The sequence below is a fragment of the Allorhodopirellula solitaria genome, from assembly GCF_007859855.1.
Taxonomy (GTDB): Bacteria; Planctomycetota; Planctomycetia; order Pirellulales; family Pirellulaceae; genus Rhodopirellula; species Rhodopirellula solitaria.
Window position 1 is genome coordinate 253,934 of the sequence record NZ_SJPK01000002.1, and the last position, 57,671, is coordinate 311,604.

Genomic DNA, 57,671 nt, shown 5'->3' on the forward strand with positions numbered 1-57,671 from the left:
CACAATCGCAGCTTGTTGATGAGCATCCAAAATGGCGTCTGTTGTGATTGCGGGATTTTTGGCAACACGATAGAGCGCTTCCAAATCGGAATCCCCCATACATGCGCCGGGTTGGGACTCAGCGATTTTCGAAAACTGCTCGACAATCGTTTTAACGCGTTTTTCTCGTCTCAGGTCGCCTAATTCAAGCCAAGCGAACTCCGATTCAATCCATTCCATCGCCACAGCCCTCCCTGAGCACACTGAGATCCTTTATGTGCCTGTGTATCTACCCGAAAAGATGTGTAGGATAAAGAGGGCGTTGCCTGGGGCTGTCGTAGGACTGCCCCGTTGGGGCGTTGTCATGAGCTATCTTCAGCAATCGATAGAATGCTGCAATCGTTCAATCGACGTCCCGAAGCGAGGCTGAGGTGCTCAGCACGTATCGTCCCCGCGTTCCTTACTGGGCCTCGGACTTGTCGCGGAGTTCGTGGCGGTAATAGGTCTCCAGGCACAGCGTGGCCATGGCGGTGGTGTAGACCGAGCCCCCATAGCCGCCCCACAATGAGGTGTCGGGCCAACTTCCATCTTTCTGCTGGGTCGAGAGCAGTCGCTGTTTCATGGCCTGGTTCCAGCTTTTCCAGGCGTCGTCTTGGAGTTGGTGCAAGGCGAGCGAGGCGTAGTACCAGTAGTAATAGTTGTCCGGTCCGATCTGATGGCCGGGGAGGGAGGCGAGTAGTGCGGTTTCAGCTTCCTGAACGGTATCGGGTGGCACCTTTTCGCCGATGAGCAATCGCACGGCGAGGGCTTCGGCGGTCATTGTGGGGGTCGTTCTCTCGCCCGGGCGATAGCACGCCAAACCTCCTGCCCGGCCGCTACGCACGGTCGTGAGAAACCGCTCAACACCTCGCTGCATCGACTCCTCGCCGTCGAGCGCACCGGCCCGCCGAGCTCCGTCGATTAGCAGTGCCTGCCAACCGAGCTGGCTGAGGTCTCCCCTGTCACCACGTGTGTAACGCCAGCCTCCGGTGACCGGATGCTGGGTTGATTTGGAGTACGCGATAGCGCGGCGGGTTGCCTCGATGGCTGCCGGGTCCTGAGTCATGGCTGCCGCTTCGGCGAGTGAGAGTGATGCCATCGCATGGCAGTAATGCGCAGCATAGACAGAGGCGTCTCCGGCCAGGGATCCATCATCGCGTTGACGGCCGAGCAGGTAGACGAGACCCCGATACACCGCTTCGGGATACTCGCCGGATTGATGCGTATTGCCTGCACCGAGGAGCGCGAGGAGTGCCAGACCGGTCAATCCGGTTTCGGCGCGTTTGCCCGCTGCCCCACGCTGCAGACCCAATGGTGCTCGTTCGCGGCCGGCGCCGCTCGAGAGCGGGTCCCAGGCGCCGTCGGCACGCTGGTGTTTGGTGAGATAGCGGAGTGCTGCCGCGACGGCGGCTTCGGTACTCGCATCGCCGCCGGTTGTCTCGATCGCTACCGATTTCGCGGCCCCTTGTCGGGCAGCGAAATCAGAATCGATCTCTCCCGGGATCAACCCCTTGGCAGCGGGCGATGCCGGGGGCTGCTCCGCGGCTGGGTCGACTGTCGGCGACTCGACCGCAGTGGCCGCGACTGCCGGACGCTCGACCGCTGGAGTCTTCGCCGCGACCGGTTCGGCAGGTGCATCGGCAGGCATTTTAGGAGTCGGTTCAGCCGGCGGTGGGGGCTCGGCAGAGGCCAGCGTTTCGTTCAACCAATCGCCCAACGCATCGATATCGCTGCCCGCGTCGGTGGGCGAAGGCATCTTTGCGGCCGCCAGCGTGGTGGGCATCATGTCGCTCAAAGACGTCGCGGCAGGCTTGGACGCCGTTTCCTGCGGGGAATCGCTGGGGTTCTCGCTCGCTGTCTTTACTGGCGGAGGAAGTTCCTCGATAGGACGCGCTAGCGAAAGCGGTGCGATTGCCGCGGGCCGCGTATCGGAGTCCACGTCTTGGTCCTGTTCCCCCTGTGCATCGTCGGGAGAATCTGCGGCGGCGGTATCGGCCGACGTGAGGCTGGGGTCGAAAACAGCGACAGAAACCTCTTCGCTACCCCGCTCCGCGGTGGAATCGTCAACACGCTGGCCGCCTGAAAAGAACAGAGACATGCGGGGCGTGAAAATAAGAATGGCTGCGTGCAATCCAATCGAGATCAACAAGCAGATCACCGCCGCAGCGCGACCGCTGCTCTTGCGGCGGCGCAGCAGCATCACCGTTGCGATTAGCAGACCTACCGCGAGCAGAGCAATCATCCGCACGGCGGTCGGATTGTGCCAGAAGTAGTCCGTATTGAGTAACGGCGTATTCACGTCGATTGCTCGCTACCTCCGCTTGGTCGCCACCCCGATTTGCTGCACGCCCGACGCACGGACCATTTGCAGGACGCCAGCGACCTGTCCATAGGGAATGCTGTCGTCAGCGCGCACGGCAACCTTGAGGGCTGGATAGCTGTCGTGTTGAGATCGCAGAACACTAGTGAGTTGATCCGGTGAGACAGCATTGCCGTCGAGAGTGAGAGTGCCAGCAGCAGTGAACTCGACGATTCGTTCGTCGGGGAGTCGGGCCATCGAGTTCAACTCGCCCACACTCGGTACGTTGACCTGCAGGTGGCTTTCCCCATTGTCGAGCTTGCTGCCGACCATGAAAAAAATCACGAGCAGAAACACCACATCAATCATGGGCGTGAGGTTGATCGTCGCCGTTTCAGGATTGGACCGTCGAATCATCTATGCGGCTTTGCGTTTGCGTGGTGCTCGGCCAGCACCGGAGTTCTCAAGACCCTCGGCAGAAATACAGTCGATCACTCGCTGGCAAAGCTTATCGATCTCGCCGAGATACCGATCTGATTTGGCGCTGAAGTACATATATGCGAGATAAGCGGGAATCGCCACACTGAGTCCGCCGGCCGTGGTCATCAATGCGGTGCTGATTCCAGCGGCGAGTAGATCGCTCTGACCTCCGGTCTGTGAACCAAGGTTTTCGAACGCTTCAATCATTCCGAGCACGGTGCCGAGTAGCCCAATCAATGGGGTGACGTTACTGATCGCATGGAAGACACGCAGGAATCGGCGGAGGGATTCACCCACCCGATCGCCCGCATCGATTACGGCCTGTTCAATTTCCATCATCGGCCGGCCCCAACGCCGCACAGCAGCATGAAAGACTTCCGCGACCGGGCAATCGAATTCATCACAGATCGATGTGGCTTCTTCGTAACTGAGTTGTCCATCTTCGACACACTCGGTGAATCGCCGAACAAAGGGTTTGGGGATTACTCGCGAGCGTCGCAGTGCGATCATGCGTTCGAGTGACAAACCGATAACGATCAGCGACCCGATCGCCAGGGGGATCATCAGCCAACCGCCCTCACTGAACTTGCGGATCATCTCGGGCATCTCCCAAGCGGACGATTCCTCCGTTTCGGCAGCCACCTCGCTCGCTGCCTCCTCAGGAGCTGCTGGGATCGAAAACTGGTTGGCCGAACCGCTCTGAGATTTCGGTGCGTTGGCAATTCGGGCGGCGGGGCCCGAGGACGCTCCAAAGCCGCCGGGGTAGGTACTGGGCGCCGATGAGCTCGAAAAACCACCTGAGTTGTAGCCGTAGTTCGGTGCCGATCGCTGGTTCTGGGCCGCTGCGGGAGTTGTCGTAGCAGCGAGCACAAGCGAGCAGCAGAAACGGGCCACCAAAGGCATCGGCAAGGCGAATGGGGTGAGAAGTCGAAGATTCATCATCGTCGTAGGGTGCCTGGGGACGAGGTGCCGTCGGTCGTCATCGCAGCGAGGCGACGGCGAGCACCGTTGGCGTGTGGCGAGTCACCGAACCGGCTAACGAGTGCGGAATAGCAAATGGTCGCCTCGCGTGTCCTCCCCAATTGCTCGAACGATTTTCCCGCCTGAACGAGCGCGGCGGCTGTCCATTGGTCACAATCGCCGATCCCCTCGACCTGTCGGTAGGCCGTGATTGCCTCGTGAAAGTTTTCCTGCATGAAGAACGTTTCGCCAATCATCCACTGAGCCCGTCCACGCAGATCCGATTCCGCTCGGCCGGACCGAACAATCTGTTCTAGTAAGGCGCGTCCGCGATCGAAACGCAATTCACGGATCTCCAAACTCGCCGAGAGTAGATCCGTCATGGCCACGCTACCGGCTCCATCACCGTCTCGGTCAGACTGCATCGCGGCTGCTCGGGCAGCTGCGATCCGCGTTTTGGCCTGGGGTATATCGCCCACCTCTGTCGCCGTCTCCGCAAGACGAAGTAATGTGGCGAAATCGTCGGCACCATCGTCATCGACGATATGTTCCCAGAGTTTTAACGACCGCGCCGTCTTGCCGTTCTGCAAGAGCGCCTCGGCAAACAATCGTTTGACATGCAGAGTGCGTCCCCGGGCAACGGTTTCCTGTTTAGCGGCCTCGGTATTTTGCCGTTCGTACAGCCCAGGCTCCTCCTCGGCCGCCATGGCCAGCATGGACCACTGGCCCGTCCGACCGGCCCAGCGACAGGCTGCCTCGCGGACCCCACCGGTGACCAGTTTTCCCGATTTGGTTTGCATTCGAGCACTGAGGCTGTCGGGGCTGCGTTGGCTTTCGTCTCGAGCCGTTAACCAACCCATTGCGATCCTTTGGGCGGCGGCATCGTGACCGTCCGTGTGGAGTTGGTGAAGTGTTTCTGTGGCAACTTTCCCGTGTTCGTCAATCAGCGAAAGAGCCGTCGCGTAGGCGACTTCGGCATCGGGCGCACCAGCGGAAGCCGCCGCCATCAACCCGGCTTGCAGGATGCTGAGATCACCAGCAACGAGTGGTGACATCAGCACGTAATCGTGCTGCTCAATCAAGTACGTCCGCAGTTGCTCGGAGAGCTCGCCGTCCGAGCCACAGGCGGTCTTGACGACCTCGCATGTGGCCGAGGATCGGGGGTGCTTGTTCAATAGTGCGGCGCGTGTTTTCTCGACTCCCTCTTCGTCGTCCAAGCGAGTCTGGCAACTGATCTTCAGCAGCAGCGCCGATGGGGCATCGGAGTGGTCGGGGTGATGGTCCAAGAACTTTTGGACCGCATCGAGAGATTTTTGGATATGCTCCGGGCTGCCGCTATCGTTGGCGGCCATCACGAGTGTCCATGCATAACCGAGTCTCGCCGTGGCGATGTCCGGACCGGCCTGACGCGAGGCATGGTTGCTGAACATCTCAACAGCCAGCCGGTAGGCTTTCCCAGCAGTCAGCTTGTCGTCGCTATCGAGCGCTCCCGCAGCGATCGCCAATAGCGTGTCTCCGGTGCGGCTGCTCGTGGATGCTTGATCGGCCGACTCTGCTGCGAGTGTTGCCCAACGCAGAGCGTCGGCGTGCCGACCGTTCGCTGTCAGGCTGGATGCGGCTGCATTCCAGATCACATCGGCTTTCTCAACGGCGAGTTCGTCGGCCTGCTCGCCGACGAGTCGCTCACAGATCGCCGAGGCGGTATGGTAGATCTCGGCGGCATCGTCACGGCGTTGTTCTTGTTCACAGCGGCGTGCGATGCGAACGACTGCCGCGAGCGTGCGAAGAGACTGCTGATCACGGAGATCGATTTCCGCTACGGCGGCGACAGCCGCACCCAGGTCTTCACTATCGACCGCCGCGATCAAGTTCGTAGCGGTAGTATCGGGGCTTTCGGCTCGCGAGACCGCCGCAGGCACGGCGAGCAAGATGCATAGGGCGACTGCTCCGATTCGGACTCGGCGAAAGTGCCGAGGGGTTCCTGGAGCTTGCCGATCTTGCTCGACGCCACCGCGAGACTTGACGAGACCACCCCACGTGCGCACCCGGTGCTCAGCACTGGCGAGGCGCCAATGCCAGCGGGAAGTTAGGTGGTCGTGGGAGGATTGGTCCGTTCGCGCCATCGTGGTTACTCGCGGAGTGAGAGAAGTCATGCCGTCGGCAAAATCAGGCAGCGGCTCGGGCCGCTGCGGCGTAGAACGATGCGATCGCGTCGACGACGCGGCCCTGTTCCGCTTCGGTGAGCGACGGGAAGACAGGGAGGTTGAGCACCTCGCGGCTGGCTCGCTCTGTCTCGGTCAGGCCGTTGTGACGGAACTCGATGTCCTGGAAACATTCCTGTTCGTGCATCGGAACGGGGTAGTAGATCTCCGAACCGATACTGCGTTCGGACAGATAGCTGCGCAGTTGATCGCGACGACCACCATCTACGCGAATCGCGTATTGGTTCCACACGTGTGTCGCGTTGGCGTCACGTGTGGGAAGCGTGATCGCCTCACTGCTGACGACGCCGGCCTCTTGGAGCAAGCGGTCATAGCGATCGGCGACTTCCGTCCGCGCATCAATCGCAGCGCTGAGGTGACGTAGTTTGACCCGTAGGACTGCGGCTTGGAATGTATCGAGTCGGCTGTTGATACCCACAACTTGGTGGTAGTAGCGAGGTCGCATGCCATGACCAGCGAACAGTCGCAGCCGATCGGCGAGAGCAGCGTCGCGGGTCGTGATCATCCCGCCATCGCCCATCCCGCCAAGGTTCTTGGTTGGATAGAAGCTAAAGCAACCGATCTCGCCCCAGCTTCCAGCAGGACGTGAGTGATACGCCGCACCGATTGCTTGAGCGGCGTCCTCGATCACGGGAATGTCGTGTTTTCCCGCGATCTGGCAAATGCTATCGATTTGCGCACATTGGCCGAACAGGTGAACAGGAATGATCGCTTTGGTCTTCGTCGAGATCAGCGATTGAATTGATTGCGGATCGACATTGAAGGTGTCCGGGCAAATGTCTGCGAAGACGGGCGTGGCACCGAGCCGAGTGATGCAGCTCACCGAGGCAAAAAAGGTGAACGACGGCACAATGACTTCATCGCCGGGGCCGATATTCAGCGCCATCAGAGCGAGCAGCAAGGCATCACTGCCCGATGCACAGCCGACGGCATTGTCGACCTGGCAGTATCCGGCGACCTCGCACTCGAGTTCCGTTACGTCGGGGCCGAACAGAAAACGACCGCTGTCGACGACGTCGGTCAGGGCCTCAATGAATTCTTCCCGGTGTGGCCGGTTGTCGCGGTTGACATCGAGAAGGGGAACACCGGCGGGGGTGGGTTGGGTGGTGGGCTGTTGGGCCATCAGAGTTATCATCCGTGAAATTGAGCGAGAAAACCCGAAATTCCATTTTCGGCTTGCTCAGCCGGCCGCGGCAGCCGTGAGCACTCAATGTCCTGTGTACGACTCTGCGGCTGCATGGGTCAAGAGAAGAAATAACCCCGTGACCCCTGCCTACCCGAACCCCGCAGCCGACGCCCTGTTCATTGAGCGGCGTCCCAAATCAGCGATTTACTTCGCAAATGTCAACGTCATCCGCTCGATGATCGGTTTGGACTTGTTCTCGGTGGAGTCGTTCAGACGCAGTTGGACTTGGAATCCATAACCTGCTGGCAGTTCAGAGAGCTCCAGTTCCGCTGGGGTTTTCGCGATTTGCTTTGGAAATCCCGGGATGTAGTCGTAACTCTCTTTGATCTCGGTCCAGTCCGTCCACTGATCAATCTTGCCATCTTGGTCGGTATCGACGCCGACGCGAGCCTCGACGGTCTCCACCCAGGGACCGGGGCTGACATAGTCGGTCGCTTGTTGAGTAGCGAGGTAAAACTGTCCTTCGGCGAACGCGATATCCGGGTCTGGGTGACCGTTGCCAATATTGTCGCACCATGTGAACGGCTCATCGATGGACGGTGATGTGAACCAACCCACACTCATCTGATGGCCGCCCACGGGGTCGAAGTCACCGAAGAGGTAGTACTGCCCACCGATGCAAATCGCGGCCCAGTCGCCGTAGGCCTCCTGTTCCGGTTCATGCACCTCGTATTCGGCGACGTTCGTTGGGTAGTTCTGAGGATCCTCTTTGGTCCAGTGTGGGTGTCTGTACGTGGCGATCTTTCCGGTCGGTTCGGTGCGGTTGTCTACCGGCGGGGCGCGGAATTCGAAACCGTCGATGCCGTTCGGGCTGACCGCGTGTCCGGCGAGCGGCGAATCCCACGAACGTTTGTTCGCAGAAATCGGACTCCAGTCCTCGATGATGACGTGCATGTTTCCATCGAGATCACGGATGAAGCCAGCATCGCTACCGTGAGACGGATCCTTCACCGCCATCCCCATGTTCTTCCCAGGGACACCGTCAAACAGGTCCTCGTCAACATAGACATGAGGGTCTTGGTCGTTGGGAAAGTCATAGTAGATCAGCGCCTTGCCATCGACCCATTCCGCGCTAGTGACCCACTTGGAAAACCCCTCAGTGACGGGACCGTGATGGACCCAGTTTTTCATGTCACGGCTTTGCCAGGCATGGTAACCACCCTTGCTGGCTTTCAATCCGCCCGGTGCATTGTACTGGTTCGGAAACTGAGTTGTTTGCAGCGGGACGTCAAACCCTTCGAGGGTCGCTTCTTCCGGTTCAAACTCGGTCGTTGGTTCGGACGCCTGTCGACGTTTGTCTCCGCCATAGCGCCCGAACATCCAGTAGTTGTCGGGGGCAACCGTCAACAAGACCGGCGCGTCACGCAAGTTGACGGGACCGAGATTCTCAATCGGATTCCAGTTCTGCCAGATCGCTGATTGTGAGACCACGAGCGACTTGGCCGAACGCTTGTTATCGGTCGAGTGAACTTTTGTCGAGATCGTTGCCGATTCTGCTTGAGGTGAAACCGAGCCGTCTGCGACTGCAGCTCCTTCGGTGGATTCAAGGTTTTCCGCCCAGTCCGCGGCGCTGTCGATCGTCCAATCCTCTGCCTGCAATTCCGCGTTGGACGTCGGAATCACGACGAGCAGCGTGGCGAGTGAATAGAAGAATATCTTGAGCATTGCAAAGTTCCTGGAATGAGTGCCTGAAGTGATCAGTGATGTTTGCCTTGTCCTGCGATCGTAACAGAACGGGCAGTTGAGCAGGTGCGGGATAGTCACTCGGTGCAACCTAACAACCGATCCAGCGATAGCCGAGTACTGTTTATTTTGGCCCCGCATTAAACACACGAGGTAGGTAACCCGATGCGTCAGCGAGGCAAATGCAACGTTTTGCTCAGTCAGCAGAGGAAAATGCAGTGCTTTGCGTGGTCAAGAGATGATCCTCGCTCACGCGTCGGGTTACCAAAACCGCTTCGCAATCGAAAGCAAGCGGCATTCGGCGATAGCCCGGTTCACCCACTCCAAGCACGCGGGAGGACGATTTCATACCTGACGTTTTTCGGTCGGTTTGCATGGTCCCCAACGCGCAGCGCCCTGGGTCGGGTTGCGGTGATGCGCTGTTTATTGAGCCCGGAATCATTGATCGTCTGGACTCCGCCGCAGAGACGAGAAGGTTGATGGGTCTGGACCTTCGGGAAGGCTTGCTTTCCAGGTTTCCAGTTTCTCGAGCAGTCGCGAAACCACCGCGGTCTCTTGGGTGTGTCGGTCTTCCCGCTCGTAAGGATCCTCGACGACGTTGTACAGCTCGACGTGGTCCCCGTCTTCGCTGGAAAGCAGTTTCCAGTCCTGGTCGACGATCACGAACGATACCCAATGAAACGGTCGAGACTTCGGTGCCGGGTAACGCGACGCCATCTTCCAGAACAAGGGTTGCGAACGGCCGGTGGACGGATCCCCGGTCAGCCCGGTGAGTTGACTGATGCCATCGGGATGGTACCCCGCGGGCAGTTCCACGCCAGCGATTTCGCAGAACGTTGGCAACAGATCCACAGCCGAGATCATCAGCGTCTCGTCAGATTGATTGGCAGCGATTTTGCCTGGCCAACGGGCGATGAACGGAACATTGATGCCGCCTTCATACAACGATGCCTTGTAGCCCTTGCGGCCAGCGGTGATTCCCTTGGCCGCACCGATTCCATAGCCCACGCCAGTCGCGGAGTCGTGCGTCAACGTTAACTCACCAGATGCTCCACCGCGTGCCGGTCCATTGTCGCTGCTGAAGATGACGAGTGTGTTGTCGGTGACTCCTAGCCGATCGAGCGCGTCGAGCACGTCACCGATGCGATCATCGGCGTGCGCGAGTACCGAGGCATAGATCTCATCGGCTTCCTCCAACTCGCTCTCCCGAAACCGCCAACGGTATTTCGGAACGGTGTGAAAGGGCGTATGAGGCTCGTGCATCCACAGGTTGACGAAGAACGGGGTGCCCGAATGATGGCTGGTTTCCATGAACTCAATCGCCTGGCGAGCATCCTCGTGAACCGGCATCTGTTCGCCCGAACAGTTGAATGCCCCATAGGTGTCATAGCCATATTCGGCGGGTGTGGGCGAGTCGGGGATCATGTTGTTGGACAGGTGCCACTTGCCGAAGTGTGCCGTTGCATAGCCACCCGATTGCAGCAGTTTCGGGAGCGTTGTGACGCCCGGATCCAACCAATCGGGCATATTGCGTCGAGCGTTGCTGGGGACCCACGCGAAATGACCGTCGATGTTGTAGCGAGCCGGATAGTGCCCCGTCATCACCGCCGTGCGACTCGGTGAACACACGCCACTGGCGACCGTGAACCGATGAAAATCTGTGCCCTCACGCGCCAACCGGTCGATGTTCGGTGTTTTCACGTAGGGATGGCCGTGGCAGCTCAGATCGCCCCATCCCCAATCATCGGCAAAGATGAAAACGATGTTGGGAGGTGAATGCTGTGCAGTCGCGGTATGGCCGCCACAAAGAAACGCCAGGACGACGACGCGAAAGGTCAAGGTATGCATGGGAAGTCACTGAAGAATCATGATGGGGAAGAATCTGGTCACTTAAATGATAGCTGGTGGTGGCCACTCGCACCAAACGGCCCGACATCGGCTATAATCTCCGGCTTGCTGAACGCTTCTCAAGACCCAATCGAAATCAACCATGAACACAAGTGCACCAGTACATCGAAGTGACTCCCTGAGGCGGCGGGCCGCGGTTGGTCTTTACGCGGCTTCGATGGGCTTGTTTTTGATCCTCGCCGGCGACGCGACTGGGCAAGAGGCGGGGGAGAAAGGGCATCCCAATGTGGTGTTGGTCATGGCGGATGATATGGGCTTGGGCGATATCAGCCCGACCAATCCGGACTGCCAAATCAAAACGCCCAACCTGCAGCGGTTGGCAGATCAGGGGCTGACGTTTCTGGATGCACATACGCCCAGTTCGGTTTGCACCCCCACTCGCTATGGCCTGTTGACGGGACGCTACAACTGGCGATCGCGTCTTGCCAAGGGTGTGCTCAGTGGCAGGAGCGAACAATTGATTCCCGCCGACCGGCCCACGCTAGGCCATTTGTTGCAATCGGCTGGATACCACACGGGGATGATCGGCAAGTGGCACCTGGGTTGGGATTGGCATAAGGACGGTAATGAAATCGACTTCTCCAAACCTGTCGAGAACGGTCCCGACATCAACGGATTCAACCAGTACTATGGCCACTGCGGTTCGCTCGACATGCCTCCGTACGTATGGGTGGACACTGGGAAGCCGACTTCCATTCCTACTCGTGAGGAAGGCGTGACGAAGAAGGAATCGCCATACGGTTGGTATCGCAAAGGACCGATTGGGGATGATTTCGAGATCGAGCAAGTACTTCCACATCTCTTTGACAAGTCGATTACTTACATCGACGAACGGGTTAGCAGTGCCAGTGCCGAGGACGAACGCAAACCGTTTTTCCTCTATCTGCCGCTGCCCGCACCGCACACGCCCATCGTGCCCGTGCCCCCGTTTCGGGACGCGAGTGGAATCAACCCCTACGCCGATTTTGTCATGCAGGTGGATCATCACATGGGTGAGCTGATGAAGAAGCTCGACGAACTGGGCGTGGCCGATGAAACGCTCGTCATCTTTACCAGCGACAATGGGTGTTCACCGGAAGCGAATTTTTCGGTTTTGGCCGAACACGACCATGACCCCAGCGCTGGATTTCGCGGCCACAAGGCTGACATTTACGAAGGCGGTCACCGCGTTCCGTTAATCGTTCGCTGGCCAGGACACGTTCGCGCCGGAGAGCAAACCGATGCCACCGTTTGTTTGACAGACGTCTACACGACGTTGCAGTCGATTACAGGCCAACCCCGTGAGCCTGCCGGTGGCGAAGACGGTTTTGACCTGTCGGTGTTGTTCCAAGATCCTTCGGCGAACCCTCGAGATTCGTTGGTTAGTCACAGCATCGGTGGCTTCTTCGCGATCCGTCGTGGGCCCTGGAAACTCTGCCTGTCACACGGCAGTGGCGGTTGGAGCAAGCCGCGTGAACCGGACGCCAAAAAACGTGGCCTGCCCCCGATGCAGCTCTTTCATTTGGGCAACGATCCAGGCGAGACGACCAACGTCGCCGATCAGCATCCCGAGAAGGTTGCTGAGCTCAAAGCGTTGCTAGATCAACAAGTCGCCGAGGGGCGTTGCACCCCCGGCCCGCGTCTGAGCAACGACCGAAAAGTCGATGTCGGCGGCAGGAAGTGAGCTTCCCGCGCTGCGTTGAAACGCGCGAATAATAAGGGCTCATCCGACGGAAGCGTGCGCGCGAGGTTTTCAAGGCATGGCTCCAGTATCCAAGGATTCATTTGTGGGATGTGATTATCAATGTTAGACCGGCACTGCCGGGAGAAACGGAGCCGAGCTCTGCAGAGGTGCTGGCTTGGCAAGGGATATCTCGGTCGCCAGCGTTTCCCTGCAAAAGCGGTACGCCAATGGTGTTGTCGGTCCCTGGCGAGCGTTTGTTCGCCAGGGACGCATTTTTGAACGATCATTGGATACGAGAGCCATGCCACAAAAAACCTTCCGCTGTGCTCTGCGCACGCTTCCGTCGGATGAACCATAGTAAGTGAGGCATAGTTATTCACCCTTCCAGAACGACATGTCGCGCAGTCGTCAGTGATTGTGACCAAGAACGAATTCCTTCACCCGCCCGGCGAAGCTGAGAGTGTCGGATATCGAGCCTTCAGCGACTTATCCGGGAGGGGCGACAGTGAGAAAAGAAGCCCCAAACCAGCGCGATCCCCCGCTCCGAACCTTGCCTTGCTCGGTCCGACCCTCGAATCCCCCCAACATTGGCCTTGAGACCTCCCTGTTAAAAGTGAAACCTATGAAAACACGGAACCCGCTCCCAATCGTTCGCCTCGCGGTCGCGATCGCTGCTGCCATCGGTTCTTGTCTGCCGCTCGCGCGATGTGCGGCTGAGCCCGCCGTTCGGCCACCCAACGTGCTAGTCTTTCTGGTCGACGACTTAGGGTACATGGACATCGGCGCGAACAATCCAGATTGTTTCTACGAGACGCCTCACATCGACGCGTTCGCCGATTCGGCGATGCGGTTCACCGATGGTTACGCCGCGAACCCGGTCTGCTCGCCGACGCGGTACAGTTTGATGACGGGGCGTTATCCCAGCCGCGTGGATGCGACGAACTTCTTCTCTGGCAAGCGCGCAGGCAAGTTCCGACCCGCGCCGCTGAACGACAAGATGCCGCTCGAAGAGATGACGCTGGCAGAGATGTTGAAAACCAAAGGCTACGCGACCTGTTTCGCTGGGAAATGGCACCTGGGTCCGGATGAGGAGTACTATCCGCAGAACCAGGGTTTTGATGTCAACTATGGCGGGTGGACACGCGGCGGCCCCTACACAGGCAAAAGATACTTCTCGCCCTTTGAGAACCCTCAGTTGCAGCCGGACAGCCCCCCTGGTGATCACTTGCCCGATCGACTCGCTCGCGACACCGCCCAGTTCATCGACTCGCATCGTGATCAACCGTTTCTAGCCTGCCTGTCGTTTTATTCGGTTCACACGCCGTTGATGGGGCGGCCTGATTTGGTTGAAAAGTATGAAGCCAAGGCCAGCCGTATTGTGGGTGAGGAATTCGCCAGAGAGGAACAGGTTCTCGGCGACAAGCCGCGTCGGGTGCGAATCTTGCAGAAACACGCGGTCTATGCCGCGATGGTCGAAGCGATGGATGAGGCCGTGGGCAAAGTGCTGCAACAACTCGATGACTCAGGAGTCCGTGACAACACGATTGTCGTGTTTACCTCCGACAACGGAGGCCTGTCGACTTCGGAGGGCTCGCCGACGAGTAACTTGCCGTTGCGAGGTGGGAAAGGATGGGTCTACGAGGGTGGTATCCGTGAACCTTGGATCATTCGCTATCCCGGCATCACGCAGGCCGGAGCTGTTGAATCAACGCCGATCTGTTCGGTAGACCTGCTGCCGACGGTTGCGGCATCGGTTGGGTACGAGTTGCAGCACGACGTCGATGGCGTCGACATTGGTCCCCTGCTGCATGGTGAATCCCTCGCCGACCGCGACTTGTTTTGGCATTACCCGCATTACAGCAATCAAGGCGGCATCCCCTCGGGGGCGATCCGCCACGGCGACTTCAAACTGATCGAACGGTACGAGGACGGACGTGTCCACCTCTACAACCTGAGCGACGATATCGGCGAGCAGAACGACCTCGCCTCCGAGCAGCCTGAAAAGGTCGACCAGCTCCGGGATCGTTTGCATGCATGGTACCAGCGAGTCGACGCCAAGTTTTTGCAAGCCAAGCCCGACGGCCCCGAGCCCTGGAGGCCCTAAGACAGCGAAGCCCCGATCGCGGGTGAGGCCTGTTCCATGCGCGGACCCTTGACCTTACCGGGCGACGTTGTGAAGCATTTTCGTTATCCGTTTTGGCGTTCCTTCCAGTCACATGACCAATGACGGCGGGTAGTGGACGAGGCGACGAGTCCTCGATTACCCACCAGTTTTCCTGCGCCGAAGGCGTTATCGAAAACCACCGGTGGTTTGAGCGTAAGCGAACACCACCGGGTACGACGCGAGACGAAAGAGCCAACCCCGCATGGGGTTAAAGATCATCCATGACGGGGGCTGCGACCCACTTCGGGGTCGACGCTCTATCGTTAACGAAACACCGTAGGTGGCGCTGCGCTGACCTACGACTTTCTGTCATCCCTAACAGGATACTTGTGAGTAACTAACGGGAGGCGTCGAGTCCTGGGCTGGTCGCGTCGCCCACGACAATTACCCGAACGCTGACGCTGATCGGCTGATTCATTCTGCGTCCGAGGTCTCGGCTGCTTCGGCTGAGAGCACGCGTAGTTCGACCACGTCGAACCAAGGTATTTCAGCGAAGTGGCCCTGTTGCGTTTCCGCATCGGAAATCTCCGAGACCACTTGGCTCGCCCGGCGTCGTTGTTCTTTGGCTTCCTCGCTGTTGCCGATTGCTTGGTAGGCGATCGCCAGGGGAGCGTGCACCATGAACGGATTGGGCCATTGCATCTGCGATGCTTCACGGAGCTGTTCGATGGCCTGTTCGTATCGCTGGGCTCGCAGTTGCGCTAACGCGGTAACATAGTGCTGCACCGGTCGCGGCGTTCTTCCGTCCAGTTCGGGGAGAGGTGGGCGACGATGCCGCTCGGGTGGGCCGAAGTCATCCGGGACACTGTCGCCTGGAGGCGGGGGCCGTCCGGGGTCGAAACGTGGGCGTCCGTGTTGCATCAGCTTCTGCTGCGCGAGCTCTGCCAGCCAATTGTACTGGCCGGCACTCAAGGCATCTTTTTTGATCATTCCATTGCGGATCCACTCCCAACGCACGCCCTCAGGCGGCACCTCATCTTGGATCGTCAAGAGTCGTTCGCGATACTGTCGGTAGTACCGCTCGCAGGCTTCGTCGTGATTGGTCCATTCCAGCAGCGCAGGGACGCCCCACCACTGCGGCGTGTCCGTTGGCGCCCCAAGATTCAGCGCTTTGGCGAAATCGCTCGCCGCGGCATCCCAGTAGGATTGGCGTGCAAAAAACTGTCCGCGGCTGACCCATGGCAAGTAATAGCTTGGTTGTTGCGTCACCGCCTCGCCGAAGGTTTGCTCGGCGGCCTGCATCTGATCCGCCTCGGCTAAGGATTGCCCGCCGGCGACCAGTTCGTTTGCCCGCGTCACCTGCCCTGCAAACTGTTCGATCTCGCGCACCAACGCTTCCTTCTCATCTCGTTCCCGAGCCACGCGTTGCATCTGCCACAAACTCGCAACCAACCCACCGGTCAGACTCAGTAGGACAAGCGCTGCGGTCGTGAAAGCGACCCGGTTGCGGCGAGCAAACCGGGACATCTGATAGATGGTACTGGGCGGTCGAGCTTCGATGGGCTCTTGTTGGAGATAGCGTCGAACATCTTCAGCGAGCGCCATTGCCGAGGCATAACGCCGGTTCCGATCCTTCTCCAAGGACTTCATCACGATCCAATCCAGGTCCCCTCGCAGCGTCGACGACAACCGCGACGATTCCGCCTTTCTCAATGCTGAAACGGTGGTGGCTCGTTCACCCATCGTCGTCAATCGCCGGCTCGGTGTGGGCGGTTCCTCCTCGCGAATGATCTGTCGCAGTTCGTCCAGTCCCACGGAGTTGAGACGGTCTCGATCAAAGGGAGTCGCACCGGATAACAGTTCGTACAGCATCACGCCGAGTGAATAGATGTCGCTGCGAGTATCCACGTCCAATCCGCTCATCTCCGCCTGCTCCGGGCTCATATAGAGCGGCGTGCCGATCATGGCCACGAATCGGGTGTAGATCGTTTGGTCGGTCAGCGAATGGCCGATCGCTTTGGCGACACCAAAGTCGATGACTTTCACAACCGGGCGGTCGCCATGCAGCGTTACCAGCACGTTCGACGGCTTGATATCACGATGAATCACAGCCTTTTGATGGGCGTGGTGAACCGCATGGCAAACGTCGATGAACAGCTCCAATCGCTCCGGAATCGTCAACCGATGGGCGTCGGCGAATTCGTTGATCGGCACGCCGCGGACGAGTTCCATGGCGAAGAACGGGCGTCCGTCGTCGGTGACACCTGCATCGAACACCTGAGCAATGTTCGGGTGGTCCATCATCGCAACCGCCTGTTGTTCGGCTGAGAAGCGCGCGATGACCTCCTTCGTATTCATGCCAGGTTTGACGACTTTCAAGGCGACCTGACGCCGCACAGGTTGGTCCTGTTGAGCCACGAAGACGAGCCCGAAACCACCTTCGCCGATCTGCTCCATCAATCGATAGCAGCCGATCCGTTTGCCGATCCAATCGTTGTCGATCGCCATCGTGTCGGCCATCTCGATCAAATTGACAGGCGGACGATCGATCATATGATCCGATTGGTCACTGGCGAGCAACAACGCCTCGACGCTCGCGCGCAGCGATGAATCGCCCGCACAGGCTTGATCGAGGTACTGCTGGCGAGCTGCTGGATCGTCGATCTCCGATGCGTCGAAGAAAATCGTTCTTTCCGAAGGTTCATTCATTTCATTCCCGTCGTCTTCTGCACTGGCGGTTTCGCTCAATCGGTCGATTCCCTTTCTGTTCTCCGTTTTTGATGCGGAAGCTGTTTCAAGAAATAGCCGGTTGTTGCAGCTTCGTGAACACCACCGGCGATTTCTCCTCACGCGTCGCCGCCACCCATTTCCCGCTTCAACCAAGCCCGCGCGTAGGCCCAGTTCCGTTTGACCGTACGGGGAGACACGTCGAGCAACTCAGCGGTTTGGTCAATCGTCAGTCCGGTGAAGTAGCGGAGCTGGACCAGCCGCGCCAGCTCCGTATCCATCGACTCCAACTTCGTCAGCGCGTCGTCCAGTGCCAACAAGGTTTCCGAGTCGTCGGGGTCGATCGCGGCTGCGTCATCTGCCAATTCGGCTCGCTGGAAATGACCGCCCCTTTTCTCTGCGTTACGCCGGCGGGCCGATTCGATCAAAATCCGCCGCATCGATTCGGCTGCCGCCGCAAAGAAATGACCGCGACCCTCCCATGCCTGCGAATTCTCGCCACCCACGAGCCGTAGAAACGCCTCGTGGACGAGGGCGGTCGGCTGCAGGGTATGGCCAGCCTTCTCGTGTGTCATTCGCCGCGATGCCAATTGCCGCAGCTCCTGGTAGACGAGTGGCAGTAATTGCTCCGTGGCTTGCTGGTCGCCGCCTTCGATTTGATTCAGGATTTGGGTGACTTGGCTATTCAATGAAGCATCTCGGGGGGGCAATTCAACCGGTACACTCGCGAAAGGTCGTACTTGATTTCGCATGAAAATGAGATTGTACCCGACGAGAAACTCGGCGAGCGTCCACCACCGACGCTCGTCCATCTCCTCATGCGTCTCGGCAGAGCGGGCAGGGCCAAGATCTCATTGAAACAATGAGGTGCCGTGATTTCTCGGCGGATTTCTGGCCCTCGCGTTGTTGCTGATACGCATTCTGATGTAGCGCCATGCCTTGAAAACCTCGGGCGCACGCTTCCGTCGGATGAGCCCAATAATTCCCGATGGACCTAAAAAATCTCCCGTGTTGGCGTGGAATTGCTCTGAAAATACGTCTCTTAGTCATTTTGGCCCCGGTTTGGACGCGTTCTCGCATTAGTATTCTAGACCCATGTCCTCCGAAATGAATTCGATGCTAAAAACACCAGCCCCCACCCCAATGACCGATCGCCAATCGCGACAAACCCAGAAATCGATCGTCACGGTCCTGTCAGTTTGCCTGACTGCCTTCTTACTCGGGGGGCTGGTTTGCTATTTAGCAATGTCGGGATTCAAAGATTCCGCTGAGGCGTCGGCCGCCAGTGGACCGGCCGTCGGGAAACCGCGAGGTCCGCAAGCTCAACTGGTTCGGGTCGGCTCGGTTCAACGCAAGCCGATCCTGCCAACCAAGACGCTCGTCGGCGACTTGGTCGCCGTCCGCAGCGCCACGGTCGCGACCGAGGTGGCTGGCAAGGTGCTGATCCTGCCCGTCGACGAAGGTTCCCGGGTCACCGGCGGCGAGACACTACTCGCCCGCATGGACGACACCTGGTTGAAGCTGGAAGAGGAGAAGATTACCACGCAGATTGCCGAGAAGAAAGCGACGCTCTCCTTCGAGAAGTCAGACCTCGAGCGGTTCGAAAAACTGTTCCAAGGCAGCGCGATGTCGGCGAGCGAGGTCGAACAGAAGCGTTCCTTGATTGAAGGGCACGAAGCTTCTCTTGCTAATCTGAGGGTCCTCCTCGACGAAGCAAACAAACGCAACGAGAGGCTCGAGATCTTTGCCCCTTTCGACGGCAGTGTCGTCGCCAAGCATGCCGAGATGGGCGAGTACCTGCCCATTGGCTCTCCGATCGTTGACGTAGTTTCCACCGGTCGCATCGACGCCAGGATCATGGTTCCTGAGGAATCCCTGCCGCTGTTGCATATCGGAGATTCTGTCGACCTCTTAGTCGCCGGTTTGAACATGGAGTTGCAGGGCAAGGTGTTTTCGATCAATGCCCAAGGCAGCGTCGGCAGCCGCACGTTCCCTGTCCGAATTGAACTCGATGATCAAGACGGTCAACTGTTGCCCGGGATGGGTGTGTCCGTCTTCGTCCCGGTGAGGAAAGAGTCGACGGAGCTACTGGTGCCTCGCGATGCCGTCCTGACGGAGCCTGACGAATCGACGATCTGGATTCTCCAGCCCAACAGTAAGACGGGAGTCCAGCCCGTCGCGAATTCGCGCCAGCCTGACAAGGGGCCAAGCCTCGTAGCGCAACCGATTCCCGTGCGAGTGCTTTCGCATACACGCGAATCCTACGCGATCGCATGCGTCCGTGAACAGGATCGCGAACGAGTCCGTGAGGGCGTGCAAGTGGTTACCGAAGGCTTGGAACGTTTGATCCCGGGCGCGACGGTCCGTATCGATGACGATCGTTCGGAGTTGTCAGCCGTTCCCGGTACCTACCGGACGGGTCAACAAGTCGTGGACTAGCCCACCGGGACATTCGTCCTTGTCCTGATCGCTGTCGACACAGCTCAACCTACCGCGAAGAGTCCGAGCCGCATCACCACGCTCTGCGACCGATCGAAGCAGAATCATCACGAGACCTACATCATGGACCCCATTCAATTCGCGATCGCCAATCCAGTCAAGACTGCTGTTGGCATGATCCTGGTGCTGCTCTTTGGCATCATCGCGTTCGCCCGCATTCCGGTACAGTTGACGCCCGACGTCGATCGCCCCGTGATCACGATTCGCACGAACTGGGCCGGCCGCAGCCCCGAGGAAATCGAGAAATCGATCATCATCGAGCAAGAGGAGAAACTGAAGTCGGTTCAAGGGCTTTGGAAGATGACCTCGGTAGCGAGCCTCGGCTCGGCGCAGGTCACACTCGAGTTCAATGTGGGGGCGTCGCCGGAGCGGATCCTGCAAGAGGTCTCTAACAAGATCGACGAAGTCCCGGAGTACCCCGAAGACGTCGACCGCCCGATCATCGCGGTGGCCGATACCGCCGGAGACAATGCGATCGCCTACCTGCTCCTGCAGGCCGAAGATCCTGATTTCGAAGTCGCTACGTTCTACGATTTCTCCGACCGTTTCATGACGCCCAGCCTGGAGCGTATTGAAGGTGTTGCGGAAATCGACATCAAAGGCGGCCGCACGCATCAAATCCAAGTGCGCTTCGATCCCGAAGCTCTCGCTCGGCGGGGGATCACGATTTCGCAAATGAACTCCGCCCTTCGCCTCGACAACGTCAACGCGTCGGCGGGCGATTTTGCCAACAGCCGACAAGATGTCCGTTACCGGGTACTCGGACAATACGACTCGCTGCAGCCACTACGCGACACGATCATTAAGTACGACGACCAGGGCAGTCCGGTACGCGTTGCCGATGTCGCCGAAGTCAAACTGGCGTTGGAAAAGACCGTGCACTTTGACCAGTGCAAAGGCAAGACGTCGATGACGATTTTTGTCAAACGCAAAACCGGCAGCAACGTGCTCGATATCATCGACCAAGTCGAAAAGGTCGTCGATGAAATGAACGCCGAAGGAGGCGTACTGCGTAGCTTCAAGAACGATCGCTATGGATTGCGATTGCGGATGGCCTTTGACGATTCCCTGTACATCAACAGTGCGATCGGACTCGTCCAACAAAATTTGTGGATCGGGGGCGGGCTCGCCGCGTTGGTGTTGCTGCTCTTCCTGCGCAGCGTGCGGTCGACCCTGATCATCGCGATCTCAATACCGATCTCGGTCATCGGTACCTTCGTGGTGATGTGGTTGGCCGACCGGAATCTAAACGTTATCTCGCTGGCCGGTCTGAGCTTCGCGGTCGGCATGGTGGTCGACAACGCGATCGTGGTGCTGGAGAACATCGATCGGCATTTGAAGCTCGGGGCGAGTCCGGCCCGCGCGGCCTATGATGGAACACGCGAAGTCTGGGGTGCGATTCTAGCGTCGACGCTGACGACGATCGCGGTGTTCGCTCCCGTGTTGACGGTTCAAGACGAAGCTGGGCAGTTGTTCTACGACTTGATCCTGGCGATCTGTGCAGCTGTGGCATTGTCGTTTGTGGTTTCGATCACTGTCATCCCCACGGCTGCGTCGCTCTTGCTCAAAGCTCCCAAAAATATCGTAGCGGGCGACGAGGTCGAGGCTGCTGCACAGGCCCGGAGCGGTCGCCGGAACGCACCCTTTGACTGGATCTTGCGTCCGTTTGCCTGGCTTAACAACGCTTGGGCTTCATTCATTCATCTGTTGACCTTCCGCAGTCTTTCGAGTGTCTGGCTGCGGATCATGTTGATCGCAATCACCATGGTCGCTTCAATCGTCATCAGCCTGATGCTGATGCCACCGGCCAGCTATCTGCCCAACGGCACCAAAAACTTCACGTTTTGCCGGATGTCGACGCCGGCGGGCTATTCGGTCATGGAGAACTTCTACGTCGGACAGCGTATCGAGCAGGAGTTGAAACCGTTTTGGAATGCCAAGGATTCCGCCGAGGCGTCGCAGTTCGGACCCGTCGTCGACCGGCGATCGGGCAAGGAGTACACCGACATCCCCGCTATCAAGGAGTTCTTCTTCGTCGTCGCACGCGGCAGCGTCTTCATGGTCGGCATCAGCCAAGATCCTGAGAATGTGGAACCGATCGCCGCGGTGTTCAATAAGTCGTTCGACGTGATCCCAGCCAGTAAAGGCGTGACTTCGCAAGCGTCGATCTTTGGCCGCGGTGCCGGCAGTTCCAACGCTGTCGATCTGGAGGTGAGCGGCAACGATCTGACGCGGTTGAAGAACGCCAGCACCTACCTCGAGCGAGAGCTTCAAGATGCGTTCTCGAAATTCTCGGTGCGTTCCTCACCGGATAATTTCAACGAATCCGGTCCTGAACGGCAGCTGCAAATCAAACAGGAAGTCGCCAAGCGGTTGAACCTGAGTGTCAGCGATCTGGCGATGTCGGCGCGGGCCATGATCGATGGTTCCTTCGTTGGCGATTTTGATTTTCAAGGTGACAACATCGATTTGATCCTGATCCGAGACCCTGCAGCGGAGATCGTGCCCGAGGAGATCGAAGATCTGCCCATCGCTGTCCGTGAATCCAACGGCGAAGTCCTGATGGTCCCGTTGGGGCAGATCGCTGATTTCGTTACCACCGAGGCATCGCAGCAAATTCGCCGTGTCGAGCAGCAGCGGGCGATCTCGCTGTCGGTGACGCCACCCGACGATGTGGCGCTCGAGCAAGCCCAAGCTACCATCCTTGAAGTCGTCGACAGAGCCCGCGCCGAAGGGCATCTCGGCAGCGATATCTTTGTCTCACTCTCAGGCAATGCCGACCGCTTGTCGGAGGTTCAAGCCTCGTTGATGGGGCACTGGAGCGGCTGGAATTGGGAATCGATCGGTAGCGTTTCACTCAGCCGTTTCTTTTTGGCGCTCGTCATTACCTACCTATTGATGACAGCGCTCTTTGAGAACTTTCTCTACCCACTCGTCATCATGTGTACCGTGCCCCTGGCGACCGTCGGCGGGTTCGTCGGCCTGTGGGTCGTGCGGCAAAGCGATCCGACACAACAGATGGACGTGCTGACAATGTTAGGTTTCGTGATCTTGGTGGGCGTGGTCGTTAACAATGCGATCCTGATCGTTCACCAGGCGCTCAACTACATGCGGGGCCACGCCAGCGGTGCCGATGGCGCCGTCGCGCCCATGTCCCCACGCGATGCGATCCGCGAATCAGTACGGAGCCGAATGCGTCCTATTTTTATGACAACGTGCACCAGCGTCTTCGGTATGTTGCCACTGGTGTTGGCCCCCGGCAGCGGCAGCGAACTCTATCGGGGTCTCGGCTCGATCGTTGTCGGTGGATTGGTATTTTCAACCATCTTCACCCTGCTCGTCATCCCGCTCCTGTTTAGCCTCGTTCTCGACGCGACTTCGCGACGTGCTGTAGAATAAGACGTTTCAGCAATCGCCCGCTGCTGCGCGAAAACCTCTCCCAAAAAGGAAATCTCATGGACCATCGCAAACCGTTATGGGGACGACGCGGAGTGATTCAAGGTGGCATGGCGCTGGGGGCCTGCTCGTTGACCACGCCCGGTCTCTTTGCCGAGCAAATTGCGACGCCGCCCCAGACCGAAGGGCCGTTCTACCCCAACAAACTGCCGCTCGATACCGACAATGACCTGCTCGTGATCAATGATTCGATCACCCCTGGCGTGGGCGAAATCACTCATTTGAGCGGCCGTGTCCTCGACCTCAGCGGCAAGCCGATCCGCAACGCCTTCGTCGAAATCTGGCAAGTCGACAATAATGCGGTCTACCTTCACACCGGCGATACCACCAACCGCGCCAACCAGGATACGAACTTTCAAGGGTACGGGAGGTTCCTCACCGATTCGAAGGGACAGTACTACTTTCGCACGATCAAACCGGTGCCCTACCCAGGCCGCACGCCACACATTCATGTTGGCGTCAGCCGAGGTGGCAAGCGAATCCTGACGACGCAGCTCTATGTCAAAGGACATGAGAACAATCAGCGAGATGGAATCCTGCAGCGGATCGATCCCAAATCGCGTGATACGGTCCTGTGCGACTTCAAACCACTCAAGGGATCGACGATCGGTGAACTCGAAGTCAACTGCGACATCGTGGTAGGGCAAACCGCATTCGAGGACAGCGACGGAAAAATGCACGGCATCGGCCAATCTGCACGCCAACGCCGACGACGCGGCTAGGCTTTGCGTGATCCATCGGTGTGAACGGATCGTCGATGCCGCGGCATTCCGCGTCGCCCCCCTACACCTCACAGACACATCAAAATGACTTGGCGAGACTGGTACGACGCTCTTGATAAGCCCGGCTGGACGCCTGAGCCAGCGACGATCAGTTTGATTTGGCAGCTTCTCTACCCGATCATCTTGGTCACGTTCGGTTACGTCTTCTACCGGGTTGCGCGCCGGCGGATCCCGTGGCCGGTCGCGATCCCCTTTGCGATCAATTTAATCGCCAACATCGCCTTCACTCCGATTCTGTTCGGATTGAGAAACCTCCCCCTAGCCGCGATCGACATCACGATCGTTTGGTTCACCATTCTCTGGTCGATGAAATCCATCTGGCCCCATCACCGCTGGGTCGCCTACGCGCAAATCCCCTACCTCGTCTGGGTCACCATCGCCAGCACCCTGCAATTCGCGATCACTTGGAACAACGGGTGAGGCAGTTCATTGCCGCGGGCGCATCTGGCGTGAGCCGCGATCACATTGACGCGGGCGAGGTTGACTGCAGTTTTTTCTAACAGGGAAGCACGGATTCCTTCCCGATAAGCCGGTCGTCGATCGAATCGATGCTGTTGGCGAATTGTTGAGCCGAGGGCTGTAAGGCCCCCGGAAACGCCGCCCACTCGGCCGCCAGGGCGGCTCGGCTCACTGAATTGAGAAGGCCGCCGTTACCGCGATCCTGGCGACGGACTATGCGGCCATCGATGAGCAGCTTTCGTGGCACCTGCGGCAGCACTCGACGCAGCGGTCCATATTGCCGACCTTTTCGCAGCTGTCGGCGCAGGCCTTGCAAATTTCTGCGCAGGCTCGGCAGTAATGCGAATGGTAGTCACTATTGCGGGACATGAAGCTAATACAGGCGTTGCAAGCGGCGGCACAATCGAGCATCAGTTTGACGTGAGTTTGCTCGACGTGGGCGCCGCCTTCGGCGAGGCAGGTGGCGGTCAACATGTCGTTGATCGTTGTCTGGCACTCTTGGCAGTTTTCAAGACAGTCTTGCTTGGTTGCGGTGGCAGTACTCATGGGAGTTCTCCTGTTAATATGAAAGGGTCGAGGAAATCGCGGACACGTCGCCGCTGCGGAGAACGGAATGCAAGTTGCATACCACTATGGGGTATATTGCGACTTGCCAGAATGACAGCACAGGATTCAACATGGACACCACGGAAACCACAGCGACAGATCCGGTATGCGGCATGAAGGTGGATTCAGGGGATTCGCGGCGTAGCGAATACCAGAGCAACGCCTATTTCTTCTGCAGCGCCGGGTGTCAGAGCAAGTTCGACGACGATCCCGTGGGTGTACTGGCAGCGCGGGCGGAGAAAGACGCGCAGAAAGAGGCGGGGCAGCAACGCGCCGGTGGCGAAGGGACGTCGTGTTGTGGAGGTGGTGGTGGCTCAGCGTCCAAGGCGACGGACAAGGCCGCAGATCCGGGGGCTGTGTATACCTGCCCAATGCACCTCGAGATCGAGCAAGTCGGCCCCGGGGATTGTCCGATCTGTGGGATGGATTTGGAACCGAAGTTCGTCGACGCGGCGGACCAGCGCGACGATAGTCAGTACACCGATATGAAGCGGCGGTTCTGGGTGGGGGTGGCTTTGTCGGTGCCGCTATTGGTTATCGCGATGGGGCCGATGGTTGGTTTGCGTATCGACGATTGGATCGGCAATACCGCATTCGGATGGTTGCAGTGGGCCCTTGCCACGCCGGTCGTGTTCTGGTGTGGATGGCCGCTCTTAGTGCGTGGGGTGAAGTCGTTTCGCAGCCTGAACCTGAATATGTTCTCCTTGATCGCCGTGGGTTCCTTGGCGGCGTATCTGTTCAGTCTCGTTGTCGTCCTGATGCCCGGTGCGATCCCCGAAGCGTTTTACGAACATGGTGTCCCGCCTTTGTACTTCGAAGCGGCTGCCGTGATCATCACGCTCGTGCTGCTCGGCCAGGTCCTGGAGCTGCGGGCTCGGCAACAGACCAGTGGCGCGATCCGCGAGCTGATGGAGCTGGCGCCGGCGACCGCGACGCGCATCGATGGCGATGACGAGGAGGAAGTCTCGCTCGACGAAGTTCAACAGGGCGATCGCCTGCGGGTTCGCCCGGGCGAGAAAGTGCCCGTTGATGGGCGTGTGCTGAGTGGTTCGAGTAGCGTCGATGAGTCGATGTTAACCGGTGAGCCGATCCCGGTTCAGAAGGGCGAGGGCGATGACCTCACCGGTGGTACGCTGAACCAGACCGGGGCGCTAGTGATGGAGGCGGTTGGCGTGGGCGGGGACACTGTTTTGAATCGCATCGTGCAGATGGTCGCTGATGCGCAGCGGAGTCGTGCTCCGATTCAGAAACTCGTCGATGTGGTTGCACGCTATTTCGTCCCAGCGGTGATCGCATGCTCGATCGCTGCCTTCATCGGCTGGGCCGTGTGGGGCCCCGAGCCCCAGTTGGCGCATGCGTTCGTTGCTGCGGTGGCGGTGTTGATCATCGCTTGTCCCTGTGCTCTGGGCTTGGCGACGCCGATGTCGGTGATGGTGGGTGTCGGACGCGGCGCCCAGGCAGGCGTGTTGATTAAGAATGCGGAAGTCTTGGAGGTGATGGAGAAGGTCGACACGATCGTGGTCGATAAGACCGGCACACTGACACAGGGCCGGCCTGAGGTCACGGCAGTCGAAACGTTTGGGCAGTGGAACGAACGCGACATCTTGGCGATGGCGGCGGCCGTGGAGGCTCCGAGCGAACACCCGCTCGCCCAGGCCGTCGTGCGGCGAGCCAAAGCAGATGACATCCACTGGAGCGCGGCGGCTGATTTCAACAGCATCACCGGCGGCGGCGTTCGCGCTCGTGTGGACGAGCGCGATGTGCTAATCGGCAATGCGGAGTTACTGAGCGAGCAGGGCGTGGAGAACATGGAGGCGGGGCGAAGCCGGGCGGAGGCACACCAATCTCAAGGAGCGACGGTGGTGTTCGTTTCGGTCGGCAATCAACTGGCCGCGATTCTTGCGATCACCGATCCGATCAAAGAAAGCACCCCCGCAGCACTGAAAACACTGCACGAGCTCGGCTTGAAAGTGGTGATGTTGACCGGCGATGCTCAGCCGACGGCCCGATCGGTGGCCACCGATCTAGGCATTGATGAGTTCCATGCCGGTGTGTCCCCTGAGGACAAGCACGCCTTTGTTAGCAAGCTGAAAGAGGAGGGGAAAGTGGTGGCGATGTGTGGCGACGGCATCAATGACGCCCCCGCATTGGCCGAAGCGAACGTGGGCATCGCGATGGGCACGGGAACCGGCGTTGCAATCGAATCGGCTGGCGTGACACTGGTCGGCGGTGACCTACGAGGCGTCGCAGCAGCGGTGCGCCTCAGTCGCAAGACCATGAGCAATATCCGGCAGAACCTATTCTTCGCATTCATCTACAACGCCTTGGGAATTCCGATCGCGGCGGGGGTGCTGTATCCCGTTTTCGGCGTCCTGCTCAGCCCGATGATTGCCGCCGCCGCAATGAGCATGAGCAGTGTCTCGGTGATCGCCAACGCCCTGCGATTGCGCTCGGCGGAACTCGAGTAAGCAATGCGGGAACAAAGCAGTTGCCGGGAAGCCATTCGGTGCAACCCGATGAGCCGGCGGGCGATGGCCGAATACAGCTTAATCTAGATGTGAAACGGTATAGGCAGCTGGACGCGTGAGCGCGGCGACGACACGCGTTCCCCTGTCAGCTTGTCTGACAGGAGACCAAGCCGACCAATCACAAAGCTAAAGTAGGGCCGGTTCCCACCGGCCATCCACACCAGCACACCCACCGCAACGGAACAACCGACGCATATGGCCGGTGGGAACCGGCCCTACGACGACCGGCGGTCGCTACGAATGCTACTTTCACCGCCAATTCCTCGAGGAAACCATCGGCCAAGCAAGTAGGGCCGGTTCCCACCGGCCATCCACACCAGCACACCCACCGCAACGGAACAACCGACGCATATGGCCGGTGGGAACCGGCCCTACGACGACCGGCGGTCGCTACGAATGCTGCTGTCACCGCCAATTCCTCGAGGAAACCATCGGCCAAGCAAGTAGGGCCGGTTCCCACCGGCCATCCACACCAGCACACCCACCGCATCGGAACAACCGACGCATATGGCCGGTGGGAACCGGCCCTACGACGACCGGCGGTCGTTACGAATGCTACTGCCACCGCCAATTCCTCGAGGAAACCATCGGCCAAGATCGCCACGTCAAATTCCAAACCGGAGAATTATATCGCTTCCACCCCATTCGGGGTTGGCTCTTGCGTTTCGCGACGTATCCGGTGGTGTTCGCTTACGCTCAAACCACCGGAAAAGACAATTCGTCCACGCCTGCTTCGCAATGTCTTAGTAGACGCGTTAACAGGCCCGGCAGGGCCACGGTCTCAGTTGATCTTGCCTAACCGGTACAGCCTGAACAAGGAATGAATCCGTGGGCACTCCAGTCTGTCGATCCTATACCCTGCATGGGTATGCGGCCGATGGAATGGCTAGGAAACGGCATCATTCCAGGGACACGGATCGTATGAATCGAAATTTAATACACTCGTTGATCGTGACAGCGGTGGCGGCAACTCATCAGGGAGTCAGCGCCCAAGATGGATCGATGACGGAGCGGATGTCGGTGGACCTGTCGGTAACACGACCGCTCAGCGATTCGGGAGGACAGGTACTCGCTGAGAGTGAGCTACCGCCACTGCCAAAGATGCCGGGTGGACTGGTTGATTTTGAATCGACCGATGGTTTGGCGAACAATGTCGTCATCCCGACGCACACACTCGAGAGTGTGCTGGCGTTCGCTGCGGGAAACAATCCGACGATTCGGCAAGCGAGACTGCACGTTTCGGCTGAGATGTCCAAGGCGTTGCAGGCAGGTCTGTATCCCAACCCTGTCTTGATGTATGTCGGCGAGAAGATCAATAGTGATGGCACAGCGGGCGAGTTCCAGGGATTCGAAATTTCTCAGCGATTCGTGACTAGAGGGAAGCTCCGGCTAAGTCGGCAGAAGTACCGCGAGCGTGCTCACGTGGCCGAGCATCTCGCGATCGCACAAACGTACCGCGTTACCAACGAGGTCGAAGTGCAGTTCATCGAGGCATTGGCAGCCTCGATGCGCCTCGGGCTTCAGCGGGAGCTTGAGAAGACGGCTGAGGACGGCGCCGTGACGACTCGTGAACAGTACAACCTGGGACAAGCCAATCTGACAGCGGTGCGACGGGCCAATGTGATGCTGCAGAAGCAACGATTGGAACGGATGGCGACCGAGAATGAATATCACGGTGCTTTGAGGCGGTTGTCCGCTCTCGTGGGGGCGCCACTCGGGATTGGGCCCATCGGAGGTGAACTGCGGCCGAGCCAAGCGTTGGATTCGTTCGATGATGTGCTCTCACGCCTGGTACTGGAAAGCCCCGAAGTGCTGGCGGCGCGTGCGAAGCTGCGCGTGGACCAAACGACGGTGCACCGCGAGCGGGTCCAATGGATACCCGATATCACCATTCAAGGTGGCCCCGGATACAACTACACCAACAACGACGACGTGTACAACGCTGCCGTTAAAGTGGATTTGCCGATTTATGATCGCAACCAGGGCACGATCCGGCAGGCATGTCAGGACCTACGGCGTCAGCAGTTTGAGATCCAGCGATTGGAATTGCATTTGAAAGAGCGGTTGGCCTCCGCGTACCGAAGTTACGCCACGGCGCTGCAGCATGCGACTGAGTACGATCAAGTCGTGATTCCTGAGCTACGGGAGAGTTATCGGCAGTTGCTTGTCAGTTACCAGGACAACCGGATTGCCTGGCCAGACGTCTTGGAAGGTCAGCGTGACTACTTCCAGGCGAGAATGGAGCAGATTGATCAGTTCAAGCAGGTTCGGCAGCAGGAGACGATGATCAACGGCTATCTGCTCGATGGCGGTTTGATGGCGGCCGCGGGCCCTGTCCCACCGGGTCACATCGATTCGGTCGCGAAACCTCGATAGACGCGATCGGAAGTCGAAATTCAAAGCCGGCGAGACCATCGGCGGTGTCCTTGAGAAATATCCAACAGACAACCTACGGAAGATGCCATGTCCAGTACCGAAGACCGTCGACGTTTCCTGACCACCGGATCTCTCGCGGCCACGCTAGGTGTCGTCGGTAACCTGTTCGGCCGAAACACGCACGCTCAGTCCCCGATGATGACCGATAACAGCGCAGCACCCACTCGCCAACAGGACGGGCAGGGGACTCCGCCCATGCCGGCTGACTCGACCGTCCAAGCTGAGTACGATGGGTATTCACGGTTCCGGCCCTCGCGCGGCAACGATCCCAACAGCGATTACTACCTTGGCAAATTGATGCCAGGGTTTCGGCCGGCGGCCGCAGGGCCCGCTCCTTTCGAAGCTCCTGATTTGGACAAGTTACCGTACAAGACCGTCGGCGGGGTGAAGGAATTTCAGCTCGTTCCGATGGCGGTCAAACGGGAGTTCCTGCCGGGCTATGACATGAACGTGTATGGCTTCAACGGCAGCATGCCGGGGCCGACAATCGAAGTTACGCAGGGCGATCGCGTGCGGATCGTTGTCACCAATGAACTGCCGGAGGATACGGTTGTGCATTGGCATGGTTTCGAGTTGCCGATCCAGTGGGATGGTGCTTCGGAATTGACTCAAGAGCCAATCAAGCCGGGGGAGACGTTTGTCTACGAGTTTGACGTGCACGAGGAGGGCACCTTCTTCTATCACTCGCATGTGCCCATGCAGGAGGCCTTCGGCATGGTGGGATGGTTCATCGTCCAACCCAAGCAGGTCTTTGATCCACCCGTCGATCGTGACTTTGGTTTGATCTTTCAAAACTTCTTCATCGACAGTTCGCAGGACATCGCGGACAGTTGGAAGATGGATTGGAATTGGCATACGATCAACGGCCGCAGCGGCCCGTACACGACACCTCTCGTGGTCAAGCACGGCGAACGTGTTCGAATTCGGATCATGAACTTCGCACCGATGCAGCACCATCCGATCCATCTTCACGGACACACGTTTTGGCTAACCGGTCGCGAGGGAGCGCGGACTCCCCACTCGGCATGGGTACCTCGCAACACCGAGTTGATCGGCATCGCTCAAGCAACTGATTTTGAGTTCATCGCTAATAACCCGGGCGATTGGATGTTCCATTGTCACATGGTTCATCACATGATGAACCACATGACCGAGCAAGTCGGTCCGAGGATTCGCGAAGACGCGTCGGTCGCCCCCTACCTCGCCAATCTCGATTCCAGACCTGCCGTGGATGCGACCCGGCAAGCCCCTGGTTTCGCAACACCCGGGTACCCGCAGCTGATGAAGGGTATGCAGATGTCGGAGGAATTCATGAAAACGATCTGGAACCGCAAACAGGTCCGCGGCATGCGAGCCAACTATCCGATGAGCGTGATGGGATTGATGACAGTGCTGCGGGTACTACCCGAAGACCTGTATGAGGTGGTGATGGGCGGTGAGGAGGATGTTGAAAAAGGGGCCGTTTTCGCGGAGATTGTACGGCGGTTCGGTAACCCTGATGCCTATCAAGCCGCGCCCAAGATGAAGATGGAAAGCGGTCTAACGGCGGGGCCGTTTCCAGGGTAAAATCATGGATTCAGCCAACTCGGCCTGGTGAAAGTCACGACGAATGCTCTCAGACGAAGAGAAGAAGAAGCTCAAAAATCGACTCCGACGTGTCACCGGACAGGTCGATGCAGTGAGCCGTATGATTGAAGAAGACGAATACTGCGTCGATATTTTGATGCAGTTGTCGGCCGCCAGGGGAGCACTTGATAAGGTCGGCCAGATCGTCTTGGAACAGCATCTGAAGACGTGCGTGGCCGAGGCGATCGAGGGCGGTGACGCGACCGACCGAGACGAGAAGATCGAAGAGCTGATCAAAGTTTTCCGCAAGTATTCCACTTGAAGTGGATCCAGCTCGCCTGAGATTGACCCAGTTTAAAGAAAAATCGTACAGGCCCAATATTCTGCGGCGGTGTGCAACGCTCAATGACCATTTGTCAGAGAGTTTCTCCGCGAATTGCCAGCGTTCTCCCAAAATCGTGCACCATGAACTGTCGCCGTAGTAAAACGACTGCTGGAATTGTCGCTGTTTTTGCGGCAATGGCAGTCTTGCTGCTCGCTTCACCGGTGACTCGAGCAATATGGCATTCCGCAGTCCCTTGCCCTGTCTCGATTCACAGCGAGTGCCGGCAATCGCATCACGCCCACCAGGCCTGCTGTGGTTGTGGTTGTGAAACGTCGCAAGAATGCCCCGCGATGGGCTGCTGGGAAACAAAACGCTGGCTGCCGCCGCGTACCTCCTCTGGCGACGTGACGCCGGCCGGAATGTCCTCCGGCAATTTCTCCACGATCGCGTGGCAGATCGAATCTGTCTTCGTAAGCCAACCGCTCGGGGTTGTCCGGACCCACTCTCTGATGGAACAGCGCGTTCGTCTTCAAGTTTAGGAATTGGCAGAGCTTCGATTTGTGAAGCCAGATCAAACCTTGATAGAAGATGTTCCCTGTTCGTATCCCAACCGGTGTTAGTCGATCTCGGCTGCGCCTGCGGGAGCTGGAGTTTTTAGTATGTCGCTGAATGCATTCTCTGCCGTATTGGCTTGCCGCACCGCTCTCTTTTGCGGGCTCAGGCGTCGCGACTGATTCAGTCGCACGCTCGTGTCCTTTGAATCGTCCACCTGCCGAGTGAGAGAACTTTCTCGCTGCGTCGGTGGCGTCTGTTCCCACCGCAATAAAGAGAACCGGAAGTTGTCATTTACACCGAAATACATCAATAGCCGTTGGCATCGTTTGCCGATCAGTCGCCAGCTCTTGATCCTGGTCAACGCGATCTTGGTGGGGTTGGTCACGTTCTTTCTCGTCGTCGACTACCGCATCCGCATGTCGCGGCGGATCAACGATAAGCAAATTGCACTGACTGAAGAAGCCAAGACCATGTACGAATCGCTGTTGATGACGGAGGCGGGTGGAGGCAACGCGATCCAGAGCTTGGTCGACAACGTTTGTGCACGCATGAATACCGATGATTCACCGGGGCATCACATCGCCGCCGACTGGCGAGGGCTTCCGTACCAGGCCGTTTCCCACGGCCATGCATCGGAGCAAATCTTGGAGTCCATGAGGGTCCAAGCGGAGGGAGTGGGCGACGAGATGGCTGGGATGCCGACAATCGTGGTCGGTTCGTTTAGCGGAGGGGCCGGAACGGTTTATATCTCCGAGCTTCGCTCAGCCGTCGTCGACGCAACCCGCCATTCGTCACTGCGGCAAACGCTGGCGGTGATGACACTAGCGGCAATCGCCGCCGTGATCGTGAGTGTCATGCTGCGCCAGCTAATCGCCAAGCCGATTGAAAAACTCGTTGCGGCCCTGCGGCTGGTGGCATCGGGAGACCTTGGTGTGATCGCCCATACGCGGAGCTGCAAAGAATTGAGCTATCTGGCTGATCAGATCAACTGCATGACGGGAGCACTCGATCATGCTCAACGAGATCATCGTGTTCAAATGGACAAAGCTCGGCAGATTCAGCAGAACTTGCGACCTGATTTAACGGATTGCAACAATCTCGATGTCGCGGAGTTGTTTCTGCCAGCCGATGACGTTGGCGGAGACTACTACGATGTGATTTCAATGCCAGGTGATCGCTATTTGCTTTGCGTTGCCGATGTATGCGGACACGGCGTGCCTGCAGCAATGGCGGCAACATTGTTGAAGGCATTTGTCTCTGAAGCTGCGAAGCGGTCATCCAGTCCTGGCGTGATTCTGACCGATGTCAATCAACGGTACTGTGAGTACGTGGTGCCGGGGCACTTCGCGACCATGACCCTGCTGCTCATTGATCCCAAGAACCGAAAGATGACCTACGCCAACGCCGGTCACGAGCTGCCGTTTGTTCAGATAGGCGACGAACCACCGATGCGTCTCAACATTGGTGATCTGATCCTCGGTGTCGAGGAGGAAACGCGATACGAGGAGGAGACGATTCTACTCGCCGATGCCGCACGCATTGTGATCGTCAGTGACGGGGTGACCGAAGCGTTCGATCCCCGGGAAGAACAATATGGAACTGCACGAATCGAGCAACTGATGAGCGAGGTCTCCGTTTCGACGGCGCGCGAGTTGGTCGAACGATTTGAGGGTTCACTCAAGGCGTTTCGAAAAGGCCAGAAGGCGTTCGATGATACGACACTCCTCGTTGCCCAGCTAAACTGAAACGCCGTCTGCTGCAACCGACGCGGGACGCTTAGGATGAGTCCGGTTCGTTGACAAGAAAAACAGGCAGGGGCGGCGTGGTGACTTCATCACTTGCGTGAATCCGACGCGACACCGCCCCCGCGTGAATCGAAAGGAGCGCCTTTCTTGTAGTGGACGAGGCGACGAGTCCTTTCAGCCAGTCGATCCCGAGACGTGAAAGGACTCATTGCCTCGTCCGCTACTGTGCTTATTGTGAAAGGACTCGTGGCCTCGTCCACTACGGCGTTTCTTGTTGCTTAGCGGATCGTGGGAGCTTCGACTCCTTGTGACTTCAATACCGCCAGATACCGCTGTGGTTCGGCGGCAATCTTTTTGGCACAGCCGGGGCAGCAGATATAGATCGCTTTGCCAGCCGCGTTGACTTTGTAGGGGCCGCCCATCGTGCCGAGTGGCTCATCCATAACGGGGCACTTCTTTTGAGCTGCAATGAATGGGCTGTCAGCGGCAACCACTTGGAAGACCCCTTCACGCACCTGCTCGGTTCCAGCGGGCACCGCAGCGGTGTCATCGTCGCGGTAGACCATCGCGAGATACTTCGCCGGTTCGGCTTGCACCTTCTTAACGCAGCCCTTGCAGCACAAAAAGATCGGTTGCTCGCCCACCATCACCTTGACGGGCGTGCCCATGCCGCCGAGCGGTTCATCCATGACGGGGCACGTTTTCTGAGCAGCGATCGCGGCCGCGTCGGCTGCGGTTGCTGCCGCGACGGTGATCTGGGGGCGGCTGACTGCGTACTTGCTCGGGTTGGACTTGACCGTATCGGTGCAGCCAGCGCAGCAGACGTAGATATTCTCGCCATTGATGTTGACGGCGACTGGATCGCCCATGCTGCCAAGCGGTTTGCCGCTAACGGGGCACGTGCTCTGGCGGGCGATCGCGGCGGCGGCACGCTGCTGTTCACTACCGGGGACGGTTACGATTTCCTGGTACTGCACTGTGCGGGCGGTGATGCCGACAAGCTGTACGTCAAGGTTGATCTGCCGACCCGCAACCTGCGACAGGTCCACGTGAGCGTTCAGGGATCCTTTGCTGTCGGGTAGCAAGTCGTATCGGTATCGCTTTGCCACGCCTTGGACGCGCACCGAGACGACACCGCGGCTTTGATCGATCGACACTGGCTCGCCGGCGCGATCGTAGACAAACATCTGCATCCCATCGTGGGATACGATTGTCTCGATCTGCAGATTGCCCGTCTGCGCGAGATGGCCTCCTCGTGGACCTGCCGGCGCGATTTCGCCAGCCGTCGGGACTCCGGACGCCACCTGATCGAGGCCGGCATGGTCTCGGTGCGAGTCTGTGGTCTGCGCAAACGCTGACGATGCGGTTAACGCGAGCGAGCATGCGGTAATGATTGCGATTCGTTTCATAGGAAAACTCCGTTGGGAAGGGTTGGACACCATCCGTTGGGTCCATCGAGTTGGGTGAGAATGTGTAACGAGATGCGGCACTCGCAGCTCGAGTTGATCGTTCGCGGTGTACGGCCATTCGCGAGCGCACTTCGGGTTGAAAGCAGGGTTGCCCAACTGCGGGCGCGCAGCTTCTTCCGAGGGGAAGTCAGCAGGGAATGGTAAAGCTGCGAGCGCGCAGCTCTCCTAGAAAGACGACGCTAGATGCGCCAGATACAAAGGAACCGCTGGGAGAAATGCGGTGCGAGGTCGCCAACCGGCTGACGTGAGGTGGCCGGCTTCGGCGAACAGGACAGAGCACTGTCGGCGGCGAGGTGATCGAGATAGGCAATCACGACCAATTCGCGTGGTTGCGACACAGGAACACGCTGGACCGGTGGCGCAGCTGGCTCGGAATGGACGCCACACCTGCAGGCAGACCGTGCGATCGGTGGCTGCGCCGGTACTGCGTTGATTGCGGTAGACGGCTCGTCGACGATATCGAATTTCCTACCGACCTGCTCCTTCATGCCGTGTGCGTCCCTGCCGCTATCGTCTGCATCCTGTTCGTCTGCGTCCGGCGCGGCGGGCTGTTTCGTGTTCGGATCGCTTGCCTCATGGTCGCCTTCGTTGCAACAACCACACCGATCGCCCGCGGCCGCGACTTCGCAGCATTGGCATGAGCTGCAGACCGATTTGGCGTGGCAGCAAGATTCGTTTTCAGCGTTTTGAGCACAGGTTCCCTGCGCAGCGACCATTGCTGTCGGCTGAACCACGATGGTAGCGATCAGACAGAAATGGATGGCGGTGCGAATGAGAGGGAAGTTGCTCACGATGACCTTGCGAAAGAGGATACCCTTACCCGGTATGGTACCAGTATCGTGAATCGGGCGAAAAAGTTCAATAGGAAAGTCCGGCGATTGGATCCGATCGACATTGCCCCCGGATGACCCCATTTGACAGATGGCCCCATTTGACGGACGGCCCCATCTGACAGCGCGGGACTGCCCGTGGGGTGTTTCATTTGTCAGGACTATTCTTGATCACACGGTCCATCTCGGCGGCAATGCCCTGGTTGGCGTAAATGCGATCGATCATTTCACTGTAGGTTTTTGAGAATTGCGGATGATTTGCGAGTTCGCCGAAAACGGGCTTGAACTTGATAAAAGATAGTTTGTCAGCGGTTGTGCCGCGCGCGGCCGCGTGCAGTTCGTCTTTCAGGTCGTCGACAATTTCCAGCGGTTTCCCATTTTCATCGGCTTGACGGTCGCAGAACAAGCACCAGGTCGCGATGACCAGAGTGGCGAGGTTGATACTGCGGCCAGCGTTCAAATTTGCGTTGATCGTGGGAAGCAAAAACACCGGCAACTTACTCGAACTCTGCAGGCAGATGCGAGCGACGCTGTCGCGGATGTTGGGATTGCCAAAACGTTCGATCAACGTGTCTTTGTAATCGTTGAGCTCAATGCCGGGGACCGGATCGAGTGTCGGCGTGGCCTCGACATCCATGAACCTCCGTACGTAATGAGCGAACCGATCGTCGGCGATGCAATCGTTGATCGTCTGGTGTCCATGGACGGCACCGAGGATGCCGAGAACCGAGTGGCCAGCGTTGAGCAACCGAAGCTTCATCGTTTCATAGGGAACGACATCGGGCACAAATTGAGCACCGACTTGTTCCCACGCAGGCCGTCCGGAGGCGAAGTTATCTTCGATCACCCACTGGCAAAACGGCTCACAGGTGACTGGCCACCGGTCGTGGAATCCGTGCTCCGACTTGAGAAACTCGATATCTGCATCGGTCGTGACCGGGGTAATCCGATCGACCATCGCGTTGGGGAAGCTTGCTCGCTCCTCGATCCATTTGGCGAGTTCAGGGTCCTGGTGGCGGGCGAAGCCGAGCAACATTCGCCGCGTCAGATCCCCATTGTGTTGAATATTGTCACACGATTGGACCGTGAATGCCGGTAGCCCGAGTGCGCGTCGCCGCCGAAGTGCTTCGGTCAGGTAACCGAAAACGAGCCGGGGCTTCGTCGGATGAGTCAGGTCGTGCTGAGCGTCTGGGCTGGACAAGTCAAACTCGCCGGTGTCCGCAGCGACGTTGTAGCCACCCTCGGTGATCGTCAATGAAACGATCCGTGTGTCTGCGTGAGCCATCCGAGCGATCACGGGCTCAGCGTCCTCAACACCACAAACGAAGTCTACGATCGCACCGAGTACGGACGTTTCGATCCGGCGATCCGGATACTTGACCATCAGCGTGTACAGGTGGTCCTGCTGCTCCAGCGCCTCCTGCATTGGCAGGTCTCCCTGACGAATGCCCACTCCGCAGATGCCCCAATCGTTCGCCTGGCCGGTGCTGAGCAATCGGTCTGTATAGGCGGCTTGGTGCGCCCGGTGAAATCCGCCCACGCCGACGTGGACGATACCCGTTTTCACCCGAGTGCGATCATAGTTAGGCCGAGCAACCGAACCGAGGATCTCGGGCAGGTTAGTTTGGTTGAGTTCGAGGATTTCGCTCATGATGTTTCTCCTTGCTCAAAACCCCAGGACTTCTTGCGACGCAGCGCGGCGTACGCAGCGGCAAAGTAAGTGATCGTGCAAACAAAACCCCAGGTATGAAACAGGGCCACGTTGGATTCGTATTGCCGAAGGGTGGCACTGGCGAACATGACTCGCATCGCGAGCACGAGGATGACCGCCAGGCTGATCCACGCGGTGACCTGCAAGCCTCGCGTCAGCGGTGTCCTGTCCTGGACCGGTTCGCCCTGCTGGTTCGCTTGATGGGCATGGTAGTCGGCGATCTGACGATTCAGAATTTGGTCGGCCGCTTCTTCTTCCGGGTACGCGGAGGTTGCTCCGTAGGCTCGCGCCATGACGGTGTACAACAGAATGGTGAACGCCCATGTCGGCAGGAACAAGTAGTAGAAGGGCATCACGTTGAGTGCGTTCAGACCGAATCCGAACACCAAGCCGGCAATCCAGGAAACGATCGCGGGAACGCTGTGTTCAAGCTTGCGGTAGTTTGCCCAATACCTTGTCATCCCGAGACGCGGGAATAAGAAATGTTCGGCGAAAACGATACCACCAACAGGGACCACCAATAGTCCCGCATAGGTCAACAGCGGCAGCATTTGACTAAACACGAACGGAAAGCAGGCAATCAAAACGGTGATGCACCCCACCGTCAGGGTCACTTTGCCGCGAGAGCGATTGTGAAAAATTGCTTGCGCGGCCAAACCGGCTCGATACAGGTTTGCGTTCGCTGTCGTCCAACCGGCGACGATCACGATGATGTACCCCGACCATCCCAGGGCTCGGTACGCGACGTCGCCCGGATCAAGTTCGACGATGGTGGTTTTGAGCAACGCAGCAGTTCCAGCACCCATGATGCCCGCAGCGATCCAGGCGATGTAATGGCCGAACAACATCCCCGCACTAGTGCATATCCCGTACATCGAACTTTTCGCGTAACGGAATAACGCCATGTCGATCAACCCAAAGTGCGTTAGCGTGTTGGCTGCCCAGGCGAATCCGATCACTTCGAACAGACCAACACCCGGTTGACCCTCGCTATTGATTCCCGTCCAGATCGATTGGTCACCGATCGTGATGAAGTCAGCGAAGCTGTTCAGGTGCGTTCGACCGAGCACCGATTCCGCCAGAGCCGGCATGAGAACGAGGGCGCCGCTTGTGAACATCACGACCAACCATGGACCACAAATACTGGAGAACTCCGCCACGGCGCTGAACCCATACATCGCGACCAACACCACGATCGCGCCGACGCACAACACCACCAGCACGAACAAGCTATTGGTCGGATACCACTGCAACTGAGCTGGGATGCCAAATAACAAACGCACGGCGGTACTGGAGACCGTGATCATCGCCGCCGAGATGACGGTAAAGATGAGCACGTTGGCCCAGTTGTAGAGATTCGTCATGGAATCGCCAGCGATCTTGTGCAGATACGTGTACAAGCTCAGCCGCGTCTGGACGGCGATCGGCGCGGTGATCAGCGTCCAGCTGGCGATCGCCAGCAAATTGCCGACCAGCAGACCGATCAGAATGTTGGTTGTGGTCGCGCCGAGTGCAACAAACGTTGCTCCGATGACGAACTCGGTCGCCGCCACATGCTCGCCAGCATACAAGCCAAAGAAATGCTTCCAGCCATGCAGTTGATGGTCGCCAACCGGTATCTGTTCCGCTTTCAGATCGGAGACTTCCGTCGGACGACTCGGTGAGGCGTTGGGCATGCGAAAGGGTAGCTCGGCGGGACAGGAGGACCGGTGGTCTAGAAAAGAGACGATACAGCTAGCCAGCCGCACCGTTCACACGCGTGAACTAGAACCCGATCATACCAAAACTCGCCGAGCGAGGCAGAAGTACGCCGAACGCTAGCGATCCGAATCGCGATCGGCTGTTTTCCGCAGTGCTGCAACTATTTCGGACAGGTCTTTGACGACGTAGTCCGGCTCGCTGAGGAGTGGGTAGAGCGTTTTGCCAGGTCGTTTGATGAAGGCGGTCTGCAAACCGACATTCTTGGCGCCCGCCAAATCCCACGCATGAGCGGCCACCATGAGAACGTCTTCAGGTTCGACGCCGAGATCGTCTAGCACGAATCGATAGGTAGCTGGATGGGGTTTGAATTTTTGGATGCTATCGACGCTGTAGCGCTTCTGGAAAAAATCGGTCAGGCCCGCATTTTGAAATTGTGTTTGGACACCGGCGTCTGAAGAGTTCGTCAGACTGACGATTTGATAACCGTCTTGCTGGAGCGCCTCGAGTCCGGCCACGACATCGCCGTGTGGCGGGAGTGATCGCAAGGGCGTCACGATCGCTGCCTTTGCCTCGTCATATTCGAGTTCGATGCCTTGGGTCTCGGCCACCATCATCAGGGCCGCTGAGCCGATCTCGCCAAAGTGGTGGTGTTCCTCGCTCAGTGTTTCCACCAAGGAGTAGTGCAGCATCGTCGAGAACCAAAGCGGCAACAGATCTTCGCGACCACCGAGTGCTTTCCCGACGGAAGCCTTCAGCGGAGCGAGATCGAGCAGCGTCTCGTTGACGTCGAAAATGATGACTTTCGGACGTCGCAGCGGGGCATCGGAGGCTGTCTTGGCTTGATTTTTCTTGGGCGTTGCATGCGGTGTTTGAGCACTCACTACCATCGCCGGGCATATCCAAGCCATGGCAAGAAGCGGCAGGGTCAAACGCAGGGACTTCATCATCATCTTTTCCATCGTAGAGAAGGTCATCGAGCATGGTGGTTTCAGTCAAAGATGGCGAACGAGTTGACTGTTCCGCCGCAGCGGTCGTGGCTCAGAGCTCGTCCTGCATATCTGCTTCGACGACGTTTTCAGCAAAGCTTTGATAGGCTGCCCCGACTTGCTCGGCCATTGGATCGGGCCAGGCGAGGAAGTCTCCGGCGGCGATCGCGTCGAAGATGGCGTTGGCGACCAGTGCCGGGGATGCGGCGGCGTCGCCGAAGCCTGCTTCTCGACCCATGTCAGTCTGGATCGGGCCGGGATGCACGCTGACGACGTGGGTGTGCTGTTCCTTCAGCGACTCGCGCAAGCCCTGCGTGATCGCGTAACTCGCTGCTTTGGACGCGCAGTAGGTCGCCATGTTGGGAAACGTCTTCACCGACGCGACGCTGTTGATCTGCACGAACACACCGCCACCACGGGCTTTCAAGACCGGTGCGAATGCCTGGGCGACTCGCATCAGCCCGTAAACGTTGGCGTTGATCTCAAAATCCAATGCCTCGATCGCCCCCTCGTCGAGCGCGGCCTGTTGTTTGAGCACCCCAGCGTTGTTGATCACCACATCGACGTCGGTTGCCGTTTCGGCGGCTGCCGTGATCGACGCAGGCTCGTCCAGGTCGAGACGAATCGGCACGACGCGGTCACCGTGTTCCTTCACGAGTGGGGCGGCCGAGTCGGTATCGCGGACCGCTGCATAGACCTTCGCTGCCCCACGCTCAATCGCCTCTTCCAGAATCTTTTTGCCGATCCCACGGTTGGCACCGGTTACCAAAACGGTCTTGTTCTCTACCGAAGATGTCATCTGTTTATCCTTGAGTGGTCAGAAAATTGCGGCATGCTCGACTCAGAGTTCTGACGAGCGAAGACAGGACGCTGCCGGGAGGATCCCGTCTCCTTCACTGTCCTCGCGTCGGCCCGGGAAATCAAGGTGATGGGCTGCTGAAGAGTCGTCTGCCAAGCCAATTTCTCGAGTTCGATCGAGCCGCACCGGAACGCTGCAGAATGCGTTGGGTTGTCTCAGCAAGCCCGACTTGCTAAAAATTTTCCATCACGCGCCCGTAGCTCAGCTGGATAGAGCATCGCACTTCTAATGCGACGGTCGCAGGTTCGAATCCTGCCGGGCGTATCTAGAAGAAACCACGCGAATAACGAGACCAGGCTGCTCGGAGAGTGGATCTTAGAACGCCATCTTCCTTCTGGCGATCTTGGACATCACGTCCCTTACGTCTCGACTGGAGACTGTTTCGCTGAAGATTCCAAAGTCTTCTCGGCGCTCCATTGGTTAAGCTCGCGTGGGACCAAGTCTCGCCACTCGTCACGGTAGCCACACTCACACCGGGAGTCGCAAGCTACGCAGATGAGAAGGGATGACAAGGGAGGGGCGGTACGGCTCGAAACTACCAGAACCGTACTTCAGGGCATCCGATCTTTACGCCATCCATTAGGATCACGGTTTCAGTGGAAATTTTCCCATCCACAGAAATTTCTAAATCTGCCGGACCAGCAGGCAATTCAATCGGATCGCGAAGAATACAGCGGTTAGCGTCCACCTGCGCGACCTCCAGAACGTGTTCATCAACGCGTAAACTGAGGCGTACGTCGGACGAATAGCTCGCAGGGAAAGCGGATCGGATCATGGGAGACCGGATATGGTGACATCGGAAGGGGCTAGACGAACTCTTCGAGCACTTGTCGGGTCTGCCATTCTTGACCTAAAGCTCCTTGGCATCAATTACCTGGACGTGAAGCCAGCAAACATTCGCGTGCGTTGAAAGAGAGAGCGTCCAATTTGCCACGCTGCACAAATCCGAAGCTGCTCCGCGAGCACAGCCGCGGCTGCGGGATCGGTCTGGCGGATCTCGATTCTAGCGGTGGTATGGCCGTTCCTGTTCCCAGCAGCGAGATTGGCGTCGCCAACGGTCGCCTGCTTGTTTGCTGGTAGGGGGTGTCGTAGGCTGCTGGCAGCTTTTTTGGCACCAAATGGACGTCTTTTGACGAGAAGGAATAGATCGAACGGCATGGCGAACAACCACACTGATACGGAAAGGCGACTCTGGGACGCCGCCGACGACTTTCGAGCCAACTCGGACCTGAAGTCGTCCGAGTACGCCGTACCCGTCCTCGGCCTGATCTTCCTTCGCTACGCCGACCATCGGTTCTCCGTCGCCGAAGAGGAACTCAAGGGCAAGGGATCGGGGCGCCGCAAGATCGGCAAAGAGGACTACCAAGCCAAGGGCGTGATGTACCTGCCAGCGGAAGCCCGCTTCTCGCACCTGCTGTCGCTGCCTGAGGGCGAGAACATCGGCAAGGCGATCAACGAGGCGATGAAGGCAGTCGAGGCCGAGAACGTCGACCTCAAGGGCGTCCTGCCGCGAACCTATACCAAGATCGACAACGCCATTCTGGTTTCGCTGCTGAAGAATTTTTCACAGATCGAAATGGATACCGAAGGGGACCAGTTCGGCAAGATCTACGAGTACTTCCTCGGTAATTTCGCCCGTGCCGAAGGACAACGGGGTGGCGAGTTCTTCACGCCGACCTCGCTGGTCAAGCTGATCGTCGAGATTATCGAACCGTACCACGGACGCATCTACGACCCGGCGTGCGGCTCGGGCGGCATGTTCGCTCAGAGTGCCGAGTTCATCAAAGCCCACCAGATGAAAAAGGGGTCGGACCCCGATAGTGCAAAGCACCCGCAGGGCCGTTCCGGCTATCGGGGTCCCACCCCTTTTTCAAACGACCCATCGCGGGAAATCTCCTGCTACGGTCAGGAGCGAGTCGGCGAGACCCGGCAACTGTGCATGATGAACCTCGCTGTGCATTCGCTCTCCGGCGACATTCGTTTGGGGAACAGTTATTACGAAGACCCTCACGAGAGTCTCGGCAAATTCGACTTCGTGATGGCCAATCCCCCGTTCAACGTGGACAAGGTGGATAAGGAAAAGATCAAAGACGATCCCCGCTACCCGTTCGGGATGCCACGCGCCGACAACGCCAACTACCTCTGGATCCAACGGTTTTACAGCAGCCTCAGCGCTCGCGGCCGAGCCGGTTTTGTGATGGCGAACTCAGCCGCCGACGCTCGCCAGTCCGAAATGGAGATTCGAAAGGCGCTGCTCCAGTCGCACGCGGTCGACGTAATGGCGGCGATCGGTCCCAACTTCTTCTACACGGTGACGCTCCCTTGCACGCTGTGGTTCTTGGACAAAGGTAAAACCTCATTGCCTGGCTCTGGCTCCCCTCGCCCCGCTTCGGGGAGAGGGGCTGGGGGTGAGGGGCCGCGGCGCAAAGACACCGTGCTGTTCATCGACGCCCGTCACACATTCCGACAGGTGGACCGGGCACACCGCAAGTTCAGCCCCAAGCAGATCGAGTATCTGGCCAACATCGTCCGGCTGTATCGGGGCGAGAAGCCAGAGTTCGTGGCAGGTGAGGATGAACAAGTCCCCGGCGATGATCCCGATTTGAAAGCCGCCTTCCCGAAGCTGAAGTACGCCGACGTGGCGGGGCTTTGCAGAGTGGCCACGCTGGCGGAGATCGAAGAACAGGGCTGGAGTCTGAATCCCGGTCGGTATGTCGGCGTGGCGGATCGAGAGGAAGACGATTTTGTCTTTGCCGAGCGGTTGGAAGAACTCAACGAAGAGTTGGAGGTCTTGAACAGCGAAGCGGGTGAACTGGAAGAACGGATTGCAAACAACGTCGCCAAGTTGTTGGAGGCTTCGGTGTGAGCGATCAATGGCGACAACTACATCTAGGTGACGTAGTAAACTTGAAGAGAGGTTACGACCTCCCCAAACGGCTTCGAAGGCCCGGCAACGTCCCAATCGTTTCGTCGTCAGGCGAATCGGGAATGCACGACGAAGCCAAGGTGAAAGGACCGGGTGTCGTAACGGGACGCTACGGCACGCTGGGAGAAGTGTTTTACGTCGAGCATGATTACTGGCCGCTCAACACCACCCTGTACGTGCAAGATTTCAAAGGGAATCACCGGCGTTTCATCAGTTACTTTTTGCAGACTCTCGGCTTTGCCAGCCAAAACGCTGCCGGTGCGGTTCCCGGCGTAAATCGAAATCACCTGCACAAGTTGGACGTCAAAGTTCCCGGTGTGCCGACCCAGCGCAAAATCGCTTCGATCCTGTCGGCGTACGACGATCTGACTGAGAACAACACCCGTCGGATTGCCATTGCCGAAGAGATGGCTCAGGCGATTTACCGGGAATGGTTCGTCAACTTCCGCTTCCCCGGCCACGAAAACGTCAAGCTCGTCGATTCACCACTCGGCCAGATTCCGGAGGGATGGGAGGTGGCCACGTTGGAAACGGTCCTTGAGTTTTTCATCGGTGGCGGATGGGGAAAAGCAGCGGAGGAGGAAGGATTCACGGAAATAGGGGCGGTGATCCGAGGCACTGACATTCCCAATGCGAAACACATGAACGTCTTGTCTTGTCCTGTTCGTTTTCACAAACAATCAAACATTCGATCCCGTCGCGTGCAGGATGGCGACATTGTCTTTGAGGTTTCAGGCGGCAGCAAAGGTCAACCCGTCGGACGTTCGTTGTTCGTTTCGGACCGCCTTCTCGCCTGCTTCGAGGACGATGTGATTTGTGCCAGCTTCTGCAAACTGATTCGTCCCAACGGCGAAAAACTCCGTTCGTCACTGTTCTTTCATTATCTGCTGGAGTCCTACACGAACGGTGTCATTGAGCAGTATGAGGTCCAATCGACTGGAATCAAGAATTTCAAGTTCACAGAGTTTCTAGCGAGAGAACACATCGCTGTGCCACCATCTGTAATTCAGGATGAGTTCGATACACAGTTCCATACGATCCAGTCTCAGATCGAAGTCCTTGGAAGAAAAACGGCGAACCTTCGCACCACCCGTGATCTGCTTCTCCCCAAACTAATCTCCGGCAAACTGGACGTGGAAGACCTCGACATCGACGTGGGACTGGCCGCCGACGCATTGGAGGAGGCAACGGCATGACTGAACGCGGCCAGTTCATCTTCAGTGTGCAAGGTAGCAACGGCGATCGGTTCGCGTTGGATTTTCGCCCCTTCGACTCGTCAGCCCAACCTTGGTTCTCAAGTGTTTGGCAGCGAATGAGTCTTGCCTTGCAAGCGGCGCACAAAGAAACCGGGAACCCGGTCCCCGATTGGGTTCACTGGCAGCCTTGGAAATGGTGCGAAAAGACGAGGCCCGGTTACGAAAATAGACAGACGATTATCGCCTGGTGCGGTCCGCAAATCGCCGGTTTTCTCAACGTTTGGCGCGGGTTTGAGTCCCAGTTTGCGGCGGGGACACCAACGCTTTACATCGAACATTTGGCCGCCTCACCCTGGAATATGAACACCGAACTTTGGCGGCGCCAGTACGGTCAGATCGGTACCGCTTTACTTGCTTATGCCGTGAAAGTGAGCCAAGATGACGGGTGTGACGGTCGCGTCAGTTTGCACGCTTCGAATGATTCGGCCTTGTTGTTTTACCGCAATGTTGGGAAAAACCGCGTGCCAGCGTTGTACCACGACGAAAAAACTGGCGTTTTGGGGCCGACTCCTCACGCCGATCGCAATGATCCACGACTCACTTACTTAGAATTGACTCCTCAAGGTGCGATAGACTTCTTGGAGGATTATCGCCATGAATGAACCGACTAAAACGGACTTCGTACCACGCTGGGCTCGCAACGCCACGCCTGAGTTCCTCGAATCATTGGCAGAGACTCCGGTGACCGGCTCGGCTCCGCTGGAATGGCCACGAATCGTGACGCGAATCCTGCCGTCGAGCGGTTCCAGTTCGCTGGGCGCCAACACCGTTAGCGAAGTCATCGAACTAACCCAAAAGCTGGCAAACTACGCTGCCTACGACGCGGTTCGCGGCATCAATCCTGACTTTGCCGACATGCGTTCGATGGGTGCGGAACTTTTGGCATTCAGCCGTTTGACGATCGAACCGTTCGAAGAAGGCAGTTTCGTGATTCCAGCGAGGTTCGAGTCACCTGACCTCATTGAAAACGACGAGCGAGAGTCGGCCATCTCGGCGGAACGAATCGCGAATCGGTTCGGCAATATTTTTGAAGATGTCGGCAGCCAAAATGCCTCAGCATCAATCAGCATCGGGGCGTTGCAGACCATACAGCAACTCAACCGGACGTTGAACCGCGAGGCGAGCGCGATTGAGTTTTCGACCTTCGACCGATACGAGAGACGATCCGGATTTCAGCGAGTCGATACGGCATTCGTGAAAAGAGTAGATTCTGTCGTCAAGAATCGCCAACCATCAGTCTTGAAAATGGAATCGCTGCGAGGAAATGTCACGGCACTCGATATTGAAAAGGGTGAGTTGCGACTCAGCGTTTCGACTCAAAAAGATCGTGTCAAAGGTACGTTTCCGATGATGCTGCACCCAACCATACTGGAGTCTTTAGGCCGTGAGATCGAAGTGTATGGCAGAGTCAGTTTCAAGAATGGTCGTCCTGAGAGCATTTCGATTCAACAGGCCGACATTCTCGATTCGGAATAGTTGCTAGTGAATACCGACTACTCCGAAGATACCCTCGTCGAACAACCGGTCATCGCCCTTTTCTCGGAACTCGGCTACGACACGGCCAACTGCTTCTACGAAAAGGTCGGCGTCAGCGATTCGACGCTGGGTCGGGACACCACCGAAGAAGTCGTGCTGGTTCCGAAGCTGCGTTCGGCGCTCAAGAAGCTGAATCCCGATCTGGACAGCGAAGCGATCAATCTGGCCATCGAGAAACTGACCCGTGATCGCGGGGCGATGGGGCTGGTGCAGGCGAATCGTGAGGTTTACAAGCTGCTCAAAGATGGCGTGAAGGTCGCTTTCGAGAATGACGAGGGCGAAGATACCGACGAGACGGTTCGCGTCATCGACTGGAGTGATCCCGAAAACAACGACTTCTTTCTCGCCTCGCAGTTCTGGATCACGTCACCGAGCGGTATCTACAAGAAACGCCCCGACCTGATCGGCTTCGTCAACGGTTTGCCTCTGATCTTCATCGAACTGAAGAAGAGCCACGGCAAGATCGAACACGCCTACAAGCACAACCTGAAGGACTACAAGACCACCATTCCGCAGGTGTTCTGGTACAACGCCCTTGTCATCCTGTCCAACGGCTCGCAGGCGAAGGTCGGCAGCATGACGGCAGGCTGGGAACATTTCGCCGACTGGAAACGCATCAACTCTGAGGGCGAACAGGGCGTCATCTCGCTGGAGACGTTGATCCGAGGCACGTGCGGCAAACAGCAACTGATTGATCTGGCCGAGAATTTCACCGTCTTCGATGAGTCCCAAGGAGGCGTTGCCAAGATCACAGCAAAGAACCACCAGTACCTCGGCGTGAACAATGCGATCGATGCATTGGCGGAGATCAAAGAGAACCAGGGGCGGCTTGGCGTGTTCTGGCACACACAGGGCAGCGGTAAGAGTTTTTCGATGGCGTTCTTCTCTCAGAAGGTGCTGCGGAAGTTGACGGGTAACTGGACGTTTTTGGTGATCACCGACCGGAACGATCTGGATTCTCAGATCTACAAGAACTTCGCCAATACCGGCGTGGTCACCGAGGATTGCCAGGCCGAAAACGGCGCCCACCTGAAACAACTTCTCAGGGAGGATCACCGGTTCATCTTCACGCTGATTCAGAAGTTTGGCACGAAGCCAGGCGAGACGTACCCAATGCTGTCCGAACGCAGCGACATCATCGTGATGACGGACGAAGCTCACCGCAGCCAGTACGACACGTTGGCCCTGAACATGCGGAACGCGCTGCCCAATGCTGCGTTCATCGGCTTCACCGGCACGCCTTTGATGGCGGGTGAAGAGAAGACCAAGGAAGTCTTCGGCGACTACGTCAGCATCTACAACTTCCAGCAGTCGATCGAGGACGGGGCGACGGTCCCACTGTTCTACGAGAACCGGATTCCCGAACTCCAACTCGCCAATGAAAACTTCAAGGAGGATTTGGAGGCATTGGTCGAGGACGCCGAACTCGACGAGGAGCAGGAAAAGAAACTGGAGCGAGAGTTCGCCCGCGAGTACCACCTGATCACCCGCGACGACCGTTTGGAAAAGGTCGCCGAAGATTTGGTGTCGCACTTCATGGGCCGCAAACAAAGCGGCAAAGGCATGGTCATCTGCATCGACAAGGTGACCGCGGTGAAGATGTACGACAAGGTGCAGAAGTACTGGAAGGCGTACCTGGGCGGGCTCCAGGCACAACTGGCGGCGATGCCGGGATCACGCAGCCCTGCATCAGAAGCGACGGCCACGGGTCATACCGATCTTGTTTCGTTGGCAGCGGATGAGCCTGCCGACTTCGATCACGCCAAACGGCAGGAATTGCAGAAGCAAATCCGCTTCATGGAGGAGACCGACATGGCCGTGATCGTGTCGTCCCAGCAGAACGAGGTTGAAGACTTTCGATCGAAGGGGCTCGACATCGAGCCGCACCGGACACGGATGGTCAAGGAGGATATGGAGACGAAGTTCAAAGACGCCGAGGATCCGTTCCGACTGGTGTTTGTGTGTGCGATGTGGTTGACCGGCTTCGATTCGCCATCGGTGTCGACGATCTATCTCGATAAGCCAATGAAGAATCACACGTTGATGCAGACGATTGCGCGGGCGAACCGGGTCTTCCAGGACAAGCACAACGGGCTGATCGTGGACTACGTCGGTGTCTTCCGTAATCTGGAGAAAGCACTGGCGATCTATGGTTCATCCGCTGGCGGCGGCGTCGAGGATGGCGAGTGCCCCATTGAGAAGAAGGAGGAGCTAGTCGCAGACCTGCGACTGGCGATCGCCGAGGCGGTTGACTTTTGTAAAGAGCGAGGAGTCGACTTGGATGCGATTCTCGGATCAGACGGTTTCCAAAAGATTGCTTTCCTGGACGATGCCGCTACCAGTTTGGTCGACAAACAAGTCGAGGAGGCGGTCGACGACGCAGTGGAGCAGGTCATCATCAACGATGAATTGAAAAAGAAGTACCTGTCGCTCGCGAACCAAGTCATTCGCCTCTACAAGGCGATCCTGCCCGATCCATCGGCCAACGAATTTGCCCCCATCAAGACGTGCCTTGCTGTCTTGGCCGACAAGATTCGCAATTTCACTGGTGAGGCGAACATCGATGACATCATGGACCAAGCGGGGGAATTGCTCGATGAGTCAATTGCGACGAAAGGCTACGTCATCCACAACACCGAGAAGACCTCGCTCCTCGACCTGAGTGCAGTCGATTTCGATGCACTGAAAGCCCATTTCGATAAAGGCCGAAAGCGGACAGAAGCCGAGAAACTGAAACGTGCCGTCGGAGCCAAACTGACCAAAATGGTGACGCTCAATAAGACACGCACAGACCTTTTGGAAAAGTTCAAAAAGCTTATCGACGAATACAATCAAGGACTCGACGTCGACGGATTCTTCGCCAAGCTGACCAACTTTGTGAAAGAGCTCAGTGCAGAGGAGCAGCGTGGTGTCTCACAAAAATTGACCGAGGAAGAGCTGGCTCTCTTCGATATCCTAACCAAGCCGGAATTCGATATCACAGCCAAAGAGCGGAAAGAGGTCAGGAAGGTTGCTCGTGGGCTACTGCAAACACTGAAAGAGGCAAAATTAGTCCTCGACTGGCGGAAGAGGCAAAGCACGAGAGCGGACGTTTACACGACCGTGAAAACGGTCCTCGACGAACTCCCTCGCGTCTACACGACTGAACTGTACGATCAAAAATGCGACACCGTGTACCAACACATTTACGACAGCTACCAGGGAGAGGGCCGCAGCATCTACGCTTCCTAGAATACAGCATGGGAGCGGTTTGTGATCGATGCCGCGCCCGGCACTGATGCCCCCCGAGCCAGCAACGGTCTGAAGCCTGAACTGCCCCGCGATGGCACCAGCCGTATCTAAATCAGGCTGGAGAAGTTTCAAGGTGGCAGCCGCCCCGTGTTTCCCGACTCCGTGGCACCGCGTCGGACGAGATCGGCCGGAAAGAATATGCCAGGACGGTGGGGGCGATTAGTCCGGCCACGTTGTTGGTTGGTGGTCAGCGAGGGGGGACAGTTTGGACAGTGTGTCCACTGTCCATGTCGACTGTCCATGACAGCGGCGGACGTCCTGTCTGGGAGCCCTGCGTTTTGCTGCTCTCGTTGGTACGCTCTTGCAGCAGTGAGAACGGTTGCCGTCGTGCGGTTTCATCGAAGGAAAACGACGGTAAATCGTTGTTTTGCTGACGTCACTTCTAATGCGACGGTCGCAGGTTCGAATCCTGCCGGGCGTATCTGATCGCGTGCATCTTGTTCAATCGCGTGCACCTCGATAGAGCCGCGCGAAGGCGGGGACATCGGCGACGCCTTGCTCCGCCAAGAATTGCTCGAGCTTGGTGGGATTTTCTTCGCCGCCGAGGAGAGCCAGCTCATCCTGGGCGGCCAGGGCGGTTGGGGTGAGACCCTGGTTTTCGGCCGACTCGGCCGCCCGGACGAGACGCCGGTGGGCTTGGTCGCGTACCTGCTGGTGTTGGCGTGAAAAAAGAGACGGGTAGTGGACCATGGCGATCCCTTCGATCAAATCCGCTTTGACTTCCGCAGCATCGAGGCGTTGGCGGCGAAGCGAGGTGATCAGTTGGTGAAACCGACGGTGTTGTTTCTCGCGCCGCTGGGATAGCAAGGACAGGTTCGCGATGGCGCTCAGTTCGGCCAGCAGGATCTGCACCATTTGGCTGCGGTGGGTGGTGGATCGCCGGCACTCCATTTCAACACGCGCGATGACCGCTTCGGTATCGCTGCGGCGGTTCCGATAGATCGCGCGCAGCAGCGTCTCTGTGGGGGCGGCCATGGCGAAGGCATCGTTGCCGATTTTTTGCAGACGCGGGATCAACTGATCATACAGATCATGCAGCGCTGCCAGGTCGCCACGCATGAGAAATGCGGTGGAGCTGTAGCCGAGCGACCCCATCGCGAGCACGAAGAAATCGTTGGTAAGGGTTCCTTCGAGCTGCATGTCGTCGACCATTGACGCCAGAGCGGTCAGGTTACCCATTTGGAAATAGCACACCGCTTCGAGACAACTCGCGTGGGCGACTTCGAAACCATGGTGTCGCTCGCTATCGGCATAGCATCTGCGAGCCTGTTCGATGTACTCGAGCGCTTCGCGAAAGCGACCGCTCATCCCGGCTGCCCAGGCCGCACCGCTCCGGACATCGCCATGGCAGCCAGGGGAATCGTCATCGGTGAGTTGTGAGCCGAGTTTGGCGAAGGCGTTGGTCGCGGCATCTCGTTTGCGACCGGGCCGGTAGGAAGCGAAGACGGAGGTGCCGATGATCCATTCAATTTTTTCCGCACGGGAGCCGTACTTGTTCACCAATTCGCTACTGAACACATTGAGCTCGGCAGACAGCAAATTGTCCAACATGCTCAGGGGGCGGACGAGGGCGCCGCAGGCCGCGATCTGGTTTCCCTGCAGGTCCGGGCGCGGCGGCGTCAATTGCGAAGCGGGGAGTTCTAGATTCGGCTTGGAGACCGACCGCCGCAGCAGCATCCAGGCGATCGATAGCTTGGCCGCCAACGGCGATTTGCGTCGCGGCAGGTTTAAACGCGCTAACAGCGGATCGAGATACTCGACCGCTTCGGCAAACCGCCCCGAGCGAATGAAACAATCCACCTGCTCGAGCTCGATATCCAAGCGGGGTTGCCCATCGAGCAGTTCGGAGAGTTCGTGATAAATTTGGCCGGCTTCGAAGGGCCTGCCTGAACGCTGCAGGCTCTCGGCGGCCAGACGCAGCGCATCGATGCGATCGGCGCCGTCGCAATGGGCAGCCACGCTCCGGTGCCACCGCGCCGCTTCGAGATGCGCGTAGACCTGTTGGGCCTGCTCGGCGGCCCGTTTCGCCCACTTGACGAACTCGTTGATATCACCGGCTTGCTCGTAGTGCTCAGCGATCCGGCCGGCGGACAGCGGAAACTCGGTAAGGCTCACTGCCCACTGGCGGTGCAATCGATGACGCTGCTCGGCGGGGAGCGCCGATCGCAACTGATTGGCCAATCGATCGTGCCAAACGCGGATGAACTGACCATCGGATCCATCGCGAACGATGAGTCTCTGTTCGACGAGTTCCTCGAGTTGCGTATCCAAGAGCGCCGCATTGGGCTCGATTGCACACAGATGTTGGAAGGTGACTTGACGTCCGGCGACCACGATCGCGTTGAGCAGATCGGCAACGGGTTGGCTGAGTCTGTCGCTGCGGTGTCGCCAAACGTCTTCGATCGATGGAGCTTCTCGGTTAGTGGAGGCTTGTTGGCTCGAAGGCACTTCGTTGTTCGATAATGCCTCGTGGCTTGCGAGGGGGCCCTGGCCTGCCGGTGGTGGAGGGACGCCATTGTTTGACGGTGTCGCCACGTCAGCTGGGAGCGGATTGTTTAACAGACCTGAGGGGGATAGTTCGCTGAGGTAGGCATCGAGACGGTAGGGTTGCCCTTCGATCTGCTCGTTGAGCGCGTCGAGTTGGGTGTCATTGATGTCGACACCCTGCAGGCTCGCTTCACTGAGGATGGCCTGGGCAATGATGTCGCGGGTGAGCGGGCGGAGGGAAATATTGGCATCCGGCGGGAACTGCTGGCGGTCCCCTCCCGAGCGTGAGACGGTGATCAGGCCAAGGCCTTGGTGCAGCGGCGTGCTAACACGCGTACCGGCACTGGATTGCATGTGGTCGAGCGTGTGCAGCGTATCTTGGTCAGCCCACTGCACGTCGTCGATTACAAAGAAGACCGGGCCGATCTGTCTCAATTGGTCGCAGACCTTCAAGGCGGCTTCGAGTCCACCGGGGCGTTTCTCCGATGTGACGATCGGAGGTTGCGACCAGTCGACTTCCAGGACCTCGCCGAATCCAGGTAAGGCGCGTTGCAGGATCGATTCACTCACCGAGTCGACCGGGAGCTTGTCAAAATCACCCCGGCGATGGCGGATCACAATCTCGTCAGCGATTTGGCTAAACGCTTGCAGCGGTATCTGTTCGAAACGTTGGCACCGTGCCACAAAGACGAGCGGCCACGATTGAGAGCGGAGGTGTTCGATCGCCAACTGTAGAAAGGTGGATTTGCCGATCCCAGAGGTGCCGTCGATGTGGAGGCGTTTGACCTGTCCGCCCATGATCAGATGGCACCAGCGACGAAACTCGGCCAACTCCTTCTCGCGGGCGCTTTCGGTGATTTTTGCCGCCCGGGCAGAGGCGCGGTTTTGCAGAGCGAGGGGGGGGATCGGGATGCCGGAGCTTCCCACACGCGCTACCGCCATGGCGGTGGGCCGGTCGCAAACTTGAGGGGATAGCATTTCATGGACAATCTCCAGCAGGCTGCTCGGGATTTCGGAGTGCAGTCCCACCATTGCTGAAAGAATGTATTCGCGATCGCAATCGCTGCTTTTATCGTCTCGAGGGATCTCCTCCTCGTCGGTCTCCAACGCTGCCGGATCGGTATTTGGGGCGGCGGCCTCATGCAGCTGGCGATCTCGCCGTCGCTGCGCCGAGGAGAACATCCGCAGCGCTTCGAGAGCGACCATGCCGAGGCTAAAAATGTCGCTGGCTGGACAATAGGATTGACGGAAGAGAACTTCGGGGGCCACGTACATGGGCGTCCAAAGCAGGTATTTACGTGTGTTTTGGGGGTCACTCTCGGCTTCGAACTCGCCCGCGAGATCACAGTCGACGATGACAAATCGCGAGCCATCGTGAGTCATCATCAAATTGGTCGGCTTGATGTCCCGGTGCACGAGCTGATAGGCGTGCAGCCACGCCAAGGCGGCACCGACCTGCCGCAGCATCTCCAGCAATCGCTCACAGCCTTCCTGCAGCGGCAGCTTCTTCCAGCGTCGCAGGACCTGGACCAAATTTTCGCCATCGATCAGTTCCATCGAGAAGGCGACGGCGTCCTCTTCCTGCAGGATGCGGTGGAGTCGAACCAGCCCGTGGTGCTGCAGTTTTTTCATCCGGCGGAAGCCGGTCTTCGATCGCACGGCGGCCTTGGGGGTGGCCGAAGGAACCAGCTTCAACGCAACCGTTTTGTCTGTCGCGATCTCGAGAGCTTCATACACCCAGCCTTGGGAGCCGTACCCTACCATCTGAATCAATTTGAATCCCGAGACAACCTCGCCCACCGTCCACGGCGAATTGCCGAGCCTGGGACGCTGAGCGTGGTCGCGAGTGGCGTCGTCGCGATCGGTCTTACTCTGCTCGGTGTCACGGGAGCTGATTGGATCCAACCATCCCCTACCGCTGAAGTCGTCCCCTTGGGCCATAATCTATCAGATGAGTTTGGAAGTGGATGGTGAATCACTATTCAAACATATTTTCCACTGAGCCGTGCCTGTTTTGGGCAACAAAATGAGAGAATTGGCGGAGACTTCCCTATTTTTTCGTCTCTCTCCGGCATTGACCGCTTGGGGAACACTCGATATCGTCTGTGGCGTCTTTGAACCGGCGGTTTTCAATCGCTGGTTTGAGAGATCGAAACGCGGTGGCTATAGCTCAGTTGGTTAGAGCGTCGGATTGTGATTCCGAAGGTCGAGGGTTCGAGCCCCTTTAGCCACCCTCTCTCAAAATCACGTGATTTCCCGGCTGGAACGCTCGTCAGACCAGGTGACGATGGCTCCCATTGGCAAAATTCTGCTCGCCCTGGTAACGGTGACGGTGCTGCATGCCCATTTCAATTTGGGCATTTTTCATTCGGTCTCCGAGATTGCCCAGCCCGAGAAGAGCGGGGCACGCAAATCACTCCGCATTGGACATCTGCCGGTCACCTGCCATCTGACCTGCCCCGTGACTAGTTGGGTGAGTCGTCATTCTCCGGAGCACTCGCAGTTTGTCTCCTGGCGGTACACCAACTTCCCCGCCATGACCGAAGACATCGACGCGGGGAACCTCGATGCAGCATTTCTATTGGCGCCGTTGGCGATGGTGATGCAGCGACAGGGCACGCCGGTCAAGATGGTCCATTTGGGGCACCGCGACGGGACCGCGATCGTCGTCCGGACCGATTCGCCCTACCAAACTTTCGCCGATCTGCGCGGCGGTCGGATCGCGATCCCTCATCGGTACTCCAATCAACGGATCTTGATCGAGAAACTCAAAGATCAGTTTGATTTCGACGACGATGACATCACGTTGATCGACTACCCACCCCCGGAGATGCCCGCCGGGCTGCGAGCGGGCCAGTTCGACGCGTATATCGTTGGCGAACCCTTTGCTGCGAAAGCTGAAATGGATGGGTTTGGACGGATTCTCTATTTCACGAAAGACATTTGGCCCGAGTTCATCTCCTGTGTATTGGTGGTGACCGAACGGTTGATACAGCGTGACCCAGAGTTGGTAAACGAGCTCGTGCAGGGGATCTCAGCGTCGGGAAAATGGCTCGACGAGGGCGATGACCAGCTGATCGTGGGGTTGTCCCGCGGCGAGGAAGCTGGCTCTCACGATACCGACCAACTCGTGATCCCACCTGGGTTCGGCCACACGCCGCGGTTGCAGGCAGCCTTGATTGCAGCCCAACAGGAGTATTACAACCAGGATCCCGAGCTACTGAAGTTTGTCCTGACCCGGCCCCCAGATCGAGTTCGTTACAGCCAGCTCGATTTGGCACGCGAGGATTTTGAGGAGATCCAAGGTTACGCCGAACGATTGGGTTTCTTCCGTTTTCGCCCGATCACAGCCGATGATCCATTCGGCTTTGACGATTATGCCGACGACTCTTTTGAACGGTCCGGCACATGGGCCCTGCCTGTTCAGGCGGGCGCGGTCGGTGATGCAGGAACGGTTGATGATCTCGGACCCGAGACGCAGCCGTGAGGCGGGTTCGCAAGTTTCTGCTGGGGTTGGCTGGCATCGGACTCTTTGTGCTCTGTTGGCAGTTGGCTACGTGGGGCAATGGCCGCACGGACGTCCCCGGACCGTGGCTCGCCCTTTCGGGGTTGAGGGATCTGGCCCGTGAGGGATTGCTCTGGCGTTACATCATTGCCTCGGTCTTCCGCGTCATGTGGGGGTTTGCTCTGGCGGTGCTAGCAGGCGTTCCGCTGGGGCTCGCGATCGGCTGGTCAGGGTGGGTTCGTGACTTGCTGAACCCTCTCGTGCAGCTGCTCCGCCCCATCTCGCCCATCGCCTGGTTACCGATTGCTGTCTTGATGTTTGGCGGTGTGAGGTGGTGGGAGCCGAGCGATCTGTCTGCGATTTTTCTGATCTTTCTCGCCTCCATTTTTCCGATCATCACGGCAGCAACGTCTGCCGTCGAAGGGATCGACGCGAAGTATCTCCGGGTGGCGACGAATTTCGAGATCGGTGGGATGGCGATGCTATTTCAGGTGATCTTGCCCGCGGCACTCCCTCAGATCTTGACGGGGCTGCGACTCGCCCTGGGGATCGCTTGGGTGGTGTTGGTTGCTGCCGAGATGCTCGGTGTGCAGTCCGGACTGGGGTTTCAAATTAATGATTCTCGCAACAATTTGCGTTACGACCTCGTGGTCGCTGCGATGATCGTGATCTCCATCATCGGAATCTGCTTGGATTCGGCGATGGCGAGAATCGAGAGTTCGGCGTTGTCGCGGAGAGGAACAGCAAAACGATGAGCGTTGCCCGCCCCAAGATCGAGATTGAGAATCTATCGCTCGACTTCGCTGCCGACGGCGGATCGCCGATTTCGGTGCTCCACGAAATTGATTTGAGCGTCAGCGAGGGCGAGTTCATCTGCATCGTCGGCCCGTCGGGCTGTGGCAAGTCG

General features: G+C 58.1%; 37 protein-coding genes and 2 tRNA genes (1 of these 39 cut by a window edge). 21 read left to right on the top strand and 18 right to left on the bottom strand.

What is annotated here, in order from left to right:
- The 8 genes from CA85_RS04315 to CA85_RS04350 all read right to left on the bottom strand — a co-directional run.
- Window positions 1–219, bottom strand: a 219-nt coding sequence (locus CA85_RS04315; RefSeq protein ID WP_222435404.1) for an IS4/Tn5 family transposase DNA-binding protein, incomplete at its 3' end; no start/stop codon positions are given.
- A gap of 220 nt (window positions 220–439) precedes the next feature.
- Window positions 440–2,317 carry a prenyltransferase/squalene oxidase repeat-containing protein gene (locus CA85_RS04320; protein WP_246112494.1) on the bottom strand — a complete coding sequence of 626 codons (1,878 nt, stop codon included), beginning with the start codon at window positions 2,315–2,317 and terminating at the stop codon, window positions 440–442.
- Between the two features lie 12 nt (window positions 2,318–2,329).
- Complete coding sequence (locus tag CA85_RS04325; RefSeq protein WP_146390085.1) at window positions 2,330–2,734, bottom strand: ExbD/TolR family protein; 405 nt, start codon at window positions 2,732–2,734, stop codon at window positions 2,330–2,332.
- Complete coding sequence (locus tag CA85_RS04330) at window positions 2,735–3,739, bottom strand: MotA/TolQ/ExbB proton channel family protein (RefSeq protein WP_246112495.1); 1,005 nt, start codon at window positions 3,737–3,739, stop codon at window positions 2,735–2,737. It lies immediately after the preceding gene.
- On the bottom strand, window positions 3,736–5,910 hold the full coding sequence (locus CA85_RS04335) for a tetratricopeptide repeat protein (protein WP_146390086.1): 2,175 nt from the start codon (window positions 5,908–5,910) through the stop codon (window positions 3,736–3,738). Before CA85_RS04335 ends, CA85_RS04330 begins: the two co-directional genes overlap by 4 nt.
- A 13-nt stretch (window positions 5,911–5,923) precedes the next feature.
- Window positions 5,924–7,102, bottom strand: a complete 1,179-nt coding sequence (locus CA85_RS04340) for a DegT/DnrJ/EryC1/StrS family aminotransferase (RefSeq protein ID WP_146390087.1) — start codon at window positions 7,100–7,102, stop codon at window positions 5,924–5,926.
- Between the two features lie 207 nt (window positions 7,103–7,309).
- Window positions 7,310–8,830 (bottom strand): hypothetical protein, encoded by a 1,521-nt coding sequence (locus tag CA85_RS04345; protein WP_146390088.1) that lies wholly within the window; start codon window positions 8,828–8,830, stop codon window positions 7,310–7,312.
- A gap of 456 nt (window positions 8,831–9,286) precedes the next feature.
- Window positions 9,287–10,696, bottom strand: coding sequence for a sulfatase-like hydrolase/transferase (locus tag CA85_RS04350; protein WP_146390089.1), 1,410 nt, complete (start codon window positions 10,694–10,696; stop codon window positions 9,287–9,289).
- Window positions 10,697–10,838: 142 nt separating this feature from the next.
- On the opposite strand from CA85_RS04350, the gene CA85_RS04355 reads away from it, so the two are divergent.
- Together CA85_RS04355 and CA85_RS04360 are read left to right on the top strand one after the other, a co-directional pair.
- Window positions 10,839–12,419 carry a sulfatase family protein gene (locus CA85_RS04355; protein WP_246112496.1) on the top strand — a complete coding sequence of 527 codons (1,581 nt, stop codon included), beginning with the start codon at window positions 10,839–10,841 and terminating at the stop codon, window positions 12,417–12,419.
- 622 nt (window positions 12,420–13,041) lie between these two features.
- Window positions 13,042–14,523: a sulfatase gene (locus CA85_RS04360; protein ID WP_146390090.1), complete on the top strand. Its 1,482-nt coding sequence runs from the start codon at window positions 13,042–13,044 to the stop codon at window positions 14,521–14,523.
- A gap of 474 nt (window positions 14,524–14,997) precedes the next feature.
- On the opposite strand, the gene CA85_RS04365 is transcribed toward CA85_RS04360, so the two are convergent.
- Window positions 14,998–17,232, bottom strand: coding sequence for a serine/threonine protein kinase (locus CA85_RS04365; RefSeq protein ID WP_146390091.1), 2,235 nt, complete (start codon window positions 17,230–17,232; stop codon window positions 14,998–15,000).
- 137 nt (window positions 17,233–17,369) lie between these two features.
- On the bottom strand, window positions 17,370–17,939 hold the full coding sequence (locus tag CA85_RS04370; protein ID WP_146390092.1) for an ECF-type sigma factor: 570 nt from the start codon (window positions 17,937–17,939) through the stop codon (window positions 17,370–17,372).
- A 427-nt stretch (window positions 17,940–18,366) separates the two neighbouring features.
- On the opposite strand from CA85_RS04370, the gene CA85_RS04375 reads away from it, so the two are divergent.
- From CA85_RS04375 to CA85_RS04390, 4 genes are all read left to right on the top strand, one after another.
- Entirely contained in the window at window positions 18,367–19,689 is a 1,323-nt protein-coding gene (locus CA85_RS04375; protein ID WP_186774738.1) for an efflux RND transporter periplasmic adaptor subunit, read from the top strand.
- A gap of 123 nt (window positions 19,690–19,812) precedes the next feature.
- A complete protein-coding gene (locus tag CA85_RS04380) occupies window positions 19,813–23,148 on the top strand; it encodes an efflux RND transporter permease subunit (protein WP_146390094.1) in 3,336 nt (1,111 codons plus the stop codon).
- Window positions 23,149–23,204: 56 nt separating this feature from the next.
- Window positions 23,205–23,927: a dioxygenase family protein gene (locus CA85_RS04385; protein ID WP_146390095.1), complete on the top strand. Its 723-nt coding sequence runs from the start codon at window positions 23,205–23,207 to the stop codon at window positions 23,925–23,927.
- 84 nt (window positions 23,928–24,011) lie between these two features.
- Window positions 24,012–24,407, top strand: a complete 396-nt coding sequence (locus CA85_RS04390; protein WP_146390096.1) for a TspO/MBR family protein — start codon at window positions 24,012–24,014, stop codon at window positions 24,405–24,407.
- Between the two features lie 252 nt (window positions 24,408–24,659).
- On the opposite strand, the gene CA85_RS04395 is transcribed toward CA85_RS04390, so the two are convergent.
- Window positions 24,660–24,992 (bottom strand): four-helix bundle copper-binding protein, encoded by a 333-nt coding sequence (locus CA85_RS04395; protein ID WP_146390097.1) that lies wholly within the window; start codon window positions 24,990–24,992, stop codon window positions 24,660–24,662.
- A gap of 131 nt (window positions 24,993–25,123) precedes the next feature.
- Here CA85_RS04395 and CA85_RS04400 point away from each other — a divergent pair, with 131 nt between their 5' ends.
- The 5 genes from CA85_RS04400 (at window position 25,124) to CA85_RS04420 (ending at window position 34,207) form a co-directional block, all read left to right on the top strand.
- Window positions 25,124–27,520: a heavy metal translocating P-type ATPase gene (locus tag CA85_RS04400; protein WP_246112497.1), complete on the top strand. Its 2,397-nt coding sequence runs from the start codon at window positions 25,124–25,126 to the stop codon at window positions 27,518–27,520.
- A 981-nt stretch (window positions 27,521–28,501) separates the two neighbouring features.
- Window positions 28,502–29,956, top strand: coding sequence for a TolC family protein (locus CA85_RS04405; RefSeq protein ID WP_246112498.1), 1,455 nt, complete (start codon window positions 28,502–28,504; stop codon window positions 29,954–29,956).
- 87 nt (window positions 29,957–30,043) lie between these two features.
- The gene (locus CA85_RS04410; protein ID WP_186774739.1) at window positions 30,044–31,582 is read left to right on the top strand and encodes a multicopper oxidase domain-containing protein; all 1,539 of its coding nucleotides are present in this window, start codon (window positions 30,044–30,046) and stop codon (window positions 31,580–31,582) included.
- Window positions 31,583–31,625: 43 nt separating this feature from the next.
- Entirely contained in the window at window positions 31,626–31,904 is a 279-nt protein-coding gene (locus CA85_RS04415; protein ID WP_146390098.1) for a metal-sensitive transcriptional regulator, read from the top strand.
- Between the two features lie 842 nt (window positions 31,905–32,746).
- Window positions 32,747–34,207: a PP2C family protein-serine/threonine phosphatase gene (locus CA85_RS04420; protein ID WP_246112499.1), complete on the top strand. Its 1,461-nt coding sequence runs from the start codon at window positions 32,747–32,749 to the stop codon at window positions 34,205–34,207.
- 278 nt (window positions 34,208–34,485) lie between these two features.
- Here the strand turns inward: CA85_RS04420 and CA85_RS25590 are convergent, their stop codons facing one another.
- The 6 genes from CA85_RS25590 to CA85_RS04450 form a co-directional block, all read right to left on the bottom strand.
- Window positions 34,486–35,616: a hypothetical protein gene (locus tag CA85_RS25590; protein WP_246112500.1), complete on the bottom strand. Its 1,131-nt coding sequence runs from the start codon at window positions 35,614–35,616 to the stop codon at window positions 34,486–34,488.
- Window positions 35,617–35,855: 239 nt separating this feature from the next.
- A complete protein-coding gene (locus CA85_RS04430; RefSeq protein WP_146390099.1) occupies window positions 35,856–36,467 on the bottom strand; it encodes a hypothetical protein in 612 nt (203 codons plus the stop codon).
- 187 nt (window positions 36,468–36,654) lie between these two features.
- A complete protein-coding gene (locus tag CA85_RS04435; protein ID WP_186774740.1) occupies window positions 36,655–38,157 on the bottom strand; it encodes a mannitol dehydrogenase family protein in 1,503 nt (500 codons plus the stop codon).
- Window positions 38,154–39,893: a purine-cytosine permease family protein gene (locus tag CA85_RS04440; protein ID WP_146390101.1), complete on the bottom strand. Its 1,740-nt coding sequence runs from the start codon at window positions 39,891–39,893 to the stop codon at window positions 38,154–38,156. The genes CA85_RS04435 and CA85_RS04440 overlap by 4 nt, the downstream gene beginning before the upstream one ends.
- A 141-nt stretch (window positions 39,894–40,034) precedes the next feature.
- Complete coding sequence (locus tag CA85_RS04445; protein WP_146390102.1) at window positions 40,035–40,868, bottom strand: haloacid dehalogenase type II; 834 nt, start codon at window positions 40,866–40,868, stop codon at window positions 40,035–40,037.
- Window positions 40,869–40,956: 88 nt separating this feature from the next.
- Window positions 40,957–41,703: an SDR family oxidoreductase gene (locus tag CA85_RS04450; protein ID WP_146390103.1), complete on the bottom strand. Its 747-nt coding sequence runs from the start codon at window positions 41,701–41,703 to the stop codon at window positions 40,957–40,959.
- A gap of 250 nt (window positions 41,704–41,953) precedes the next feature.
- Between CA85_RS04450 and CA85_RS04455 the strand changes: the two genes are divergently transcribed.
- The 6 genes from CA85_RS04455 (at window position 41,954) to CA85_RS04485 (ending at window position 50,712) form a co-directional block, all read left to right on the top strand.
- Window positions 41,954–42,027: transfer RNA gene (locus CA85_RS04455), tRNA-Arg, on the top strand.
- Between the two features lie 892 nt (window positions 42,028–42,919).
- Complete coding sequence (locus CA85_RS04465; RefSeq protein ID WP_146390105.1) at window positions 42,920–44,629, top strand: type I restriction-modification system subunit M; 1,710 nt, start codon at window positions 42,920–42,922, stop codon at window positions 44,627–44,629.
- Complete coding sequence (locus CA85_RS04470) at window positions 44,626–45,885, top strand: restriction endonuclease subunit S (protein WP_146390106.1); 1,260 nt, start codon at window positions 44,626–44,628, stop codon at window positions 45,883–45,885. The genes CA85_RS04465 and CA85_RS04470 overlap by 4 nt, the downstream gene beginning before the upstream one ends.
- Complete coding sequence (locus CA85_RS04475; RefSeq protein WP_146390107.1) at window positions 45,882–46,547, top strand: GNAT family N-acetyltransferase; 666 nt, start codon at window positions 45,882–45,884, stop codon at window positions 46,545–46,547. The genes CA85_RS04470 and CA85_RS04475 overlap by 4 nt, the downstream gene beginning before the upstream one ends.
- Window positions 46,540–47,421 (top strand): hypothetical protein, encoded by an 882-nt coding sequence (locus tag CA85_RS04480; protein ID WP_146390108.1) that lies wholly within the window; start codon window positions 46,540–46,542, stop codon window positions 47,419–47,421. Before CA85_RS04475 ends, CA85_RS04480 begins: the two co-directional genes overlap by 8 nt.
- 6 nt (window positions 47,422–47,427) lie before the next feature.
- Entirely contained in the window at window positions 47,428–50,712 is a 3,285-nt protein-coding gene (locus CA85_RS04485) for a type I restriction endonuclease subunit R (protein ID WP_146390109.1), read from the top strand.
- Between the two features lie 501 nt (window positions 50,713–51,213).
- On the opposite strand, the gene CA85_RS04490 is transcribed toward CA85_RS04485, so the two are convergent.
- Window positions 51,214–55,200 (bottom strand): serine/threonine-protein kinase, encoded by a 3,987-nt coding sequence (locus CA85_RS04490; RefSeq protein ID WP_146390110.1) that lies wholly within the window; start codon window positions 55,198–55,200, stop codon window positions 51,214–51,216.
- Window positions 55,201–55,418: 218 nt separating this feature from the next.
- On the opposite strand from CA85_RS04490, the gene CA85_RS04495 reads away from it, so the two are divergent.
- The 4 genes from CA85_RS04495 to CA85_RS04510 form a co-directional block, all read left to right on the top strand.
- Window positions 55,419–55,492 (top strand) — tRNA-His (locus tag CA85_RS04495).
- Window positions 55,493–55,546: 54 nt separating this feature from the next.
- Complete coding sequence (locus CA85_RS04500) at window positions 55,547–56,746, top strand: ABC transporter substrate-binding protein (protein WP_146390423.1); 1,200 nt, start codon at window positions 55,547–55,549, stop codon at window positions 56,744–56,746.
- Complete coding sequence (locus tag CA85_RS04505; protein WP_146390111.1) at window positions 56,743–57,519, top strand: ABC transporter permease; 777 nt, start codon at window positions 56,743–56,745, stop codon at window positions 57,517–57,519. Before CA85_RS04500 ends, CA85_RS04505 begins: the two co-directional genes overlap by 4 nt.
- Window positions 57,516–57,671: the start of an ABC transporter ATP-binding protein gene (locus tag CA85_RS04510; protein ID WP_146390112.1), read on the top strand. It continues 657 nt past the right edge of the window; the window shows 156 of its 813 coding nt (coding positions 1–156); it begins with the start codon at window positions 57,516–57,518; its stop codon lies off the right edge, out of view. The genes CA85_RS04505 and CA85_RS04510 overlap by 4 nt, the downstream gene beginning before the upstream one ends.

Bases quoted from the DNA above. Each gene is read 5' to 3' on its own strand.
- CA85_RS04325 (WP_146390085.1), bottom strand. From the start codon at position 2,734: ATGATTCGACGGTCCAATCCTGAAACGGCGACGATCAACCTCACGCCC.
- CA85_RS04330 (WP_246112495.1), bottom strand. From the start codon at position 3,739: ATGATGAATCTTCGACTTCTCACCCCATTCGCCTTGCCGATGCCTTTG.
- CA85_RS04335 (WP_146390086.1), bottom strand. From the start codon at position 5,910: ATGACTTCTCTCACTCCGCGAGTAACCACGATGGCGCGAACGGACCAA.
- CA85_RS04340 (WP_146390087.1), bottom strand. From the start codon at position 7,102: ATGGCCCAACAGCCCACCACCCAACCCACCCCCGCCGGTGTTCCCCTT.
- CA85_RS04345 (WP_146390088.1), bottom strand. From the start codon at position 8,830: ATGCTCAAGATATTCTTCTATTCACTCGCCACGCTGCTCGTCGTGATT.
- CA85_RS04350 (WP_146390089.1), bottom strand. From the start codon at position 10,696: ATGCATACCTTGACCTTTCGCGTCGTCGTCCTGGCGTTTCTTTGTGGC.
- CA85_RS04355 (WP_246112496.1), top strand. From the start codon at position 10,839: ATGAACACAAGTGCACCAGTACATCGAAGTGACTCCCTGAGGCGGCGG.
- CA85_RS04360 (WP_146390090.1), top strand. From the start codon at position 13,042: ATGAAAACACGGAACCCGCTCCCAATCGTTCGCCTCGCGGTCGCGATC.
- CA85_RS04365 (WP_146390091.1), bottom strand. From the start codon at position 17,232: ATGAATGAACCTTCGGAAAGAACGATTTTCTTCGACGCATCGGAGATC.
- CA85_RS04375 (WP_186774738.1), top strand. From the start codon at position 18,367: ATGCTAAAAACACCAGCCCCCACCCCAATGACCGATCGCCAATCGCGA.
- CA85_RS04380 (WP_146390094.1), top strand. From the start codon at position 19,813: ATGGACCCCATTCAATTCGCGATCGCCAATCCAGTCAAGACTGCTGTT.
- CA85_RS04385 (WP_146390095.1), top strand. From the start codon at position 23,205: ATGGACCATCGCAAACCGTTATGGGGACGACGCGGAGTGATTCAAGGT.
- CA85_RS04390 (WP_146390096.1), top strand. From the start codon at position 24,012: ATGACTTGGCGAGACTGGTACGACGCTCTTGATAAGCCCGGCTGGACG.
- CA85_RS04395 (WP_146390097.1), bottom strand. From the start codon at position 24,992: ATGAGTACTGCCACCGCAACCAAGCAAGACTGTCTTGAAAACTGCCAA.
- CA85_RS04400 (WP_246112497.1), top strand. From the start codon at position 25,124: ATGGACACCACGGAAACCACAGCGACAGATCCGGTATGCGGCATGAAG.
- CA85_RS04405 (WP_246112498.1), top strand. From the start codon at position 28,502: ATGAATCGAAATTTAATACACTCGTTGATCGTGACAGCGGTGGCGGCA.
- CA85_RS04410 (WP_186774739.1), top strand. From the start codon at position 30,044: ATGTCCAGTACCGAAGACCGTCGACGTTTCCTGACCACCGGATCTCTC.
- CA85_RS04415 (WP_146390098.1), top strand. From the start codon at position 31,626: ATGCTCTCAGACGAAGAGAAGAAGAAGCTCAAAAATCGACTCCGACGT.
- CA85_RS25590 (WP_246112500.1), bottom strand. From the start codon at position 35,616: ATGAAACGAATCGCAATCATTACCGCATGCTCGCTCGCGTTAACCGCA.
- CA85_RS04435 (WP_186774740.1), bottom strand. From the start codon at position 38,157: ATGAGCGAAATCCTCGAACTCAACCAAACTAACCTGCCCGAGATCCTC.
- CA85_RS04440 (WP_146390101.1), bottom strand. From the start codon at position 39,893: ATGCCCAACGCCTCACCGAGTCGTCCGACGGAAGTCTCCGATCTGAAA.
- CA85_RS04445 (WP_146390102.1), bottom strand. From the start codon at position 40,868: ATGATGATGAAGTCCCTGCGTTTGACCCTGCCGCTTCTTGCCATGGCT.
- CA85_RS04450 (WP_146390103.1), bottom strand. From the start codon at position 41,703: ATGACATCTTCGGTAGAGAACAAGACCGTTTTGGTAACCGGTGCCAAC.
- CA85_RS04465 (WP_146390105.1), top strand. From the start codon at position 42,920: ATGGCGAACAACCACACTGATACGGAAAGGCGACTCTGGGACGCCGCC.
- CA85_RS04475 (WP_146390107.1), top strand. From the start codon at position 45,882: ATGACTGAACGCGGCCAGTTCATCTTCAGTGTGCAAGGTAGCAACGGC.
- CA85_RS04480 (WP_146390108.1), top strand. From the start codon at position 46,540: ATGAATGAACCGACTAAAACGGACTTCGTACCACGCTGGGCTCGCAAC.
- CA85_RS04490 (WP_146390110.1), bottom strand. From the start codon at position 55,200: ATGGCCCAAGGGGACGACTTCAGCGGTAGGGGATGGTTGGATCCAATC.
- CA85_RS04500 (WP_146390423.1), top strand. From the start codon at position 55,547: ATGGCTCCCATTGGCAAAATTCTGCTCGCCCTGGTAACGGTGACGGTG.